This window comes from Halomonas korlensis (assembly GCF_900116705.1).
Classification (GTDB): domain Bacteria; phylum Pseudomonadota; class Gammaproteobacteria; order Pseudomonadales; family Halomonadaceae; genus Halomonas; species Halomonas korlensis.
The window spans coordinates 55918-107206 of sequence record NZ_FPBP01000013.1 but is presented as its reverse complement, the minus strand read 5'-3'; the positions used below and the strand labels follow the sequence as shown (position 1 = coordinate 107206).

Sequence of the window (51289 nt, the reverse complement as noted above, 5' to 3'; positions counted from 1 at the left end):
CTTTGAGGCCACCTCGACACCAAGCTCCGCCGGGGTGGTGACATCGAGCGGCTTCTTCTTGGCCTTCATGATGTCGGGCAGCTTGGCGTAACGCGGCTCGTTCAAGCGCAGGTCGGTGGTGACGATAGCCGGCAGGGTGAGTTCGACGGTCTGCAGCCCGCCGTCGATCTCACGGGTGACCTGCAGCCGCTTTTCATCCCCTTCGCCCTCGACACTGATTTCGGAGGCGAAGGTGCCCTGGGGCAGCCCGGCCAGCGCGGCGAGCATCTGACCGGTCTGGTTGTTGTCGGTGTCGATGGCCTGCTTGCCGAGAATGACCAGGCCCGGCTGCTCCTGTTCGACGACCTTGGCCAGCAGCTTGGCGACGGCCAGCGACTCGACTTTTTCGTCGCTTTCGACGTGAATCGCCCGGTCAGCGCCCAATGCCAAGGCGGTGCGCAGCTGCTCCTGGGCGGCCTTGGGGCCGACGCTCACGGCGACCACCTCGGTCGCCACGCCCTGCTCCTTCAGGCGCACCGCTTCTTCCACGGCGATCTCGCAGAAGGGGTTCATGGCCATCTTGACGTTGGTGAGGTCGACGTCGCTGTGGTCGGGCTTGACCCGGATCTTGACGTTGTAGTCGATGACGCGTTTGACCGCGACGAGTACCTTCATAGTGTCCTCGCTTGGTTCGTTATAGGAACCCAATAATGGGAAATCCGCACTTTCCCCGCATGAGTGCCGGCATGGCAATGGACCCTTTGCGTGCCAGCAGCATCGCAAAGCAGTGGTCTAATGATTATTATGCCTATGATAAGCCTTGGCTAGAAGCAAGCGATTGTCTTGAGGCTAATGGCGTTATCGGTACGACGGACACAAAACCGCACCAACCCGAGCGTCGAGTTCAGCGAGGAGAAACTGAATGGAAGAGGTTGAACGCGAATCCATGGATTTCGATGTGGTAATCGTCGGTGCCGGACCCGCCGGGCTTTCGGCGGCGTGTCGGTTGATGCAACAGGCCAATGATGCAGGGCAGGAACTGACGGTATGTGTGGTGGAAAAAGGCTCCGAAGTCGGCGCGCATATCCTCTCCGGCGCGGTCTTTGAACCCCGCGCACTGCAGGAATTGTTTCCCGACTGGGCTGACCGTGGCGCGCCGCTCACCACACCGGCCACCCGCGACGAGCTTTACCTGCTCAAGGATGCCGAAAAGGCCCAGAAGCTGCCCAACGCCCTGGTACCCAAGACCATGCATAATACGGGTGACGATCTCACCCGCTATGTGATCAGTGCTGGCAACCTTTGCCGCTGGCTGGCCGAACAGGCCGAGGAGCTGGGCGTGGAGATCTTCCCCGGCTTCGCCGCCCAGGAAGTCCTCCATGACGAGGACGGCACGGTGCGCGGCATCCTGATTGGCGACATGGGCGTCGCTGCGGATGGCACGCCCAAGGACGGCCATATGCCGGGCATGGAGCTGCGCGCCAAGTACACCCTGTTCGCCGAGGGCTCTCGAGGGCATCTGGGCAAGCGACTGATCGAGCGCTTTCAACTGGACGAGGGGAAGGATCCGCAGCACTACGGCATCGGCTTGAAGGAGCTATGGGATGTCCCCGAAGCCCAGCATGAGCCCGGATTGGTCCTGCACGGTTCTGGCTGGCCCTTGGACAAGCACACCCATGGCGGCTGGTTTCTCTACCATGCCGAGAACCAACAGGTGGTGGTCGGTCTGATCATGGATCTTTCCTACCAGAATCCTTGGCTGTCGCCCTTCGACGAGTTCCAGCGCATGAAGCACCACCCGGTACTCGCCAAGCATCTCCAAGGCGGCAAGCGCGTGGCCTACGGCGCGCGGGCCATCACCAAGGGCGGGCTCAACTGTTTGCCGAAGATGACTTTTCCCGGCGGCCTGCTGATCGGCTGTGACGCCGGCACGCTCAATTTCGCCAAGATCAAGGGCCTGCACACCGCCATGAAATCGGGTCTGGTGGCGGCCGAGACGGTCTATGCGGCCATCGCGGCAGGTGATGAAGGCGGTCGGGAGCTGACCGCCTTCACCGACGCGTGGGAGGCGAGCTGGGCCTACGGCGAGCTCAAGGAAACCGCCAGCTTCGGCCCGGCGATCCACAAGTACGGTACCGTGGGCGGCGGCGCCTACAACTTTCTCGATCAGCTGGTCGGCGGCAAGTTACCCGAGGTACATGACACCACCCCGGATCATGCCACGCTCAAGCCCGCCAGTGAGTGCGAGAAGATCGACTACCCCCGGCCGGACGGCAAGCTCTCCTTCGACAAGCCTTCCTCGGTATTCCTGTCGAACACCAACCACGAGGAGGACCAGCCGTGCCACCTCAAGCTCGATGATCCCGAACTGCCGATCCGCGAGAACCTGCCATTATACGATGAGCCCGCGCAGCGCTACTGCCCGGCGGGCGTCTATGAAGTCGTCGAGGACGATGCTGGTAAGCCCAGGTTCCAGATCAACTTCCAGAACTGCGTGCACTGCAAGACCTGCGACATCAAGGACCCAGCCCAGAACATTACCTGGGTCGCCCCGGAAGGCGGCGGGGGACCCAACTATCCCAATATGTAGCCGACTGCTGGCGACAGCTCAATCCTCGCCGGTCGCGACAGGCCGGCCGGGGTCCCGGATCCACTCGCTCCATGAGCCCGGGTAGAGCCTCGGCAAGGGTCGGCCGGCGACGGTATAGGCAAGGATATGATGGCAAGCGGTGATACCCGAGCCGCAATAGGCGACGACCGACTCGGCCTTGGGCAGCTCGGCCGCGAGCACGTCGGGGGCCTTGAAATGCCCTTGAGCATCGAGGTTCTCGGCGCTGGGGCGGCAGGCGGCGCCGGGAATATGGCCGGCGACAGGGTCGATGGGTTCGGCCTCGCCGCGATAGCGTTCATGGCTTCTGGCATCAAGCTTGAGATCGCGCCCCGTGCCCATCTGTTCGGCATCGACCAGGCCATCCTGGCGATAGTCGGGCTGCCATCGGGACGGCTCGGGCAGGACGGGCGACGCGTGATGCGATTCGGTTTCGCCACCATCCGCCGACCAGGCCTGGACGCCGCCGTCGAGGACACGCACGTCAGGATGGCCGGCCCAGCAGCGGAGCATCCACCAGGCCCGCGCCGCCGCCAGCTGGCCGCCCGTGTCATCGTAGACCACCACCGGCATCGCCGGGGTGATACCGAGACGTTGCAAAGCGGCCGTGAATGCCTCGGATCGCGGTAGCGGATGCCGGCCGTCCGCTCCCGGCGACCCCGCCAGGTCGCGGTCAAGATCGATGTGCAGGCTGCCCGGTAAGTGAGCGTCCCGCCACAGCTGTCGTCCGGCGTCCGGATCACCCAGCCGGGCCCGGCAGTCGAGGATTCGCGGCGGCTGCTCGCCAGTGAGTGCATCGGCCAGCTCGCTGGCGCTGATCAGTGCCTGTGTCATGCCACGACTCCTTCCAGAAGCTCGATGGGCGCGCGCCGGGCAATCAAGCGGCGCCGGCCGGCCTGCAGAAACCGCACTTCGATCACCGGATTGGCCGGGTTGCCCTCGATCACGGCGATTTCCCCTTCGCCGAAGACGGCATGCCGTATCCGCTGGCCGACGCAGTAATCAGCGGCCGCCGGCCCGGATTCGGCCACGCCGCCGGGGGCGCTTGCGGCCGCGGCGATCGGTAGTGCCTGCCCGAGCGAAGCGAGGTAACGCTCGACCAGGCCAGGAACGGACACCGCCAAGGGGGAAGCGTACTCGCCCTGCCCTGCCGCGCTGAGGCGCTCGCTGACTTGCTGGCAGTCGCGCCAGGCGGTCTCGCCGATGAAGCGGCTGGGGCGGTGATCGCCGCCATCATGCACGATGCACAGCTGCTCGCGGGCCCGCGTGATGGCGACGTAGAACAGCCGACGCTCTTCCTCCAGGCGTTGCGGCGACAGCGGGTTGTCGCGGCTGTAGTGCGGAAAGTCCTCTTCGTTGCTCCCGGCAAGGACCACCAGCGGCCATTCCAGCCCCTTGGCGCCATGCACCGTGGAAATCAGCACGCCATCGTCGCGATTTTCCACCGGGCGGCGCAGCAATTCGATAAAGGCCTCGACGTCATCACCAAGCTCGCTGGCCTGTTCGACCAGCACATCGAGCAGCCGCACGTCCTCCTCGCCCTTGTCGCGACGGGCGGCGGCCCGCTTGAGCACCTTCTCGGCCTCGACGCCCTCGACCACGTGCTGAAGCAGTTTGGCCGGCGGCCAGCTGCCCAGTTTCGGCAGCTCGCAGAGCAGCGCCCAGCGGCGCTTGAGCGTTCGCCGCTGGTGAGGCTTGAGCCCGTCGATGAGCGGATCATGCCGCTCCGGCCAGCGCTGGGTATCGGCCAGCCGAGCCGCCAGCGCGGCGAGCCGCTCGCGAGCCACGAAAGGTGTCGGCTGGGCAAGCAGCAGGTGGAGGTGCTCCGGGTCCTGCAACAGGGACGGTGACCTGGCCAGCATCAGGTAACCGGCCAGCGCCTGCACGAGGGGCAGGCGGAACACGAAACGGTCCTCGCGGGCGAGCCGGAACGGCACGCCCGCCCTAAGCAGCGACAACTGCAAGGGCACCGTGAGCGCCCAGCTGCGCACCAGCAGGCAGGCCTCGTCCAGCCGCCGGCCTTGCCGGTGCCAATCGTCGAGCGTGTCGAGCACGGCGCTGGCGCCCTGTCCGACCGCAAGCCCAGTATCCGGGGTATGCGCGCCCGCCAGGCAGAGCTGGTCGGGGCGTCGGCGATTGGCAGCGATGGCATGGTTGGCGGCCAGCGCCAGGGCATGGCCGTGGCGAAAGGTGGTTGACAGCGGATAATCGGTTGCCGCGCCAAAGGTGGCGGTAAAACGTTCGAGCATGGTGTCGGGGTGTGCCCCCCGCCATTCGTAGATGCACTGGTTGGCATCGCCCACCGCCATCACCGCCGCCTCACGCCCCGCGAGTAGCGCCAGCAGCCGCTGCTGGGCCACGTTGATGTCCTGGTACTCGTCGATGATCACATGGTCGAGAAAACCCCGGACCCGTCGGCACAGCTCAGGGTCGGCTTCGAGTGCCAAGAGCGGACGATAGAGCAGATCCGCATAGCTCACCAGGCCATGCTCGGCCAGCAGCTGCTCGGCGTGCTCGAAAGCGACGGGGAAATAATCGGTATTCTCACCGAAGTCGAGGCGGTCATGGAGCTCGGCGGGCGTCACCATTTCGGCTTTGACCAGCGCGCAGAAGTGCGCCAGGGCCTCGAGTCGCTCGGCATCCAGGGCCGCATCGCGTGCCCCGGGGTCGTCGGCGAGCGCGGCGAGGGTCGCCTGGCGCAACAAGCGCTCCAGCTGCCAGTCCGCGGTCAACAGCTGCCGCGACGCAAGCGCTCCCCAGCGGGTCAGACTGCCGGTCAGGCGGTGGCCCAGCGAGTGGAAGGTGCGAACGTCGGGAAGTGCCTGCCCGGCTGGCGCCATGGCGGCCAGACGCGACTGGAAGTCCTCGCGCGCGGAGCGGTTGAACATCAGCACCAGAATGCGCGCGGCGGGCACGCCCTGCTCGAGCAGCTTGAGCACCCGCGCCACCATGGTGGTGGTCTTGCCGGCACCGGCCACCGCCGCGACGCGGGCATGGCCCTCGCCATGCGCCACCACGGCCCGCTGTTCGTCGGTCAGGCGCATGGCGTCTCCGGGTCCGGCCCCGTCTGGTCGCCTTCCTCCCCGTCGAGCCGACCCAAGGGATGCCAGACGCCGCCACTGGTCAGACCCAACTCTTGTCCACCGGTCGCCAGCTCTCGGCTCTCGGCCTGATCCACTAGACGGTAATAGACGTTGCGCCCCAGCCGAGCCGCGAGCCCAAAACGCACCGGCACCTCGGGCACGTACTCACCGCCAGGCGTCTCGCTCAGCGCCAGCCGGTGGTGTTCGTCGAGTGCCAGACGGTCGCCGACATTGGTCGTGAGCCACCATGTACCCTGCGCGTCAGGCTCGGCGTCGACAATCAGGAAGGGACGATCCTCGACTTGGACATGCTGCTTTTCGGCGGGTGTTACCAGGTAACACTCGCCGTCGGCCTCGCGCCGCAGGATAGTCGAGAGCAGACGCACCAGGCGCGGCCGGACAATGGCGACAGCCTCGTGTATCCAGCGGCCATCGGCGGCAATCAACAGGTCCATCTCTCCCTGTTGCTCAGGGTTCCAAGTGTCGAGCGGTGGGATCTCGCCGTCGGGGTCGATCTGGGCCAGTAACGGGTCGAGGGTCATGGCAGGGCCTCGCTGGGAGTCTTTTCGAAAGCTTAGACCAGTCCTGCCTGGGCCAGCGCCTCACGAACGTTGTCGGGCGCCTGGGGCGCGGCAGCACGAAACAACCGGTAGAAATTCGCCGTGGTCTGCATCGCCACTTCCTCCACGCTGATGCCGCGCACCTCGGCGATGCATTCGGCCACTTCCACCACCCAGGCCGGCTCATTGGGCTTGCCGCGATGGGGGACCGGGGCGAGATACGGACTATCGGTCTCGATCAACAGGCGATCCAGCGGAATACGCCTGGCCAGTTCGCGAATCGATTCGGCATTGCGAAAGGTCACGATCCCCGACAGCGAGATGAAAAAGCCATGGCGCACCGCCTCCCGCGCCATGTCCAGATCCTCGGTGAAGCAATGCAGCACCCCCCCCACGTTCGGGTCGGTATGCTCGCGGATCAGTGCCAGGGTATCCTCGCGCGCCTCACGCGTATGCACGATCACCGGCAACTCCAGTTCGTTGGCGGCCATCAGGTGACGGCGGAAACGCTCGTACTGCAAGCCACGTGACGGCATCTGGGATGCGCCGACCTCATCGCTGTCCGCGGAATCGGTATCGACGGCATAATGGTAATCGAGGCCGGTTTCGCCGATCGCCACCGCATCAAAGCGCTCGGCGACCTCCTTGATCGCCTCGACATCGGGCTCCTCGACGACACACTGCATGGGATGCACGCCAGCGGCGATCACCACATCCTCATGTTCGCGACTGATGGCGGCGAGCGCCCGCACATCCTCCAGCTTCACGGCGACGGCCAGGAATTGACGCACGTCGCGCTCGCGGGCGGCGGCCAGGGCCGCGCCGAGATCACCGTGATGGGTCTCGGGGTCGAGGCGGTCGAGATGACAGTGAGAATCAACGAACATGTAGCAGGTCACCAGTGGAAATGAAGTCGTCAGAGCGTATAGGTCGCTGCACCCTTGTCCAGCTGACCGGCCAGCAGGCTCTCGATGCGACCGCGGACCGCCTGATCCTCGGTGCCGAAGTGGATACCGATCCCTGGAACGCGGCGGCCAGCAACGCCTTCCGGCGAGACCCAGACCACCTGGCCGGTCACCGGGACGCGCTCGCTCTCGCCGGGCAGCATCAACAACAGAAACACTTCCTGGCCGAGTTCGTAGCGCTCGCGGGTGGGTACGAAAATGCCACCACGGTCGAGCGACGGCATATAGGCCGAGAGCAGGGTAGGGACATCCTGGATGGTCAGTGACAGCGCTTTCTGGGCGGCCATGGCCGTCTCCTCGAGTTACGACGCAAGTCAGGGTCAGGAGCGCAGCAGCGCCGACCAGCGAACCAGCCAGGCTTCGAGCACCAGCTGGGGGTTGGGATTGCCCCCCATGGCCAGCAGGCGCCGCTGCTCGCGAGCATAGTCGAGCAACCTGAACCAGTCACGCAGGCGGCCATTCTTGACGGCCTGGCGGTACAGCGGCAGCAGGTCGGGGTTGCGCAGCGCCCGGCTATCACCGGAGAGGCCCAGGCGAATCAGGTCTTCCAGCCAGGCGATACCGTACCATAGGATCGCATCGATCGACTGCCGATCCAGTCGCGCCGCTTCGGCCACCGGCTCGGCCCCTCGTACCAACGCCTCGAAGGTCTCGTGCAACTGTTGGCGCAGGGCGCGCGCCTCGGGCGCCGCCTGCTCCAGCGCGGCCAATGGCAGGCCGCCGGCCACCTGCCACCAGAAGCGCGCATTGGCCTCATCGCCCAGGCGCTCGGCCAGCCAGTCAGTGCATTCGTCGGCCGCGGGGGGCGAAAGTGTCCATTGCTGGCAGCGTGAACGAATGGTCGGCAGCATCCGCGAGGGGATATCGGCGATGAGCATGAACAGCGTCCGCGCACCGGGCTCTTCCAGGCTCTTGAGCAGCGCATTGGCGGCGGCCACGTTCATCGCCTCGGCCGGCTGGATCACGATCACGCGATAGCCGCCCTGCTGGGCAGTCTGGGCGACGAAGGCGTTGACCGCGCGAATGGGATCGATACGGATTTGCCGCTTGCCCTCCTCCGGCTCGACCCTGAGCAGGTCCGGATGGTAGCCCGCCGCTAGCATTCGACAGCCATGGCAGTGGCCGCAGGCATGCTCACCGGGACTGGCGCACAGCACCCAGGCGACTAACGCTTTAACAAGCGGCTGTTTGCCCACGCCCCGCGGGCCCGAAAAAAGCAGCGCATGGGGCAAGCGCCCGGCACGGGCCTGATCGGTCAGGGCCCGGAACCGCGCCGCCAGCCAGGGCGGCGGCGCCAGGTCGTTCGACGGTGTCAACGCCATGCGGCGACCCGCGTTTCCAGATGCGCCAGCAGCCGATGCTGTACTGTGGCGAGATCGGCCGACGCATCGATCACGGCGATGCGCTCGGGGGCCGAAGCAGCGCGGTCCAGATAGGCCCGGCGAACCGCCTCGAAGAACTCGCCACGCTCACGCTCGAAACGGTCACGTTGTGCGCCATTATGCTCCAGGCGCCCCTGCAGGCGCCGCTGTGCTGCTTGCATGGGCATGTCCAGTAACAGCGTAAGGTCGGGCTGCAGCCCTTGCTGAACGAAGGCCTCCAGCGCGCTGATACGCGACGCGGCTATCCCCCGGCCACCTCCCTGGTAGGCAAAGGTCGCGTCGGTAAAGCGATCGCAGACCACCCAGGCACCACGCGCCAGCGCCGGGCGGATCTTGCTGGCCAGGTGCTGGGCACGCGCGGCGAACACCAGCAACAACTCGGCGTCGTCATCGAGCGGCTCGGCGACATCGGGGTCAAGCAGCAGGTCACGGATCGCTTCGGTCCTGGCGGTACCACCGGGCTCACGCGTGCGCACGACCTCGATGCCGCGGGTTTCGAGCCAGTCGGCCACCAGTGCCAGATTGGTGGACTTGCCCACGCCTTCACCGCCTTCCAGCGTGATGAATCGTCCGCGCTGCGACATGGTGGCAGCCGCTCCCTGATCAACGATTGCGAATGTACCGATTCACTGCGTTGTTGTGCTCGCGCAGTGAATCTGAAAATTGATGCGTGCCGTCGCCGCGGGAAACGAAATACAGGCTCTCCCCCTCGGCTGGGTTGACCGCCGCCTCCAGAGCGCCGCGTCCCGGCAGGGCAATCGGCGTCGGTGGTAGGCCATCGATCACGTAGGTGTTGTAGGCCGTGGCTTCACGCAGATCGGCCCGGGTGATATTGCCCTCATAGCGCTCGCCCATGCCGTAGATCACCGTGGGGTCAGTCTGCAGACGCATGCCGCGCTCCATGCGTCGCTTGAACACGCCGGCGATGTCCCGGCGCTCTTCGGGAACCCCCGTTTCGCGCTCGATCAAGGAGGCCATGATCAGCGCTTCATACGGGGTGTCGATGGTCAGGTCGTCGTCTCGCTCGGCCCACACTTCCTCAAGGACTGCTTCCATCCGGTTCAATGCCTGACGCAGAATATCCAGATCGCTCATTCCCTTCTGATAGCGGTAGGTATCGGGAAAGAACCAGCCCTCGGGGTGGCTGTCCTCGCGGCCCAGCCGCGCCATCAACTGTTCGTCGGTCAGATCGGCGGTCAGCGCCGCGAGCTTGGGCGCTTGTGCGAGTCGGTCGCGCATCTGTTGGAGGGTCCAGCCTTCGGGAATCGTCAGCGAATAGGTGACCACCTCGTGGCTGTCCAGCAGCGCCAGCACATCGCGGCCGCTCATGCCGGGCTCCAGCCGATACTCGCCAGGCCGCAGCTCGGGCACGCTCTGCGGATCAAGCCGCACCAGCAGGCGGTAGGCCCAGGCGTCGCTGACGATGCCGCGCTGACCTAGGTCGCGCACCACGCCATGGAACCCCGCCCCGGCAGGCACTTCGTAGATGGTCGATTCGTCCAGCGTGATAGGCGCCTCAAGCCGCGATTCCCAATAGCGATAACCGGCGAACAGCGCTACCCCGGCAATCACCCCCAAGGCTATCAGTACCTTTAACAGACGCAGCATGTGCTTCCTCGTTGCAAAGGGTCGACACAGGGCCAGTGCGGCTCAAAAACCGTCATGGGAAAAGTGGATAACCCAGCAGGGCATGAGCTTCTGCCTGAAGCGGACGATGACGATGCCTGATATTCCAGCGCTTGAGCTCCCTGCCCTGGGCATCATCGAGGCGAGCCACCGGCCAGAGCCCCTGCACGGAGTTGCCGAGCCATACCGCCTCGGCCTCTTCCAGCACCTCCGGCCCTCTCTCGACCTCCTGGAGGCTGACGCGTTGCCGCAGGGCGTCACGCAGTGTTCCCGCTACACCACAACGATCCAGCCGCGGGGTTTCCAGATGACCGTGACGCAGCCAGAAAAGATTCATGCTGGTCGCCTCGACCAGCCGCCCCTCGGTATCGCACAGCACGCCCTCGGCAACCTCAGGCGTTGACCACTCCGCTCGGGCCAGCACGCTCTCCAGGCGATTGAGGTGCTTGAGTCCCGCCAGCGCCGGCTGAATGCCCAAACGCAACGCACAGTGGCGTATGTGCACGCCGCGCATCCAGCAGGCCTCCTTTGGCACAAACGGTACCAGACACCAACGCAGCCTTGGTTCAGGATCCGCTGGCAGCTGGTAGCCGCGACCGCCACTGCCGCGAGTGAGCATCAACTTCAATACCTGTAGACCCTGACCTGCCGCAGCCAACGGCTGTTCCAGCGCAGCTTGCGCCGGCAGGGGAATGGCAAGCATCTCACAGCCTCTTGCGAGGCGGGCCAGATGCGCCTCCCAGAGCTGCGGTTGACCATCCCGCAGCAGCACGGTTTCGAACAGGCCGTCGCCATAGGCGACGCCACGGTCATCGAAAGGCCAGCCCGCGGAATGGGATGATGTGCCTCTCACACCTTGGCAAACACCAAGGTGCCATTCGTACCGCCGAAACCGAAGGAGTTGGAGAGCGTGACCTCAATTTTCATATCTCGCGCATGATGGGGCACATAATCCAGATTGCAGCCTTCCTGCGGCGCTTCCAGGTTGATCGTCGGTGGCGCGATTTGGTCGCGGATCGCCAGCACGCTGAATATCGCCTCGACGGCGCCCGCCGCGCCCAACAGATGACCGATCATCGACTTGGTGGAGCTCACCGCCACGGACTTCGCGGCGTCACCCAGCACCCTCTCGACGGCACGGCTCTCGGCGAGGTCACCGGATTGTGTCGAGGTGCCATGCGCATTGATGTAATCCACCTGCGACGGGGCAATACCCGCGTCACGGATGGCATTGCTCATGGAGATGGCCGCACCGCTGCCATCTTCCGGTGGGGAGGTCATATGGTAGGCGTCGTCACTCATGCCGAAACCGGTAAGCTCGGCATAGATGGGCGCGCCGCGGGCCTTGGCGTGTTCGTACTCCTCGAGCACCATGACGCCAGCGCCATCGGAGAGCACGAAGCCGTCGCGATCGCAATCCCAGGGACGGCTGGCCGCCGCCGGATCGTCGTTGCGGGTCGACAGCGCGCGAGCCGCCGAAAAGCCACCCAGGCCCAGTGGCGTCGTTGCCATTTCAGCACCACCGCAGACCATCACGTCGGCATCGCCATAAGCGATGGTGCGCGCGCTATAGCCGATATTATGCGTGCCGGTGGTGCAGGCCGTGGTAATCGCGATGTTGGGACCGCGAAAACCATGCTGGATGGCCAGGTTGCCCGAGATCATGTTGATGATCGAGCCGGGCACGAAGAAGGGCGAGATTCGCCGGGCGCCTCCCTTGAGAAGGGCATGGTGGTTGTGCTCGATCATCGGCAGCCCACCGATGCCCGAGCCGATAGCCACACCGATCCGGCCAGAATTTTCCTCGGTGCACTCGATGCCGGAATCTTCGATCGCCTGGGCACCGGCCGCCATCCCGTACTGGATGAAGAGGTCCATCTTGCGGGCCTCCTTGGGATTGAGATAAGGACTGATGTCGAAGTCCTTGACCGAGCCACCGAAACGGGTATTGAAGCCACTGACGTCGAAATGCTCAATGGGCGCAATTCCGCTCTTGCCGGCCACGATATTGGTCCAACTCTTCTCGACGGTATTCCCTACCGGTGTAACCAGACCGAGCCCGGTCACCACCACCCTTTTACGAGCCATCCGTTTTCCTCCCCACGATACTGGTGACACGACCCCCGAGCCGGAGCCGCCATTGCGCGCATTATACCCGAGTCTCGGCTACCTGTGCCGCCTGCGGGATTCGCCCAGATACGAGAAAGCCGCCCTTGACGGACGGCTATTTCCGGGACATGGCCCGGCGCATCAACAAGCAGACTCAAGCGCCACCGAATTACTGGTTAGCGTTGACGTAGTCGATGGCTTCCTGAACGGTCGTGATCTTCTCGGCTTCCTCGTCGGGAATTTCAGTATCGAACTCCTCTTCGAGCGCCATGACCAGCTCGACGGTATCCAGGGAATCAGCGCCCAGATCCTCGGTAAAAGACGAGGAATTCTGGATGTCTTCTTCCTTGACGTTCAGGCGCTCGGCCACAACTTTCTTCACGCGCTCTTCGATGGTGCTCATTGTACGTACTCCAGTCGTTCACGTTAGCCGTTCTGAAAACCAGCTATTTCGAAACCGCAAGCCAAAAGCTGCGGGGTAGTTTATAGACGCCCTCTGGTCGGCGCAAGCCGAGCCAGGCGGCTGTCAATGCATGTTCATGCCGCCATTGACATGCAGGGTCTCGCCAGTGATGTAGCTTGCCGTCTCGCCGGCCAGAAACCCGACCGCAGCCGCGATCTCCTCGGGCTTACCCAGCCGCGCCAGGGGAATCTGACCCAACAGCATTTTCTGCTGCTCTTCTGGCAGCGACTCGGTCATGTCGGTGGCGATGAAACCGGGGGCCACCGAATTGACGGTGATCGAACGCGAGGCCACTTCACGCGCCAGAGCCCGCGTAAAGCCTTCCATGCCGGCTTTCGCCGCAGCATAGTTTGTCTGGCCAAGATTGCCCATGCTGGCGACCACCGAACTGATGCAGATGATGCGACCGAAGCGGGCCCGGGTCATGCCACGCAGGCAAGCCTTGCTGACGCGATAGACCGACTTGAGATTAGTGTCGATCACCGAATCCCATTCGTCTTCTTTCATGCGCATCAGCAGGTTGTCGCGGGTAATGCCGGCATTGTTGACAAGGATCGTGGGAGCCCCGAACGCATCGCTTACTGCCTTGACCAGCCCATCGATGCTCGATTGATCGTTGACATCCAGTTGACGTCCCGCCCCTTCGATTCCCGCTTCCTTGAGGTCGGCATCGATCCGGCCGGCCCCATTCACGCTGGTGGCCGTTCCGATCACGATATGGCCCTGTCGTCCCAGTTCATGGGCGATGGCCCGGCCGATACCGCGGCTGGCGCCGGTGACCAAGGCGACTCTACGCTCGCTTGTCATGGGGTATTCCACCTTTATCCCGAGAAGATTGCATGCATGAATGTCGTTCGGCCATTAAACGGCAACTACCCCGTCGCCTCCCTGGCCAGCTCCAGCGCCGCCTCCAAGCTATCCGGATCGTTGACGGCCAGTCCCTTGCTACCCCGTGCAATGCGCTTGTTGAGACCCGTGAGCACCTTGCCGGGACCGCATTCGATGAACACCCGAGCCCCCTGCTCGACCATTGCCTCGACGCACGAGGTCCAGCGTACCGGCTGATAGAGCTGCTCGATCAAACGGGTACGCAATGTCTCGATGTCGGCATGCGCCTGTGCATCAACATTCTGTATGACCGTGTAGCGCGGTGAACGCAACTCGACCTCATCCATCGCCTCAGCCAACCGCTCGGCGGCCGGACGCATCAGCGCGCTATGAAAGGGCCCCGAAACCGGCAATTCCACGGCACGCCTGGCCCCCGCTTGCTGGCAGGCCACAATCGCTCGCTCCACGGCAGCCTTGCTGCCGGCAATGACCACCTGCCCTGGGGCATTGTAGTTGACCGCCGACACCACGTCGTCCTGTGCCGCATTGGCACAGGCCTGTTCCACCTGATCGTCATCGAGACCCAGGATGGCCGCCATGGCACCCTCACCGACCGGTACCGCCTCCTGCATCGCCTCCCCACGCAATCTGACCAGCCTCACGCCCTGAGCGAAGGGCAGCGCACCCGCACAGACCATGGCACTGTATTCACCCAGGCTATGGCCGGCCATGACGCCCGGGCGAGGCCCCTCCAGCTCCTGCCAGACGCGCCATACGGCCACACTGGAAGCGAGCAACGCCGGCTGTGTACAGGCCGTGGCGTTCAGCGCATCGGCCGGGCCTTCCTGCACGAGTTGCCAGAGGTCGTAACCGAGCGCGTCGGAGGCCTCATCGAAGGTAGTGCCCACCACGCTGTAGCGTTCTGCCAGCTCTCGCAGCATACCTACCTGCTGAGACCCCTGGCCGGGGAACACGAGGGCAAGGGGTTGCGTCATGTCAATCACCTTTCTCTTGTTGGCTTGTATCGCCATCGGGCCGGTTGCCGCCTCGGACACCACCGGCGCACGAGTCGGCCGTCGGTCGCCGCTGGACGAGCTCAGCCACCAGTCGCGTCGGCAGGTCATGCTTGACCTCCTGCACCGCGCGTAACACCGCATAGTGAAAGCCGGTGGCGTCGGCACTACCATGACTCTTGACCACGATGCCATCCAGCCCCAGCAAGCTGGCACCGTTATAGCGCACCGGGTCAAGCTCACGCTTCAACCGCCGCAGTGCCGGCCGGGCCATGGCGCCCACCAGCCGGCTTCCCCAGTGGGCGTCGAAGGTCGCCTGAACACGCTCGACCAGCATCCGGGCAAGTCCTTCACTTGCCTTGAGGACCGCGTTGCCGACGAAACCATCACAAACCACCACGTCGGCACCGCCACTGAAAATACCGTCGCCTTCCATAAACCCTACATAGGCGATGTCGGGCTGATCGCGCAACCACGCATCGGCCTGCCGGACACTCGAAGGCCCCTTGCTGCCTTCGACACCGAGGTTGAGCAACGCTACCCGCGGCGAGCTCAGGCCGTCTACATGGCGCGCCATTGCCTCGCCCATCAAGGCAAACTCTATTAGCCGGTCGGCCGACACCTCGACGTTCGCCCCTAGGTCGAGCAGGTAGCAACGTCCCTGATTGCGAGTCGGAATCGAGGTGCTGATCGCCGGGCGCGATATGCCCGGGACCGTGCCCATGGCACGACGGGCCAGCGCCATCAGCGCGCCGGTGTTACCGGCACTGACGCCAGCTCGCACCTCGCCGGCAGCAACACAATCGAGCATCTTCGCCATGCTGCTACAGGCACCGCGACGCAGCGCTTCGGAAACGCGCTGATCCTGACCCACTACCTCAGGCGCATTGACAACACTCATACGCGAACCCGCCGCAGCAAGGTGCCGCGGCAGGCGAGAAATTTCATCATCTAGGCGGCGTTTCGGGCCGAAGAGCCGAATTTCGAGATCCGGCACGTCGTTAGCCGCGCTGGCCGAACCAACAACGGTGGCGAACGGGCCAAGATCCCCACCCATGGCGTCAACGGCAATCCACACGAGACAGTCAGGGTCCGGACGTCAACGAGAGAGAAACACTTTACCTCAGGCGTCAACGACCTTGCGGCCACGGTAAAAGCCGTCAGGAGAGACGTGATGACGCAGATGCGTGGTTCCCGTTTCCTGGTCCTGGGATAACGTCGGCGCTGTCAGCGCATCGTGGCTGCGACGCATGCCGCGCTTGGAACGAGTCTTGCGAGTCTTTTGAACTGCCATGGGGATTACTCCAGAGTGAAACGATGATGAATCAGGATTTGCCTTTGAGACGCTTGAGCACCTCGAACGGACTCGCTGCGGGCGCGACGGAGTGTTCTGCTTCTACTCCGCTGCTCAGCTGGTCTCGTGAGACTCGGCAATCGGCCTCGTCGTGGTAAACCACCTGCGGCAGGCTGAGGATCAGTTCATCCTCGATCACCTCCAGGAGGTTCAGCTGTTCGTTTTCCACCAGCACCGGCTCGTGCGTGCTCGGTAGCGCGGCGGCCAGGGCGTCGCTGGTGACCATGCCGAGGTGAAATTCGCTCTCTACCTGCTGTGCCATCGGCGACTGGCAGCGCCGGCAAGGCAGCTGCAAGTCGGCTTCAAGGCGGCCGCGAATCTCTCGCTGGCCCTGAGCGTCGACGCCAAAATCGAGCCACACCCGGCAATCGCCGCTCTGGGGGCCGACGGCTTCGGCCAGGCGTACGAATCCGTCGAGGGACACAAGCCCTTCGAGGTGTTCGGCGCGGGCGGCGAGCTTGTAAGGCTCGACCTTGTCGGGAAGTCGTGAGGTCAACATAGGCGCGCAATGATAGGCACTCGCCCTGCCCCTGTCAAAGCTTGTCACCCTCTCGCTGCCGAGGCGTTAGACTGGCCCCTGCTGCATTGGCCCGAAGGGCCATCATGTCGACGTATAAAAAACTTACTAGCACCGCCCTGATAGCTCCCGGAGACTCTGTATGACGCGCCTAGTCCTCGCCTCTGGTTCACGCTGGCGTCGCCAGTTGCTCGACCGCCTGGCACTCCCCTACGTCTGGTCGAGCCCCGACATCGACGAGACGCCACGGCCCGGGGAAACGCCGCAGACGCTCGTTGAACGGCTGGCCCTCGCCAAGGCCAACCGCCTGGCCAACGACTATCCCGACCACTTGATCATCGGCTCGGACCAGGTGGCCTTGTTCGACGGCGATATTCTCGGAAAGCCCCACGACGAAGCGACCGCACGCGACAATCTGGCTCGCTTTTCAGGCCAGCGCGTGCGTTTCATGACCGGCCTGGCGCTCATCGATACCGCACGGCGCGAGGAACATGTCTGCCATGAGACCTATGACGTGGTCTTTCGCCGGCTCGACGATACCGAGATCGCCCAGTACGTGGCGCTCGAAAAGCCTCTGGACAGCGCCGGCAGCTTCCGCATGGAAGGTCTCGGTATCACGCTGTTCGAAAGGCTCGCGGGGGACGACCCCAACACCTTGATCGGGCTGCCGCTGATTCGACTTTGCGCGATGCTTCGCGAGGCCGGCCTCGACCCGCTGCGCCAGCCCCGCTGACGCCGGGCATTCAGGGTAGCTGGTAGCGAAGCGGCGATTGATTCCTCGATGTCGCGCCCAGCCATTCGGCGGCGACACGGCCGAATTGACGCGAGATTCGCTCGAACGGGTCCAGGCTCGGCGTGTAATCGCGCAGTTGAACGTCACCCAAACGCTGGCGAGACAGGCCATGAAGGCTACCCAGCGAATCGACCAACCCGAGATCGAGTGCCTGTTCCCCACTCCAGACCAGCCCCGAGAACAGATTGTCGTTGTCGGCGAGGCGATCGCCACGCCCTTCGCGCACGTCGTCGATGAATTGGCGGTGAGTGGTTTCCAGCACCGTTTCCCAGAATTCCTGCTGCTCTGGCGCCACCGACGAAAAGGGATCGAGAAAGCCCTTGTTGTCACCGGCCGCATAGAGGCGGCGCTCCACGCCGAGGCGCTCGATCGCCTCTTCGAAGCCGAAACTCGAGAATATGACCCCGATCGAGCCGACCAGACTAGCCGGTGCCGCGATGATTTCGTCAGCCGCGGCGGCAATGTAATAGGCGCCGCTGGCCCCGATATCCTCGATCACGGCGATAATGGGTTTGTCGCCCTGTTCCCGCAGGCGCATCACCTCCGCATAGATGCGCTGGGACTGCACCGGACTGCCACCGGGACTATCGATCTGTAGCACGACAGCCTGACTACCCTCGGCTTCCCAGGCGCGATTGAGCCCCTCGATGACACGCTCGGCATTGGCGGGGGAATCGCCGTCGATCACGCCTTTCACCTCGACGACACCAAGGTGTGGGCCCGTCGGCGCGGTGGCGCTCGACAGGCCAAACAGGCCATAGAAGATCACCGCCAGGGAGGCCAGCAACAGTGCGAGGAAGAAAAACCTGAAGAACAGCTTCCAACGCCGGGTGCGACGCTGCTCGACCAGCACGCCATCGACCCAGCGCCCCATCATGTGCAGCTGTTCCAGCCGCTGGCGCTCCCGCAGGACCTCGGCACTTTCTCGTCCCGACCCGTCTCCTGCCGACTTTTCTCCTGTCGATTCGCGAGGCGCCTCGTGCTGCCGGCTTGCCGCCCGTGCCTGATCGTCGCCAAGCTCAGGCCCGTCTATCCAAGGGTCCTGGCGGTTGTCATCATCGCTCATGGTAATCTTAATCCCGTGAAGTAATCCCTGAAACTCAATCGTGCAGCCAGTCGAAGAGAGCGGTCGAGCTCCCGGCGGTAAAGATGGGACGGCAAGCCGCAAGCCGTGATGGCGCATGGACGCCGTAGGTCACTGCCACACGGTCCATCCCCAGCGCCCGCGCCATTTCCAGGTCATATTCGGTGTCACCGATCATCACCGCCTCCTCGACACGCACCTCGAGCTCGGCAAGCAGCTCCTCGAGCATACGCGGATGCGGTTTCGACAGCGTTTCATCGGCCGTACGACTCGCATGGAACCAGCGGCCGCTACCGCTTTCCCGAAAGACCCGATCGAGACCCCGTCGACTCTTGCCGGTGGCGACCGCCAAGCGTTGATCGGTGAGGGCATGCAGGCTGGCAAGCCCCTTTTCCACGCCGGGAAAGAACTGCATCGGGGTGGTGTCGCCCTCGACGAAATGGAAGGCGTAGCGATCACGCAACCGCGCTGCGCGAGCCGGGTCGATACCGGGGCATAACGCGGCGATCGCCTCGGGCAATCCCAACCCGATGATGTCGCGGACCGCCTCGTCGGAAAGCGACCCCCATTCGGCTTCAAGGGCGGCGGCCTGCATGCTGGAAACGATGCGACTTGCCGAATCCATCAGGGTGCCGTCCCAATCGAAGATCATCAGTCGATAGCGCATGGCGGCTCCAGTCACGACGGCCGACGGGCCCGGACGAGCGCCGTCGCGAGGTCGTCGGGAAGCGGTGCCTTGATCTGCACCGGCCGGCCGCTCGTAGGTTCCGGGAAAGTCAACGCTTCGGCGTGCAGGAAAAGCCGCGACAGGCCTAAGCTCGTCGCCAGCCGCGCGCCTTCGCGACTGCCATATTTATCGTCACCCAGCAACGGATGGCCGGCATGCTGGGCATGGACACGAATCTGATGGGTGCGCCCGGTCACCGGCTCGGCCTCGATCAGGGTGAGTCGGTCGAAGGTTTCGCGCACCGAAAAGCGCGTCCGCGCCATCTTGCCGGCGACATCGACCCGCACCCGTCGCTCGCCATTGCCGGCCTCGAAGCGCTCGAGACGGGCACTGACGAAGTCGCGCCGGGCCGGCCAGCGCCCCGCTACCAGCGCCAGGTAGCGCTTGTCCATGCGATGCTGCTTGAGCGATTCGTTCAGGGCCAGCAGGGCCGGACGCGATTTCGCGAGCAGCAGACACCCCGAGGTGTCGCGGTCCAGCCGATGCACCAACTCAAGAAAATCCAGATCCTCGCGAACCTGGCGCAGCGCTTCGATCAGGCCGATCTTCACCCCACTTCCCCCGTGCACGGCGAGTCCCGAGGGCTTGTTGATGACCAGCCAGTCGGGGCCCTCGAGCAGCACACTGCCCGCCAAGAGGTTATGCAGGCTGTCGCTGACCTCGCGCACCGCCTCGCGTGGCGTCAACCGCAGCGGCGGTATGCGCACCAAGTCACCCAGCGCCAGGCGAGTGTCTGCCTTGACGCGCTTCTTGTTTACTCGCACTTCGCCCTTGCGCACGATGCGGTACACGAGTGCGCGGGGCGCCCCCTTGAGCCGTGACATCAGAAAATTGTCGACTCGCTGACCCACCTGACCTTCGGCCACTTCTATCCACTGTACCTCGCGCCCTTCGGCCATGCCGAGTCTCCGCTGTCAAACCGGCGTAAAAGCGCATTCTACCGCACTGGATGGCAGTCTGTGTCAATTGCTGGTCAACATCATTACTGGTATATTGCCAGCTCACTCCAATGGGCCATTAAAGTCCGTTCATGCGCCTGCACGACAGACACGCAGGCCGGAGTGACAAACGTTCAGGCCGCGACGACGCTTATCCGTCCCGCCGCCCAGAAGCGAAACAACATAGCGAAACCGATACGACGCCACGCCCGGATCCCCGCCACTCCCCCAGTCACGGAGTGGCGACAGGCCACGGGACACGTTCAATATCGTGCCGGAGGCCGGCGTTGGCGAATCGATGTATGCCAGGTGTTGGCGGTGACCGCAGGGCCGGATGGGCGACCTCCCACCGAAACATGTCCTGACTCCGCCCCGTACTCAACAAGGTCGCGTCGTGACACCCATTTAAATATGGCTTTGTGACGACACGATCAGGTGCCATCAAGCCGTAGAGGCAAGCGCCGAGCACAAGCACGCAGCACCCAGAGGTTCGCCCACGTCGACGCCTTGTCGCCGCCTTCCGGCGCGCCAAGAATTGCGAGACGACATGAAACGTATGCTCATCAATGCGACCCAGCCGGAAGAGCTGCGGGTCGCCCTGGTCGATGGTCAGCGCCTCTACGACCTAGATATCGAATCTGGTGCCCGGGAACAGAAAAAAGCCAACATTTACCGTGGCAAGATCACCCGCGTCGAGCCCTCCCTGGAGGCGGCCTTCGTCGATTTCGGCGCCGATCGCCACGGCTTTCTGCCGCTCAAGGAGATCTCCAGCGAGTACTTCCTCAAGGAGGTTTCCGGACGCCCCAGCATCAAGGAGGTGCTGAAGGAAGGTCAGGAAGTCATCGTCCAGGTCGACAAGGAAGAGCGCGGCAACAAAGGAGCGGCGCTCACCACCTTCATCAGCCTGGCCGGCCGCTTTCTGGTGCTGATGCCCAACAATCCCAAGGCCGGCGGCATTTCCCGACGGATCGAAGGCGAGGAACGCAGCCAGCTCAAGGAGGCCATGAACCAGCTGGCGGTGCCCGACAAGATGGGGCTGATCGTGCGCACCGCCGGCATCGGCCGCTCGCCCGAAGAGCTGCAATGGGATCTCGACTACCTGGTACAGGTCTGGGAATCCATTACCGCCGAAGCCGGCAAGCAGCCCGCCCCCTTCCTGATCTATCGTGAATCCAATGTGATCATTCGCGCCATGCGCGACTATCTGCGTCAGGACATCGGCGAGGTGCTGATCGACAGCGAGCAGGTTCATCAGGAAGCGCTGGCATTCATCCGCCAGGTCATGCCCTCCTACCAGCAGAAGATCAAGCTCTACGTCGACGAGGTCCCGCTCTTCTCGCGCTTTCAGATCGAATCGCAGATCGAGACCGCCTACGAGCGAGAGGTCAAGCTGCCCTCCGGCGGCTCCATCGTCATCGACCACACCGAAGCGCTGGTTTCCATCGATATCAACTCGGCCCGCGCTACTCGTGGCAGCGATATCGAAGAGACCGCGCTTCAGACCAATCTGGAAGCGTCCGACGAGATCGCCCGCCAGCTTCGTCTGCGCGATATCGGTGGCCTGGTGGTCATCGACTTCATCGACATGAGCCCGGCACGCAACCAGCGCGACGTCGAAAATCGCATGCGCGACGCCCTCAAGCTTGACCGGGCACGCGTGCAGATCGGTCGGATCTCCCGCTTCGGCCTGATGGAAATGTCCCGCCAGCGTCTGCGCCCCTCGCTCGGCGAAACCAGTGGCGTGGTCTGCCCGCGCTGCGACGGCCAGGGCACGATTCGTGATGTACGCTCCATTTCGCTCTCGATCATGCGCTTGATCGAAGAGGAAGCGATGAAGGAGCGCAGCGCCCAGATCCGCGCCATCCTGCCGGTGCCGGTCGCCACCTACCTGCTCAACGAGAAGCGCAAGGTGCTGGCCGAGATCGAGCGTCGCCAGGACGTGCGCGTGATGGTGCTGCCCAACCCCGACATGGATACCCCGCATTACGACGTACAGCGTCTGCGCGACGATCACATGGACGAGGAAGGCACCGCCCCGCTGTCCAGCTATGAGCTACCCACCGACACCGAGGTCGGCAAGGAGCCCGAGGCCGCCTTCGGCAAGCCCGTGCAACGCGCCGAGGCCGCCGTCAAGACCGTGATCCATCACGAGCCGGCGCCCGCCTCCCTGCAACAGCAGGAAAAGTCCTTCGAGGAAAAACCTGCCGAGAAAACGCCTGCTGAACGCAAGCCCTCCGAAAGAACGCCGGCGGATCGGATCCCTGCCGCCCTGCCGACACCGGTTGCCCAGGCCGGAGTGCTCGGCCGACTGGTCAAGGGCCTGGCCAAGCTGTTGGGCAACGAGCAGACGCCTGGCGACAGCACCAAGACCGCGCCCGACGACCGCAGCGATGGGCGTCGTGGTGGACAGGACCCGCAACAGGCCAAATCGAACGATGATGGACGTGCCAATCGCGGAAACCGCGGCGGCCGTCAGCGTCGTCCTCGCAATGACGAGCGACGCCCTGCTCCCAGCCAAGATAGCGAAGCCTCCTCGGCCAAGTCCGACAGCACCGACTCACGCAGCGATAATCGAGATAATCGCGGCAATCGGGGCGGGCGTAATCGCAAGCGCCAGGATGAGGATCGTCAGCCACGCCAACAGGAAGCGCCCAAGTCGCGCGACGACGCCTCAAAGTCGCGCGACGAAGCGCCGCGTCGACAGAAGTCGAACGACAAGCCGGCCGAGAAGGCAGCCGACAAGCCCAATGACAAGCGCACCGAAAAGCCGGTAGCCGCGGAGCCCGTCGACGACGGCAAACCCAAGCGCACCCGCAATAACCCGCGTGAGCGCAGCCGTCAGTCCGCCATCAACCCCAAGGCCGAGGCAGAACAGCAACGCCTCCAGGCCGAAGCGGCAAAAGAGGCAAGAGCGGAAGAGCCAAGCCCCGGCGAGGAGCCTTTGCCACTGCAGGGCGAATCCGCCTCGCAAGCCGAATCCAAGGCGAAGATCGAGGGGAAAGCCGGGCGCTCAAGGGCAGTTGCCAAGTCTGGCCAAGTTGCCGAGGCCCAGCAAACGGACGCCAAACCGGCCGAACCCGAGACCGCCGAGGCAACCGCCAAGCCGGCTGATAACGTTGAAGCGTCAGACTCCGAAGCGCAGGTGGCCAAAGCCGCTACGAATGCGGATGCGACGCCCGTGCAGCCGGATGCCCAGCCACAGCCAGCGGCGCAAAGTGACGCGCCCGAGGCCGCCGGGACCGAGCCCGTCTCGGCTGAGAAGCCCCAGGAAACCGAGACTAGCGCCCAGGCAATGACCAACGAGGAGGTGCAAGAGGCCGAGGCGCCAAAAGCCCCAGCCTCTGACGTTCAAGCTACTGAGGCCGAGGCACAAAACGCTCAGGCGCCCGAAGCCCAGACCTCTGAAGCTGAAGAAACACCGACCGAGCCAAACGCCGAGTCACTGCAGACGGCCGACCCCGAGGCTGCCAACGCAGACGTCGAATCGGCCCAGACGCCGGCGCCGACTCATGTTGAAGAGCCGCCCGCTGAAGAGCCATCCGCTGAAGCCGCCCGGCCGGAAGCCAATGTCTCCTCGGACGGGACGCCTCAAACCTCGGCAGACGAAGCACCGTCTCAAAAGGTATCGATTGAAGAGACGTCGGCTGACGACGAAACGGCTCAAGCTGAGAGCGCCGAATCTTCGGTCGAGGCCGATGACCAGTCCGACGAGGAGGTCGCCAAGGGTGCGGTCAAGGCGTCACGCCGGCGCCGGCGCGCTCATAACGATCCGCGCGAGATTCGCCGCCGCGAGCAGGAGACCAAGGCCGGAGACGGCCATCAAGGATAATATCCTGGCATCCTGAACGAACAACGCCCGCGGCCTACACCGCGGGCGTTGTCGTTTGTGGTTGGCTAGGGTGTGCTGATCAGGCTAACCGTGGCTCGCGCTCTAGCACGACGCCGAAGCGGTCCGCCACCCTGGCGGCGACCTCGTCGGCGAAGGAGAGCAACTCGTCGGCACTACCGCCCCCCAGGTGCACCAGCACCAGCGCCTGGCGATCGTGAACCGCAAAGTGTCCGCGCCGCCAGCCCTTGAGCCCACCGCGATCGATCAGCCAGCCGGCGGCCAGTTTCACCCGGCCATCCAGCTGAAGGAAGTGCGGTAAGTCGGGGTGATCGACGCGCAAATTGTCGGCCGTTTTCGCGTCCACCAGCGGGTTCTTGAAAAAGCTGCCGGCATTGCCCAACTGCGCGGGATCGGGGAGTTTCTCCTGGCGCATCGCGCAGACGGCCTCGGCCACTGCTAGTGGTGTGGGGCTCTTACCGACCCGGCTCGCCAGGTCGGCGTAGCCCAGCCTGGGAGTCGGCGTGCGCGAGAGCCTAAGCACCAGCCGGGTGATGATCACTCGCCCGTCCAGTGTCCGCTTGAAGATGCTGTCGCGATAACCGAAGCCGCAGTCGGCGGCTGCCAATACCGTCTCATGGCCATCATCGAGATGGACAACATGGACGGCCTCCAGCACCTCGGCGAGTTCGACCCCGTAGGCGCCAATGTTCTGGATGGGGCCCGCACCGCAATGCCCGGGAATCAGCGCGAGATTCTCGGTGCCCCACAGGCCTCGGGAGGCCAGGGCCATCACCAGCTCGTGCCAGACGACCCCGGCATCGACATGTACACGCACCGCATTGCCCTGCGCTTCCAGCCACCAGTCGCTCATGGCCGGCTGCAACACGAGACCCGAAAGACGCTCGGGCAGGATCAGGTTGCTGCCGCCGCCGAGTACCGTGAGCGGCCAGGCGTGGGCACGGGCCATCCGCAGGCTCTCGTTCAGGGCCTCGACATTGCGCGGTGCGGCAAAGCGCTCGGCAACGCTCGGAAGCCCAAGGGTATTGGCGCGCGTGAGGTCGTGGGCTTGGTAAAGCGTCACGCTCAAGAGCCGCGTTCCAGCCTGGCCTCGACCTCCTCGATCAAGCCCAGGGACGCCGCCTCGACCAGATCGAGCACCGTTTCGAAGCCGTTGTCGCCGCCGTAGTAGGGATCCGGCACGGCCCCGTCAGCCTGGCCGGCAAAGGCGAGAAACAGGCCGACATGGGCTTGGCTGTCAGCGGGTCGCCGCGCCTCGATGGCAGCCAGGTTATCGTGATCCATGGCCAGCAGGTAATCGAAGCGATAAAAGTCATCATCGGCGAGCTGGCGGGCGCGCAGCGTGGAAAGATCGATACCACGCCGTAACGCCGCCTCGCGCGCCCGGGAATCGGGTCCCTTGCCGACATGCCAGGGACCGAGGCCACAGGATTCCACACTGACGCGATGTTCCAGCCCCCGCGTTTCCAGCAGGTGACGAAAGACACCCTCGGCGGTGGGTGAGCGACAGATATTGCCCAGGCAAACGAACAGGACACGCATCATCGTTCTCCTTGCTCCAGCAACGCCCTGACGCGCGCCAGATCCTCGGCGGTATCCACGCCGGCCGGGTTGGGCACGCGGGCCAGCGCCACCTGAATGACATGACCATAGTGGAGCGCACGCAGCTGCTCGAGCTGCTCCAGGCGCTCGAGCGACGAGGGTTGCCAATCCCGGTATTCGGCGAGAAAGCTCGCCCGGTAGGCATAGAGTCCGATATGCCGCAGCCAGGCATCGGTTTCGAGCAGCGTCGGCTGCTCCAGGAAGGCATTGCGGTCCCAAGCCTCTCTATTCCAGGGAATAGGTGCGCGCGAAAAGTACAGGGCCCGACCGGAGAGCGCCCGTACCACCTTGACCACGCTGGGGTTGAACAGCGCCTCGACGTCAGCGATCGGCTCCGCCAGCGTGGCGATCGAGGCCTGGGGATCGTCGAAGAGCCTGTCGGCCACCTGATCGATCAGCACCGGCGGGATCAGCGGCTCGTCGCCCTGGACGTTGACCAATACGCTCTCGTCGGCAAGCCCCAGCCGCTCGGCCACTTCGGCCAGCCGATCGGTACCCGAGAGATGCTTGGCGGCGGTCATCACCACCTCGGCGCCATAGGGCGCCATGGCGTCGGCGATACGCGCATCATCGGTCGCCACCACGACCCGCACAGCGCCACTCTGACAGGCTTGTCGCCACACGTGAGCCACCATGGGCTCTCCGGCTATCTCGGCCAGCGGCTTGCCGGGCAGTCGCGACGAGCCGTGGCGCGCCGGGATCACGGCGATATACTCCCGCGGCGACATCAGGCCTCTCCCGAGCGTCCTGGAGACGTATGCAGTTTCTCGTCAACATCAAGGACGCGCGCCTCTTCGGCGAGCATCACCGGGATGCCGTCGCGAATCGGATAGGCCAATCCGTCGAACAGGCAATGCAACTCTTCGGCGTCCCGATGGTACTTGAGCTTGCCCTTGCAAAGCGGGCAGACCAGCATGGCCAGCAATTCCTTGTCCATCTGCGTTTCTCCTGTTGTCGCGCGAGTCGCACGACCTGAATGCGTTCGATTGTTCAGTCAGCCGCGGCCCTGTCGTCATCATCACGCGGGCGCCGCATGGCCGGGTGCTCTTCAAGCCAGGCCACGAAGGACGGCTCGGGCACGGCCTCGACGTCCAGCACCCAGCTGCCGGCAGGCGCCAGCCCACGACACTTCACCGCATCCTTGGCCGTCATCACCAGCGGCCTGTCAGCCACCCTGGCAAAATCCGCCCTGCGATAGACATGATGGTCAGCGAAGGCGTGCAGTGTCGAGGTGACGCCGAGCCGCTCGAGGGTATGCTGAAAGCGGCGGGGATTACCGATACCGGCGATAGCGTTCACCGGGCCGGAGAACGGCAACGGCGTCAGCGGCACACACCGGCCGTCATTCAGGGAGCGCCAGGCCACGGGGGCCAGCGCCATCACATAGGCCCCGTCGGGCGGGACGAATCTCGGCTCGCCATTGACTACCACGGCGCTCACCGAGCCGAGTCGCGAGAGCGGCTCACGAAGCGGTCCCGCCGGCAGGCAGCGGCCATTGCCAAAGCCACGTCGACCGTCGACCACGACGATTTCCACATCGCGTCCCAGCGCCAGATGCTGCAGACCGTCATCGCTCAACAGGATATCGCAGCCGGCCTCGACGAGCTTGCACGCACCGCGCGGGCGATCCGGGTCCACGACCACCGGTACGCCGGTCTGCTCGGCGAGCATGCGCGGCTCGTCACCGCATTCGCTGGTCGGTGTCTCGCGCGTGACGCGCAGCGGATAGCCCACCGCCCGACCTCCATAGCCCCGCGCCACGATCCCCGGTCGCCAGCCGCGTTCGCTCAGCCATCTCGACAGCCAGGCCACCAGCGGCGACTTGCCGGTGCCGCCCAGGGTGATGTTGCCGACGATGATCACCGGCACCGACGCGTGCCAGACGGGCGTTGTGCCTGATGCGTAGCGCCGCGCCCGCTGCGCTACCAGCCATCGATAGAGCCACTCGACGGGGCGCAGGACAATCAGCCAGGCGTCTCCCCGGTAGGCGGCGTCGAGCCAGCGCGCCGCGAGCCGCTCCTTGACCCTCAAAGCGCCTCCTGGAACTGCAGGCGATGCAGGGCCGCGTAAGCCCCATCGCGGGCCAGCAATTCGGCATGACTGCCCTGTTCGAGGATCCGGCCCTGCTCCATCACCAGGATGCGGTCGGCGCGCTCGATGGTCGAGAGACGATGGGCGATGACCAGCGTGGTGCGTCCACGGCAGACTTCTTCGAGTGCCGACTGGATATAGCGCTCGGACTCGGTATCCAGCGCCGAGGTCGCCTCGTCGAGGATCAGCAGCGGCGCATCCTTGAAGATGGCCCGGGCAATCGCCAGGCGCTGGCGCTGGCCACCCGAGAGCATCACGCCATTCTCGCCGACGATGCTGCGATAGCCTTGCGGCATCTTCTCGATGAATTCGTGGGCATGGGCGGCCCGGGCTGCAGCCTCGATGGCCGTGGGGTCGGCATCCGACACGCCATAGGCGATGTTGTCGGCGATGCTGGTATTGAACAAGGTGACCTGCTGCGACACCAGGGCGATCTGTCGTCGCAAAGGCGCCAGCCGATAGTCTTCTATCGGCACGTCATCCACCAGCAGGCGGCCCGCGGTCGGGCGATAGAAGCGCGGTAGCAGCCCCACCAGGGTCGACTTGCCGCTGCCCGAACGCCCCACGATGGCGATCATCTCGCCCGCCGCCACCTCGAGGTCGATCCCGCCCAATACCTCGGGCTGGTCCTCGCCATAGGAAAACCGCACTCCCTCGAAGACGATCCGACCTTCGAGCCGTCCCGGGTCATGGCTGCCCTCGTCGCGCTCCTGATCGACCTGAAGAAGCCCGAACAGCTCCGCCGCGGCGGCGATGCCTTTCTGGATTTCGCTGTTGATCTCGGTGAGCTGGCGGACCGGCTTGGCCATCAGCGCGGCCGCGGTGACGAAGGCCACGAACTCGCCCGGCGTCATGTCGGCCATCAGCGCCGGCGACATCGCCAACCACACCAGCAACGCCAGCGACAGCGCCACCAGCAGCTGGATCACCGGCGTGCTGATCGCCTTGGTCAGCGCCTCTTTCATGCTCTGTTGGCGGTTGTACTCGCTGGCACGGGCGAAGCGGGCCTTCTCGAATGGCTCGGCGCCATGGGTGCGCACTACCCGGTAGCCCGACAGCGCCTCGGAGGCCACATGGGTGACCTCGCCCATCGACGCCTGGATGCGGCTCGAGATCCGCCGAAAGCGCTTGCTGGCATAGCTGACCACCGCCGCGATCAATGGCGTTACCGCGAGGAACAGCAAGGTCAGCATCCAGTTGGTCCACAGCAGATAGCCAATCAGGCCGATCACGAACAATCCTTCGCGCAGCAGAATCGTCAGGGCTTTAGTAGCCGCCCCCGTGACCTGCTCGACGTGATAGGTGACCCGGGAAATCAGGTGACCGCTGGAGTGGGCATCGAAGAAGCGCCCCGGCAGGTGCAGCATGTGGTCGAAGACATTGCAGCGCAGCGCATGGACCACATTTCGCGCCACGTCACTCATGAAATAGGTGCCGAGGAAGGTACCCAGACCGCGGGCCGCAAACATGCCCACCACGAACATCGGCAGGAAGAGACGAAAACTGGCATCGGGATTCTGAATACCATCGATCAGCCGCTTCATCATTTCCGCCAACGCCGTGCTCGACGCGGCATAAATGACGTAGCCCACGACCGCCAGGGCAAAGGAGCGCCAGTGCGGGCGGACATAAGTCAGCAGTCGCTTGTAGAGTTGCCAGCCGGAGTCTTGAGTCACGGTATCTCCGCTCGGGTGGATGTTGCTTCGGTGGTGGCGATACGAACCTGACGGATGCCGAGCGTGCCGGCAAGGTCGAGGGCTCGTACTACCGCTGCGTGCCGGGCCTGGCCATCCGCCTCCAGCACCAGGCCATGTTCGCGAGCCTGGTCGGCCTGTTCGGCCAGAGCCTCGCTGAGCTCGTCACCCGTGACCCGATGTTCGCCCAGTCGATACTCGCCGGAGGCGCCGATCACCAGTGTGACCGGCGTGGCTTCCGCTGCCGCGCCACTGACGCTTTCCGGCAGTTCCAGCTCCAGGGCCTGGCGGGTCTCGAAGGTGGTCGAGACCATGAAGAATATCAGCAGCAGGAAGACCACATCGATCAGCGGCGTGAGATTCACCTCGACCGGATCACGATGCGTGCGCGGGAATCTCACGAGGGTTTCACCTTGGGCGCAATGCGGCCATCGGCTTCGAGGCGCTCGCCATTCCGGCCGGTACCGGTGGATTCGGCCAGTGCCAGACCGCCGGGGCGATGGGCGAGAAACTCCACCACCTGGCTGGCCTGCTCTTCCATGCGCACCGTAATATCTTCTACCCGGCGCTGAAAATAGCGGTGAAACATCAGCGCCGGAATCGCCACGGTCAGCCCTGCCGCCGTGGTCACGAGCGCTTGAGAGATGCCACCGGCCAGATCGGCCGTGCGGCTGGCGCCCTCGCCCGAGACGATCACCGAGAACACGTCGATCATGCCGACGACCGTCCCCAACAGGCCGATCAACGGCGTGATGGCGGCGATAGTACCCAGGGGGCTGAGGAAGCGCTCCATATCGTGGATCACCGCCGTCGCCGCCTCCTGAAGACGCGCCCTGACCTGCTCATGTCCCAGGCGCGCATTACGCAGCCCGGCAGCCAGGACCCCGCCCAGTGGCGAGTGGGCCTCCAGCCAGAAAAGGTTGACCTGCCCCCGAGCGAGCAGCGAGCAGACTTCCTGCGCCAGCCCCAGCGGCGCGATGCGCCCGGCCCGCAGGGTCCAGAGACGCTCGATGATGATGACCGTCGCCAACAAGGAGCAGCCAAGCAACGGCAGCATCAACCACCCCCCGGCGATCAGGGCTTCCATCATGTCCATACCGTCTCCTTCCAATCCCCAACACCCGATGCCCTCAACCCGGTGATTCTAACGCAAGGCAGTCCCCTTCGACACCGGCGTGCCGCCACCCGGCAGGACGCTCGACGACTATCTTGCCTGGGGCGTCTTTTCCCAACCACAGTGTCAGCGCACCGTCCTGGGCCGTGTTCCACAGGCAACTGTCGGCCCGCCGGAAGCGTCGCACCACCTCGCCCGCGGGGTGTCCGAAAGTGTTGTCGCGCCCGGCGCTGAAGACTGCATGACGGGGCGCCAGCGTCTGGACGAACTGCGGACCGGAGCTTGAATGGCTGCCATGGTGACCGACGACCAGTACCGTGACCGGTGTGCGGGTCTCCAGCAACAGGGCGCGTTCCACCGCACGGCTGACGTCACCGGTAATCAACAGGCGATGCGTCCCGACGCTGACTTCCAGCACGCAGGAGCGGTCGTTGCTGGACAGTTCACGGTGATTCTCGGGCGGCCAGAGCATACGGAACGTCACGCCGTCGCGCTGCCATGCATCGCCGGCTCGACAGGCAAGCGAGGGTGTCCCGAACGTGTCGGCGATGGGTGACCGAAAGCGCTCCACATGGTGGCTCTCGACCAGACTCGCGACCCCACCGGCGTGGTCAAGATCGTCATGGCTGACGATCACCTCATCGAAGCGTTGCCTGCCCGCCCACAGGGTATCCAGAGGCGCAAACCCCGAGGTGAAACGCGGCCCGGTATCAACCAGCGCGCGGTAGCCGGTCGTGCGCAGCTCGATGAGTTGGCCCTGACCCACATCGTGAACCCTGACCCGCACTTGCCCCGGCTCGATGGCCTCCGGCACAGCAGTGAGCGGCAGCAGGGGCAGCAATATGCTCCCCGCCAGGCGTAACTGCTGCCCTACGCCCGGGAGTGCCCATAGTAGAGATATGCCGCCCAACGCCAGTGCTAGCGGCACCACCTGGGACGGTTCGGGCAACCAGAGCGGCAGCCAGGCCACCGCCTGTTCAAGCCCCCAGGCCAGCGCCTCGGTCAGCCAGGCGAACAGCCACCAGCAGGCATCGGCCAGCGGAGGCGCCCAGGCAAAAAGCCAGCCCAGCAGGCCAAGCGGCACCATCAGGCTGCTCACCAGCGGGACGGCAACCAAGTTAACCAGGGGAGCGGCCGGCGCCAGACGCTCGGACGACAGCAATACCGCCGCCGCCATCAACGGCGCCAGCATCACCTGGGTTCGCAACAGCGCCCACAGCCAACCCGACACCCCGCGCGGCTTGGCTCGCCCCTGCCAGATCAGGATCAGCAGCGATACGGCACCGAACGACAGCCATAGTCCCGGCCGCCAGACGGACAGCGGGTCGATCAGCAACACCAGCGCCAAGGCCAGCCACCAGGCCTGCCACGGCCCAGGAGAGTGACGTCCACTCGCCACCCACAACCCCACCAGCGTCATTACCAGGGCGCGCAGCGCAGGCGGTTCGAGGCCTGCCAGCCAGGCATAGCCCAACGCCGAGGCCGCGGCGAACCACCAGGGCCAGACGGCCAGGCCCCAACGGCCGGGAGTGATCAACCGCGCGGCACCGCGGCCAATCAACAGCGCAAAGGTCGCCATCAATCCCACATGCAGGCCGGAAATCACCATCAGGTGCGTGGTGCCGCTGGCATTGAGAAGGTCCCAGTCCTCCTGAACCAGCCGCTCGCTGGCGCCCAGCGTCAGCGCCGCCAGCCAGCGGGCGCTACGCGGGCTCAGCTCCTGGGCGTCGAGATGGTCAAGCGCCGACTGGCGCAGCGAGACATCCGCAGCCTCGAGTCGCTGGGCAGCCGGCTCACGGCGCACATAGCCGGTCGCCTGGATGCCCTCCCGCCATAACCAGGCCCGGTAATCGAAGGCATGAGGATTGGCGAAGCCCGAAGGAGGCCGCAGGCGCACGGTGAACGCCCAGCGCTCGCCGCGCTCGATCGGCGGTGCGTCATAGGCGGAGAGCCGCACCCGGCGCAGCCTCTCGCAGGAAGGTCGGGTATCGGCCAGGGGTTCACAGGCTTCGACCGAAAGCGTCAGTCGCGTCAGCGGTGCCTGCTCCCGGGAAACCGACAGCACCTGCCCCTGCATGGCCAGATCCTCACCGGCCAACCCGTCCGCCAGCTCCGCGCCCTTGGCAAGCAACAGGGCAATGGCCACGCCACCTACTACCCCGACGGCAATCATGTGTACCGGACGCCCGCTGGCCACGGCTACCAGCATGGCGACAGCCAAGGCTTCCAGTAACCCCGGCGGAGCGAGATGGCCGAGCCCCGCTCCCGCCAGGGCGGCAATGGCCAGCGGAATGGCCAGTCCGAGTCGCATCCGCCTGCTCCTGAGCCCGTGTTATGACCGCTAGCCTTCGCGATAGCGCCATGGCGAGTCAATGGGCTTGTATGGATAATAGCTCGGGTCCGCAGCTGCGAGCCCATCGACATGCCGCGCCGATTACTGCAGCGCTATATTCCCCATCCCGAGACGCTGAGGCGCCAACGCTCCTTGCGTCTGGTCAGTGGATTGATTGCCGACCCGTCGCTCTGGGTGCTGTCACGGCGCAGCGTGGCCAATGCCTTCTCGGTGGGTCTGTTCAGTGCGATGCTGCCGATGCCCTTCCAGATGGCCGTCGCTGCCTTCGGTGCCTGGCTGGTACGCGGCAACCTGCCCCTGTCGGTAGGCCTGGTGTGGATCACCAATCCCTTGACCATGCCGCTGATCTTTTACGGCAATTACCGGCTGGGTGCCTGGCTGACAAACGCCAATGTGCGAGAGGCACCCACCCAGCTCTCCACCCGCTGGGTGACCGACAGGATGGTCGACATCCTGCCCGCGCTGATGGTGGGCTCCATGGTGACGGCCGTCGGGGTGGCACTGCTCGGTAACGTGATGATTCGCCTGATCTGGCGCTGGCAGGTATCGCGTAGCTGGAAGCGACGGGCTCGGCTCCGCCGGCGACAGCACCACGAGGATCGCTGAGCCCCGGCGGCAGTGGCCGACACCTCCAACCGTCCGCCATGCCAAGGGCTATGGCAAAGGTAAGGGCGAGGCGATCGACGCGAGCTCAATCGGCTGCCGGCTGCTGGGTTAACCGTCCGCCCTCGAGCCTGAGCACGCGATCCTGATGCGCCGCGACCGTCGGGTCATGGGTGACAACGACAAAGGCACAGGCACTGGTACGCGCCAGCTCATCCATCAGGCGCATCATGTTGGAGGCGGTGGTCTGGTCGAGATTGCCCGTGGGTTCGTCCATCAATACCAGGCTGGGGTCGGTGACCAGTGCCCGGGCAATGGCCACGCGCTGGCGCTCGCCACCGGACAGCTCACCGGGCTTGTGGTCGGCACGCGGCTCCATGCCCACGCGTGCCAAGAGCTTCAGCGCGATGGCTTCGGCCCGTTTCTTGCGCAGCCCGCGCACGATCAGCGGTAGCGCTGCGTTCTCCAGCGCCGTGAACTCGGCCAGCAGATGGTGAAATTGATACACGAAACCGATACGACGATTGCGAAAGCGCCCCAGTGCGGTATCGCCCAGTTCCAGCAGCGATTCGCCGGCGATCCGCACTTCCCCCCGGCTGGGCCGGTCGAGCCCACCCAGCAGATTGAGCAGCGTGGTCTTGCCGGACCCTGAACTTCCGACGATGGCGACCCGCTCACCGGCGTGGACGCGCAGCTCCAGGCCGTCGAGCACGGTGACGTCCTGGGGCCCTTCGCGGTAGATGCGGGTCAGATCGACACATTCCAGCATCGGCGGAGCATCGGCAGGCATCGGCGTCTCCTGATTCATGGCCTGATTCGGGCTCGGCTTACTCATAGCGCAGCACCTCGGCGGGCTGAACCTTGGCGGCGCGCCAGGCGGGATAGAGGGTCGACAGGAACGTCAGGCCCAGGGCGGCGGCGATGATGTCGCGCACATCGGCCCAGTTCAGCCGCGACGGCAGATCGCTGATGAAGTAGACCCCGGCATCGAGGAACTGGATGCCGAAGGCCGTTTCCACCCAAGCGATCAGGTCGGAGATGGTCAGCGCCAGCAGCACGCCCAGCCCCACGCCCACCAGGATGCCGATCACCCCGATGGCCAGGCCCTGAACGATGAAGATGCCCATGATCGAACGCGGCGTGGCACCGATGGTGCGCAGGATGGCGATATCGGCATGCTTGTCGGTGACGACCATCACCAGGGTCGAGACGATGTTGAAGGCCGCCACGGCGATAATTACTGTCAACAGCAGCGCGATCATTCGCTTCTCCATCTGGATCGCCTGAAAAAGATTGCCGTGCGAGTAGGTCCAGTCGAGCCCGCGATAGCCCGAGCCCAGCTCGTTGATGATCGCCTGGGTCTCGCTGCCGGCCGCGAACAGGTCGTCGAGTTCCAGGCGCAGGCCGCCCACCTCGTCCCCCATCCGCGCCAGCGTCTGCATGTCCTCGATGTTGGCGTAGGCGAGCCCGGCATCCAGCTCGGCGCCGACATTGAACACCCCGCTCACCGTGAAACGCTTGAGGCGGGGAAATACCCCGGCCGGCGTAATCGAGGCCTCGGGTACCAGCAGGGTGACGCGGTCACCCACCCCCACGCCCAGCCGGCTGGCCAGGATCGAGCCCAGCACGATGTTCCACTCGCCGGGCTTCAGATCGTCGAGCCGGCCGTCCTGCATGTGCTCATCGATGATTGATACGCGCTTTTCCCAGTCGGGCTGGATGCCGTTCACCATCGCTCCTTCGTTGCGTCCTCCTACCGAGAACATCCCTTGCTGCTCGACATAAGGCGCCGCTCCGATCACCCGCTCGCGCTCCATGAGCCGCTCGGCGAGCGATTGCCAATCCGACAGCCCGCCTGGCGACTCGATCTTTGTATGCGGCACCGTGCCGAGAATGCGGGTGCGCAGTTCATGGTCGAAGCCATTCATCACCGACAGCACCAAGATCAGCACCGCCACGCCCAGCATCAGGCCCAGCATGGAGGTCAGCGAGATAAAGGAAATGAAGTGGTTGCGGCGCTTGGCGCGCACGTAACGCAACCCGATCAGGAAGGGCAAACGGTCGAGCATGGTGTCGTTCCTTGTCAGCGGGGGGACATGGTACGGTTTTTTCCCGCAGGCTGCATCGGGATGCGGCGAGTCGTCCCGGTACTTGCATAGTTCCCGTCCCGGCCCTACATTTCGATGTCCCGGCGCCATGGGCGTCGGGACATCGTTTTACTCGACGAGGGCCCCCTCTTGGCAAATCGCCTGCTTCCCGAATGGCATCCTCAGGATGCCGTGCAACTGACCTGGCCCGCCCCCGATAGCGACTGGGCACCATTGCTCGAGCGCATCGAGGCCACCCTGGAAGCCATGGTGGTGGCCATCACGCGCTACCAGGCCGTAGTGATCAGTGTCCCGCTTCCCGCCATTCGCACGCATCTGAAGTGGCGCTTTCATTGCCTGGGCGTGGCCGAGGAGCGTCTGCAATTTGTCGTGGCACTAAGCGATGACACCTGGACCCGCGATCATGGTCCGATTGGCGTGGAGCACGAGGGGCAGCCGCGGCTGCTGGACTATGTCTTCACCGGCTGGGGCGGCAAGTTCGCGGCCGCTCGTGACAACACTCTCACCCGGCGCCTGGCGGATACCGGCCTCTACGGCTGCCCGGTCGAGTCTCGTCAGTGGGTACTGGAAGGGGGAGCCATCGAGACTGATGGTGCCGGCACGCTGCTGACCACCGAGGCTTGCCTGCTCAACCCCAATCGCAACCCCTCGCTCGAGCGTCTCGACATCGAGGCATGGCTCGGCGCGGATCTCGGTATCGAGCGCGTGCTGTGGCTCAAGAACGGTCATCTGGAAGGCGACGATACCGACAGTCACGTGGATACCCTGGCGCGCTTCTGCGACCCGCAGACCATCGCTTATGTACAGTGCACGGACGAGGACGACCCCCACTATCCGGGGTTGTCTGCCATGGAGGCCGAGCTGAAAGCGTTTCGACGCGCCGACGGCACGCCCTATCGCCTCGTCCCCCTGCCGTTGCCGCATCCCTGCTACGACCCGATCGACGGTCATCGCCTGCCGGCGACCTATGCCAACTTCCTGATCCTCAATGGCGCCGTGCTGGTGCCGTCCTATGGCGATGCAGCCGATCGTTGGGCGCTCGAGGCACTGGGCGAGGTTTTCCCCGAGCGCGATATCATCCCCATCGACTGCTTGAGCGTCATCCGCCAGCATGGCAGTCTTCATTGCCTGACCATGCAGCTTCCCGCAGGCACGCTTTCGAGCATGCGCTCAGTCGAACGCCAAGGAGACACGACATGACTCGAACCCTCAAGGTCGGCCTGGTCCAGCAGCCGGCCTGGCCCGACAAAGAGCGCAGCCTGGAGGAGAGCGAAGCCGGCGTGCGTGAACTGGCGGCGGCCGGTGCCGAACTGGTCATGCTCCAGGAGCTTCACGCAACTCACTATTTCTGCCAGACCGAGGACGCCGCGCTTTTTGACCTGGCCGAACCCCTGGACGGCCCCACCGGCAGCCGCCTCGCGGCGCTGGCCGCCGAGCTCGATATCGTGCTGGTAGGCTCATTGTTCGAGCGCCGCGCGCCGGGGATCTACCACAACACGGCCGTGGTCTACGACGGTCATCGGGGACGGGTGGGGCAGTATCGCAAGATGCATATTCCCGACGACCCAGGCTTTTACGAGAAATTCTACTTCACGCCGGGGGATCTGGACGAGACGCGCCAGCAGGGCTTTCAGCCCATCGATACCTCGGTGGGCCGGCTGGGGGTGCTGGTCTGCTGGGATCAGTGGTATCCGGAAGCGGCGCGGCTGATGGCGCTGGCCGGTGCCGAGCTGCTGCTCTATCCCACCGCCATCGGCTGGCACCCGCCCGACGACAAGCCCGAGAAAGCACGCCAGAAGGATGCCTGGACGCTGATTCAGCGCAGCCATGGGGTGGCCAATGGGCTGCCGGTAGTGGTCGCCAACCGGGTCGGCCACGAGCCCGACGCCTCTGGCGTGAGCCCCGGCATCGACTTCTGGGGTGGAAGCTTCATCTGTGGGCCACAGGGCGAGCTGCTGGCCCACGCTGGCCAGCACGCCGAACGGCTGCTCGAGACCCTCGACATGACGCGTAGCGAGGAAGTCAGGCGCATCTGGCCCTACCTGCGTGACCGTCGCATCGATGCCTACGGCGACCTGACCCGACGCTATCGAGACTGAACAGGCAGAGCGGTAAGCCTTATCTCCAGAAATCGCGGATCGAGGCGATGCCCTGGGCCCCCACACCGCGGGCATGATCCGCGTCATGACGCGTCATGCCGCCCAAAGCGAACACTGGCATGGCCGCATGCTCCACCAGTTGCTGAAATTCGTGCCAGCCGATCGGGGCCACCTGAGGATGTGAGGGCGTGGTGCGCAGCGGCGAAAGTGTCACGAAATCACAGCCGATCCGGCCGGCCTGACGCAGTTGTTCTCGGTCATGCGTCGAGGCCGACACCCACTTGCCATCATTGATCGGTCGGCGCTCCAGCGACATCAACCGCTCGCTGGTCAGATGGATGCCATCAGCGTCGACATGTTCGAGCAACGCAGGGTTGCCATTGAGCAGTAGGCGTGCCCCGTGCTGGCGGCACAGGGCCAAGGCCTTTTCGGCGCGGGCCAGGTAAGTCGCTTCCTCCAACGCCTTGTCGCGATACTGCACCAGCTTGACCCGATCCTCGGTCAGGGCGCGCTCGAGCCGCTCGAGAAAGTGATTCTCGTCGTCCTCGTCTCCCGTGATCAGATATTCGGTCGGCAACATCACGGCACGCAGTATCGGTAGGTTGGCTGCCGGAAAGGGATATTTGACCAGCTCTTCCATCGGCACCCAGCGAACTGCCTGCCCTTCACGCCCGAACGGTTCGCCGGAAAACGCGTGAACCTGCCAGACATCCAGCAGGATATGCTTCTCGGCGTACTCGTGGTGGATGCGAATCAACGGCTGGGCACATCGGATCTCCACGCCCAGCTCCTCATGCAACTCGCGCTTGAGCCCGCCAAGGCCAGTCTCGTAGGGCGCGAGCTTGCCGCCGGGGAATTCCCACAGCCCGCCATGATCGACATTGGAGGGCCGACGAGCGATCAACACCTCCCGTCCATCGGCGCTGATGATGGCCGCCGCTGCTACATGCACCCTTCTCTTCACCATTGCGTTCATTGGTTCCTACCGCCTGTCCGCACGGCCGTGTCGCTGCGCGGGGGTTGTCTGTTGCTCGACATCTGTTCGATATTGCCGGCCGGGTAACGGCGCCGGTTCAGTTTCGATAATCGGCGTTAATGGAGACATAGTCATGGGATAGGTCTGAGGTCCAGACGGTTGCCTGCGCCTCGCCACGTCCCAGGTCGATGTGGATGGTAATCTCGTCACGCGCCATCACCGCGCTGCCGGCGTCCTCCGTATAACTCGCGGCTCGGCCGCCATGCTCGACCAGACGCACGTCATCCAGGGCGATGACCACTCGTGACACGTCGAAATTCTCGACCGGGGCGCGCCCCACCGCTGCAAGAATCCGGCCCCAGTTGGCGTCGCTGGCGTAGAGCGCGGTTTTCACCAGGGGAGAATGGGCCACGGTGAAGGCCACATCGAGCGCCTCTTGTCGATCTTCAGCGCCACTGACCTGAAGGGTGACGAACTTGGTCGCGCCTTCGCCGTCGCGAATGATCGCCTGGGCGAGTTCGGTCATCACGCGCTGCAGACCATTGCGGAAGATCTCCAGCGCCTCTGAATCCTTATCGGCCACGACAGCACCTCGCCCCGTCGCCATCAACATGCAGGCGTCGTTGGTCGAGGTATCGCTGTCCACGGTGATGCAGTTGAAGGATCGGTCAAGCGTCTCGTGCAGCAGCGCATCCAGCAACGATGTCTCGATGCTGGCATCGGTGGCGACGAATGCCAGCATGGTCGCCATGTTGGGGCGAATCATGCCCGATCCCTTGCTGATCCCGTTGATGGTCACGGTCTCATCGCCAATCTGCAGTGTCACGCTGGCGCCCTTGGCGCGAGTATCGGTGGTGAGAATGCCTTGAGCCGCCTCATGCCAGGCCTGCGCTGTCCCGTCGAGCGCCGCAAAGGCCGCAGGCAGGCCACCGATCAGCCGTTCCATCGGAAGCGGCTCGCCGATCACGCCGGTGGAAAACGGCAGGACGCTGTCTTCCTCGACGCCAGCCAACTGCGCCAACGCGGCGCAAGTGGCGCGGGCATCGTGCAATCCCGTCTCGCCGGTACCGGCATTGGCATTGCCCGTATTGATCATCAGGTAACGTGCTGCCGTGCCGCGCGACGCGCAGCGCGCCAGGTGGTCGCGGGCGACGATCACCGGCGCCGCGCAGAAGGCATTGCGAGTGAAGGCCCCCACAATCCGGGCGCCTTCGGGGATCTCGATTACCACTAGGTCTCGTCGTTCCGGCGTCTTGATCCCGGCCCGGGACGTGCCCAGGCGCAGGCCGTCGATCACCGGCATGTCGGGGAAATATGCCTCACCCACTGCCATCGTCTCGTCTCCTCGAAGGTCTTAAAGCTCAGTTCAGCGTGCCGCAGCACTGCTTGTACTTCTTGCCCGACCCACAGGGGCAAGGGTCGTTGCGCCCTACCTTGGGCCCCTCTCGACGCAGCGGTCGTCCGTCGGCACCCGGCGGCACCGGGGCGCTCTCGGCACTCGGCGCGGCGGAAGATTCCGGCGCATCGTGACGGCTCGAGGCACCCGCCTTCTCGCGCGCCAGGGCGTCGCGACGCTGCTGTTCGAGTTCCTCGACTTCCTCGGGACGGCGCACCTTCACATGGCTGAGAATGCGGATCACGTCCGACTTGATATTGGTCAGTAGCGTCTGGAACAGCTCGAAGGATTCGCGCTTGTATTCCTGCTTGGGATTCTTCTGGGCATAACCGCGCAAATGAATCCCCCGCCGCAGATGATCCATCGACTGCAAGTGTTCCTTCCAGCGCGTGTCGAGCACCTGGAGCATTACCTGTTTCTCGAAGCGACGCATCAACTCGGGACCCGCCTCCGCGACTTTCCCCTCGTAGGCGTCGCGATGCATCGCTTGCAGGCGTTCACGCAACTGCTCTTCGTGGAAGCGCTCGTCCTTCTCGGACCACTCAACGACCGGCGCATCAAGGTTGAATTCGGTTCTGAGATGCTCCTCGAGGCCTGGCAGGTCCCACTGTTCGGCGAGACTCTGGGGCGGCACGAAGTCGCTGATGGCCTGATCGAGCACTTCCTCGCGAATGCCCGCGATAGGCGCCGAGACGTCGTCGGAACTCAGAATGTCGTTACGCTGTTCGTAGATGACGCGACGCTGGTCGTTGGCCACATCATCATACTCGAGCAGTTGCTTGCGAATATCGAAATTGCGGCTCTCGACTTTCTTCTGTGCCCGTTCGACGGCGTTGGAGACCATCTTGTGCTCGATGGCCTCGCCATGCTCGAGACCCAGCGCCTTCATCATGCGCTGCACCCGGTCGGAGCCGAACAGCCGCATCAGGTTGTCTTCCAGCGACAGGAAGAAGCGTGTCGAGCCCGGGTCGCCCTGGCGGCCGGCACGTCCGCGCAGCTGGTTATCGATGCGACGCGACTCATGGCGCTCGGAGCCGATCACATGCAGGCCGCCGGCCGCCAGCACCGCCTCGTGACGGGCCTGCCATTCGGCCTTGATATTCGCCATTTGCGCGTCGCTGGCGTCGCCCTGTCTGGCGGCTTCGGCTTCCCAGTTACCGCCAAGAACGATATCGGTACCGCGACCCGCCATGTTGGTGGCGATGGTGATCGCACCCGGCCGGCCCGCCTGAGCGATGATCTCGGCCTCGCTCTGGTGCTGCTTGGCGTTGAGCACATTGAACGTGAGCTCGGCCTTGCGCATCAGGGCCGCCAGGTACTCGCTGGTCTCGATGGAAGCGGTACCCACCAGCACGGGCCGACCCGCCTCGGTCTGGGTCCTGACGTCCTCGATGATCGCCTCGTACTTTTCCTCGGCGGTGAGGTAGACCAGATCGTTCTGGTCCTGGCGGATCAGCGGCTGGTTAGTGGGGATCACCACCACGTCCAGACCATAGATCTGCCGAAACTCGAAGGCCTCGGTATCGGCGGTACCGGTCATCCCGGCCAGCTTGTCGTAGAGACGGAAGTAGTTCTGAAAGGTGGTCGAGGCCAGCGTCTGGCTCTCGCGCTGAACGGTGACTCCCTCCTTGGCTTCCACCGCCTGATGGAGGCCTTCCGACCAGCGCCGGCCCGGCATGCTGCGGCCGGTATGTTCGTCGACGATCACCACCTGCCCATCCTTGACGATGTAGTCCACGTCGCGATGGTAGAGATGCCTCGCCCGCAGGGCCGAGTGCATATGCTGAAGCAAGTTGAGGTTCTGGACCGCATAGAGCGAATCCTCCTCGCCGAGCAGCCCCTCGGCGCGCATCAACTCCTCGACCTTGTGGTGGCCCTGCTCGGTGACTTCCACCTGCTTTTGTTTCTCGTCGATCAGGAAGTCCCCGCTCACGGCTTCCTCGTCCTCGCTACCCTGCTCCAGATGCACGGCCAGGCGATCAACCACCCTGTAAAGCTCGGTATTTTCATCCACCGCCCCTGAGATAATCAGCGGCGTTCGTGCCTCATCGATCAGGATCGAGTCGACTTCATCGACGATGGCGAAATGCAGCCCACGCTGCACCTTGTCCTCCAACGAGAACGCCATGTTATCGCGCAGATAGTCGAAGCCGAATTCGTTGTTGGTACCGTAGGTAATATCGCACGCATAGGCCGCGCGCTTTTCCTCGGCGTTTTGCCCCGAGTAGATAATCCCCACGCTCAACCCCAGGAATTCGTAGAGCGGGCGCATCCACTCGGCGTCGCGACTCGCCAGGTAATCATTGACGGTGACGACGTGGACGCCTTCACCAGACAGGGCATTAAGATAAACGGCCAGGGTGGCCACCAGGGTCTTGCCTTCACCGGTCTTCATCTCGGCGATGCGGCCACGATGCAGGGTCATGCCGCCCACCAACTGCACGTCGAAGTGGCGCAGACCCATCACGCGCTTGCTGGCCTCACGTACCGTGGCGAAGGCATCCGGCAGTAGCGCTTCCAGCGTCTCGCCGGCCTCGAGCCGCTCGCGAAGTGTCTGAGTGCGCGCCTGCAGCATCGCATCATCCAGGCTCTCGAGCTGGTTTTCCATCGCCGTGATCTGCGCGGCCTGGCGCGACATGCTCTTGACTTCTCGGTCGTTCTTGGAACCGACGACCTTGCGTAACAGGGAGTTGATCATGAAATGTCCAATATCTGCGTGTGGCATCGCGCCGGTGTCGATAGACGCTCGGCGGTTCGGTCGATTAACAGCCTGCCCACGCCTGCGGCGGGCCACGACGCGTCAACACATCATGGCCGGCAATGGCGCGCGGCGGTGGCACGATCAGACGCCCCGCCGAGCCAATGGCGTCGGCGAGTCGCCACACCCTACGCAGGGGCCATCGCACCATGGCGCGACGGCGTGCCCGAAGCCGCGAGCTGGCGCGAATCAACGCCGGGGCCAGCACACAGATCTGGGCGATTCGCTCGGAATACCGCCATCCTTCGGTTTGCGCCAGGCTGGCCGGTAACAGACATCCCACCAGCAGACCCGCCAACCACCAACGCGCTGGTCGACGTGCCACTGCACGGCGCCCCGTCAGGCAACGCTCGGTAGCGCGACAGCCGGCGGCAAGCGAGTGGTGGTAAGGGACGGACGGCATGCTGTCGATGGACTCCAGAGCGTGATAGGCTCCCGCTGATTACCGTCTATCGACCACGACATGATCGAATGCCATGTCCAGCGGGAAGGCCTCGAGAAGCAAGCCAATGAGTATAAAGGTTAAGCGCGCACGCGCACAGCCCATGTCCCGCCTGCTGGATGGCGGCGGTGAGCTGGGTTCGCTGATGCGCACTGCCAGGCTTATCGAGCGGGCCCAACAGCACCTGCGAGACCACCTTCCCGAGGAAGTCCGCGAACATTTACACGTCGGTGGTTACCGCGAGGGTCGCTTGACATTGATTACCGACCGCGCCGTCTGGCTGACCTGGCTACGATACGAACAACAACGCCTGCTGCAGCTGCTTCACGAACTTCCGGGCTTCGAGGCGGTGACCGGCTTTCAGTTCAAGGTGCGGCCAGTCCATACGGTGAAGGCGCCACGGCGCTACGTTCGTGAACTTCCCGCCCAAGCTGCTGATGAGCTTTCCAGCTGTGCGGCGGATATCGAGAACCCGCGCCTGAAACGTGCCTTGGAGAAACTCGCCGCGCACGCTGAAAAGTCCTGACGTACCGAAAGGCTTTTAACCAGTCCCATACCGGATATCCATAAACGAGCAACGCCGCCATTCAAAGAATAGCGGCGTTGCTCGTTCAATCCATGAATCCAGGGGCTCGGAGGTCAGGCCATGGCCGGCGCCGCATAGGAAATCGGCGCGATATCGGCTTCATTCTCGAAGGTCACCACCTCATAGGCATCAGCCTGTGCCATCAACGCGCGGCACAGCTGATTGTTGAGCGCGTGACCCGACTTAACCCCACGGAACTCGCCAATCAAGCTGAAGCCAAGCTGGTAGAGATCGCCGATGGCATCAAGCACCTTGTGTTTGACGAACTCGTCGTCATAACGAAGGCCGCCCTCGTTCACGATACGATAGTCGTCGACCACGATGGCGTTATCCAGACTCCCACCCAATGCCAGGTTGTTGGAACGCAGGTACTCCAGGTCACGCATGAAGCCGAAGGTTCGCGCCCGCGAGACTTCCTTGACGAAAGACGTTGTGGAGAAGTCGACCATGGCGGTCTGCTTCTGGTTGTGGAAAACCGGGTGATCGAAATCGATGGAGAACGAGACCTTGAAACCGCGATGCGGCAGGAAGGTCGCTTCCTTGTCGCCGTCACGGACAGCAACCTCGCGCTTGATGCGAATAAACTTCTTGGGCGCGTTCTGCTCGCTGATGCCCGCCGACTGGATCAGGAACACGAAGGGGCCTGCACTCCCGTCCATGATCGGCACTTCGGGGGCGCTGACGTCCACATAGGCATTGTCGATACCGAGCCCGGCCAACGCCGACATTAAGTGCTCGACGGTCGCCACCTTCGCCCCGCCCGCCGTCAAGGCAGTACACAAGGTAGTGTCGGTGACATTCTCGGCCCGTGCGGGAATTTCCACTTCGGGATCGAGATCGGTGCGCACGAAGACGATACCGGTATCCACAGGTGCGGGGCGCAAGGAAAGGTAGACCTTCTTGCCGGAATGCAGGCCGACGCCAGTGGCGCGGATGATGTTCTTCAGGGTGCGTTGTCTGATCATGAGCATTAGCCGGGCTATGGTTGATTATCAAACACTGTTCACTATACCACCGAACAGCTGTTTCAACAAAAAACTTTACCCGGCCTCATCAATTGCTCCGATAGACAATCTCAATCAGCCTGGCGACGCAGGAAGGCCGGGATATCCAGGTAATCGTCGAGCTCTTGCGACTTGCGCTTCTCTGGCTGAGGGCGCTGCGCCTCCTGGGATTCGGCACGAGGCGCGGCTGTCTGTGCTCGGCCGACCGCCGGTTGCTGACGCTGACGGTATTCGGCGGCTTCACGGCGCACCGTCTCGCGAGGCGTCGCTTTCTGGCGTGGCTGCTGGTCGTCGAGGCCGGCGGCGACCACGGTGACACGCAGCTCATCGGTCATCTCCATGTCGATGGAGGTGCCCACCACGATGGTGGCATCCTGAGAGGCAAACTCCTGCACCGTCGCACCGACGTCATTGAACTCGCCAATGGAAAGGTCGGGGCCAGCGGTAATGTTGACCAGAATGCCGCGAGCGCCATGCAGGTCGATATCCTCGAGCAACGGGCTCCTGATGGCTTTCTCGGCCGCCTCGCGCGCCCGGTTCTCGCCGGTGGCTCCACCGGTGCCCATCATTGCCATGCCCATCTCGGACATCACCGTGCGCACATCGGCAAAGTCGACGTTGATGATCCCCGGACTGGTGATCAGCTCGGCGATACCCTGAACGGCCCCAAGCAACACATCGTTGGCGGCACTGAAAGCATTAAGCAGGCTGGCATTCTTGCCGAGCACCGACAGCAGCTTCTCGTTGGGAATGGTGATCAGCGAATCAACGTATTCAGATAGCTCCTTCATACCCTCCTCGGCAGCCCGCATACGCTTGGGCCCTTCGAAGGGGAAGGGACGCGTCACCACGGCCACGGTGAGGATGCCCAGCTCCTTGGCCACCTGAGCGACTACGGGCGCACCACCGGTACCGGTGCCACCCCCCATGCCGGCGGTAATGAACACCATGTCAGCTCCGTTGAGCAGCTCGGCAATACGCTCACGATCTTCCATCGCGGCCTGCCGGCCGACTTCCGGGCTGGCGCCGGCGCCCAGTCCCTTGGTGATCTCACTACCGAGTTGCAGGACGGTCTTGGCCGAAACACGCTTGAGCGCCTGAGCATCGGTATTGGCGCAGATGAATTCCACGCCCTCGATGTTGCTTTCGACCATGTGATTGACGGCATTGCCACCACCGCCACCGACACCAATGACCTTGATGACTGCACTGCTTGAGGGTGCGCTATCTACCAGTTCGAACATTTGCCACGTCTCCTGGACCGCCACGGCGGCCCTGTCAGAAATTTCCTTTCAACCAGCCCTTGAGCCTTACCAGCGCCGGAACCCCTTCCCTCGATCCCCCTCGGGAGATCTCTTCTCGTCTCGGTTGCATCGGGATCACGCCGCCTTCTGTCTTTCGCACACGCCCCTGGCGAACTTCCTGCAGAGCGTAATGCAGTAAACCGACTCCAGTCGAATAGATGGGATTACGTACCACGTCGGCCAGTCCGCGGACATTCTGGGGGCAGGCGATGCGTACCGGCATGTGGAAGATCTCTTCGGCAAGCTCGACCACGCCTTCCATTCGCGAGGTCCCACCGGTGAGTACCACCCCCGCCGCGACCAGATCCTCATAACCACTGCGCCGTAATTCATCCCGAATGAGCGTAAAGAGTTCCTCGTAACGAGGCTCGACCACCTCGGCCAGCGACTGCCTGGACAGATCACGTGCTGGCCGGTCGCCGACGCTGGGGACCTTGATCATCTCGTCGCTGGCCGCAAGCTGGGTCAGCGCACAGGCATACTTGACCTTGATCTCCTCAGCATATTGGGTCGGCGTGCGAAGCGCCATGGCGATATCATTGGTGACCTGATCCCCCGCAATGGGTATCACGGCGGTATGCCGGATGGCGCCTTCGGTAAACACGGCGATATCGGTAGTGCCCCCGCCAATATCGACCATGCAGACGCCCAGTTCGCGCTCATCCTCGGTGAGAACTGCGTGGCTCGAAGCCAACTGCTCGAGAATGATGGCATCGACCTCGAGCCCACAACGGCGGACACACTTCTCGATATTCTGCACCGCATTCAGGGCAGCAGTGACCAGATGCACGCGCGCCTCGAGACGCACTCCCGACATGCCCAGTGGCTCGCGAATTCCGCCCTGGGTATCGATCGCGAACTCCTGCGGAAGCACATGCAGCACTCGCTGCCCCTCGGAGATCGCGCGCGCCCTCGCCGAGTCGATCACGCGATCGATATCGGAAGGGGTAACCTCGCGATCCTTGATAGCTACGACACCATCGGAATTCATCGAGCTGATATGACTCCCCGCCACCCCGACATAGACGGAATGGATGTCACAGCCGGCCATCAACTCTGCCTCTTCCACGGCACGCTGAATGGAAAGGACGGTGGATTCGATATTTATCACCACGCCCTTCTTCATGCCGCGCGAAGGATGCGAGCCAATACCGGCTATCTCGATGCCGCCGTCGTCAGTGGGCTGTCCTACGATCGCCACGACCTTGGACGTTCCGATATCCAGCCCGACTACCATATTGGACGCATTGGATGGACCTGCCATGAGTCGGGAAATCTCCTAGAGTCTGTCCCGCAAGAGGGAACCTTAAATAATGAAAAAGTAATGTCTACACCAGTATAAGAACAACTACGGATAATACACCAGTGCTATGCAATAATTAGCGCTCACGATACGGCGATTTTGCCTTAAAAGAAACACCTCAATATCATGCCAGACAGGCGTTAGCGAAAAAGGTCCAGCTTCAACCTTCTTCTAGATTGGCGTCTTGTGCTGTATCGGTTTCTCCATGCCAGGCTACTGCAACCCCATTGGGATAACGCAGGTCAATGTAGCGAATATGCGACGCCTGCGAATCCAACTGTCGCTGCCAGGCGGCAGTCAGTCTAGCCAGACGGGCTTGCCGATCATTACGGCCGAGCATCACCCAGACACTATCATTAAGTTGAAAACGCCACGCGCCTCGAGCTTCAAGACGCAGCTGAGTCACTACCAAGCCGAGTTTATCGAAGCGCTCCATCAAATCGCGATGATAAGCCAGTACCTCTTTACTGCTCCCGCCGGGACCCGCCAGATCGGGGAGTGGTTCAGGAGGAGGCACTTCGCCATAAGCAAAAGGCTCGCCTTGGGCATTAAGCAGGTAATCATCATTCCAGCGTGCCACCGGCTCCTGCTCGACCAGTTCAAAGGTCAGCGCGTCCGGCCATTGTCGGCTGACCCGCACTTCAGACACCCAGCCGATGGCTCTGGCATCTTCCCGCAACTCGTTCAAGCTCACCGAGAGCCAGGTTCGCCCGCGAATCAGCGGTGAAAGCTCATCGCGCAGATAGTCGGCATTGACATGCTGCATCTCGCCACGGATCGACACGCGCTCGACAGGGCGATCGAGCCAGACCCACAGCGCACGCCCCCCTGCCCCCAGCAGGATCGCCAGCAACAGCAGCCCGGCCAGGCCACTCTGTCTCATGTCGGTTCGGGCCTCATGGCTTCGAGGATGCGCACCACGAGATGCTCGAAGTCGATGCCCGCATGCGCCGCGGCCTGCGGCACCAGACTATGGTCAGTCATGCCCGGCGTGGTATTGACCTCGATCAGCCAGAAGCGCCCATCTGCATCACGCATCACATCCACCCGGCCCCAGCCCTCTCCCCCAATAGCGGCGAAGGCCTCGCGGCATAGCGCGCCCAGCTCCGCCTCCTGCTCGGCGGAAAGGCCACAGGGCAGATGATAGCGGGTAGCATTCGAGAGATACTTGGCCTCGTAATCATAAAAGCCGCCGCCAGGCACCTCGACGCGTATCGCCGGTAACACCTCATCGCCCAGCAGCGACACCGTATACTCCTCACCGACAACGAAGCGTTCCGCCATCACCCGCGCATCGAAGCGCGCCGCCTCCCGATAGGCGCGCTCCAGCGCGTCGCGGCTGTCAACGATGCTGATCCCCAGCGTCGAGCCCTCATGAACCGGCTTGACGATCAGGGGCAGGCCGAGCCGCTCCACCACTGCCGTCCAATCGGCATCCTGCCCGAGCATCTCGGCCTCGGGCGTCGGCAACCCCAGCGCCTGCCACACCAGCTTGGTGCGCTGCTTGTCCATCCCCAGTGCCGAGGCCAGCACCCCGCTACCGGTATAGGGAATCCCCAGCAGTTCCAGCGCCCCCTGCAAGGTGCCATCCTCACCACCCCTGCCGTGCAGAGCGATGAACACGCAATCTGGTACCAGGGCCTCGAGCCCTGCAAGCCCGCCCTCGGCAGGATCGAAGCCGATCGCCTCGACTCCGGCCCGCTGCAGGGCGGAGAGCACTGCCTTACCACTCTTGAGCGACACGTCCCGTTCCGCCGACTCACCGCCGTAGACCACCACCACACGGCCCAACGCAAGACTCGCTGTGCTCACAACGTCACCTCATCGAGTTTCAGTGCTGACTCGGCCAGGCGAAGCGCGATACCGCCGACATCACCGGCACCCTGGGTGATCAGGATATCGTCGGGGCGCAGCACGCGAGCCAGTAGCCCTGGCAACTCGCCTTTCTCCTGGACGAAGATCGGGTCGACCGCACCCCGCTGGCGAATCGATCCTGCCAGCGTGCGTCCGTCAGCGCCGGGGATCGGCGTTTCCCCGGCGCTGTAGACGTCCAAAAGAAGCAGCGTATCGACCTCAGCCAGCACCCGCACGAAATCCTCGTAGAGATCGCGGGTGCGCGAATAGCGATGGGGCTGATAGACCATCACCAGTCGGCGCTCTGGCCAGCCCGCCCGCACCGCGCGTATCACCATCTCGACCTCGCGCGGATGATGCCCGTAATCGTCCACCAGCATGATCTCTCCACCGCCCGTGGGGCTTGGGAACTGACCATGGACCTGGAAGCGCCGCCCAACCCCTTCGAAGCTCGCCAGGCCGCGCAGGATGGCCTCGTCACCGACCCCCGCATCGGTGGCCACGACGATGGCCGCCAGGGCGTTCAAGGCATTGTGCCGGCCGGGCATCGACAAGCGAATCGCCAGAGGCGCCAGCCCATCAGGGCGCCGGACGGTGAAGCGCACCTCGCCCTGTTCCTGCTCGAAGTCCTCGATGTGGTAATCGGCATCCTCGCTGAACCCATAGGTGACGAACTGGCGGTGCACCTGGTCGAGTAGCCCGCGCACATTGGCATCATCGAGGCAGAGAATCGCCAGGCCGTAGAACGGCAGATTGTGCAGGAATTCGATGAAGGTGCTCTTGAGCTTCTCGAAATCCCCGCCATAGGTCGCCATATGGTCGGCATCGATATTGGTGACGATCGACACCATCGGCTGCAGGTGCAGGAAGGAGGCATCGGACTCATCGGCCTCGGCGACCAGGTAATCGCCTTCGCCGAGACGTGCATTGGTGCCGGCACTGGTCAGCCTGCCGCCGATGACGAACGTGGGGTCCAGGCCTCCCTCGCCCAATAGCGTCGCGGTCAGGCTGGTAGTTGTGGTCTTGCCGTGGGTGCCGGCCACGGCGATGCCATGGCGAAAGCGCATCAACTCGGCGAGCATCTCGGCGCGTCGCACGACCGGCACCCGGTGCTCATGGGCCCAGCGGATCTCGGGATTAGTCTCGTCGACAGCGGTGGACACTACCACCACGTCGGCACCGGCCACGTGATCGGCATGATGACCGACCGCCACGCGGATATCGCAACTGCGCAGGCGAGTTACGACCGGGGATTCCCGCAGATCGCTACCGCTGACGGCATAGCCCTGGTTGGCCAGTACCTCAGCGATGCCGCACATCCCGGCACCGCCAATGCCGACGAAATGAATCTGCCGGATGCGGCGCATGCCGAGGCCTCGGCCGTGACCCGGAAAGGGGGTAGGACCGGCCATCGGCCCTGCTGTGCTATCGCTCAAAACCTATCTCCATGCAACCGGCTACCAGGCGCTCGATGGAATTGAGCTCGGCACAGGCCCGCGCCCGTGTCGCCATGGCAGCGAGAATATCGGGGTCCAGCAATGTCGCCAGCTGATCAACCAGCGACACGGCGGTAAGTTCGTCCTGGGGGATCAAGCGGGCAGCGCCCTGATTGACCAGTGCCTGCGCATTGGCGGTCTGGTGGTCATCGACGGCATGGGGAAACGGCACGAAGAGCGCCGGTTTCGCCGCGGCCGCGAGCTCCGCCACGGTAAGGGCCCCGGCCCGACAGACTACCAGATCGGCCCAGGCATAGGCCGCTCCCATGTCGTCGATGAAGGCGCTGACCTCAGCGTCGACGCCACTTTCGTGATAAGCCTCGCGAGTCGCGCCGTCCTTGTCGCGTCCAGCCTGATGTCGGACTTCGGGACGCTCGGCCTCGGCAAGACGAGCCAGGGCCTCGGGCAGACGCTCGTTGAGGGCCTGAGCACCCAGCGATCCCCCCAGCACCAGCAGTCTCAAGGAACGCGCCTGCATGTCAACGGCGCCCCTGGGGCGCTCTCCCAGGACCGCGATATCATCGCGCACCGGGTTGCCGACCACCTCGGCGTGGCCGGCAAACGCCTGGGGAAAGGCAGCATAGACGCGTGTGGCGAGACGCGCCAAGGCGCGATTGGTCATCCCCGCCA

The 51289-nt window shown here is 64.0% G+C and carries 49 protein-coding genes (1 of these 49 cut by a window edge); 7 read left to right on the top strand and 42 right to left on the bottom strand.

Annotated features, from left to right (window positions below):
• Positions 1-654 (bottom strand): electron transfer flavoprotein subunit beta/FixA family protein (locus tag BM341_RS15995; protein WP_089797066.1); only part of this gene is annotated, 654 nt, incomplete at its 3' end.
• A gap of 247 nt (positions 655-901) precedes the next feature.
• On the opposite strand from BM341_RS15995, the gene BM341_RS15990 reads away from it, so the two are divergent.
• Entirely contained in the window at positions 902-2569 is a 1668-nt protein-coding gene (locus tag BM341_RS15990; RefSeq protein WP_089797065.1) for an electron transfer flavoprotein-ubiquinone oxidoreductase, read from the top strand.
• Positions 2570-2587: 18 nt separating this feature from the next.
• On the opposite strand, the gene BM341_RS15985 is transcribed toward BM341_RS15990, so the two are convergent.
• From BM341_RS15985 to BM341_RS15910, 16 genes are all read right to left on the bottom strand, one after another.
• Positions 2588-3421, bottom strand: a complete 834-nt coding sequence (locus tag BM341_RS15985; protein WP_089797064.1) for a sulfurtransferase — start codon at positions 3419-3421, stop codon at positions 2588-2590.
• On the bottom strand, positions 3418-5631 hold the full coding sequence (locus tag BM341_RS15980; protein ID WP_089797063.1) for an ATP-dependent helicase: 2214 nt from the start codon (positions 5629-5631) through the stop codon (positions 3418-3420). The genes BM341_RS15985 and BM341_RS15980 overlap by 4 nt, the downstream gene beginning before the upstream one ends.
• Positions 5622-6212: a DUF1285 domain-containing protein gene (locus BM341_RS15975; RefSeq protein WP_089797062.1), complete on the bottom strand. Its 591-nt coding sequence runs from the start codon at positions 6210-6212 to the stop codon at positions 5622-5624. The genes BM341_RS15980 and BM341_RS15975 overlap by 10 nt, the downstream gene beginning before the upstream one ends.
• A 32-nt stretch (positions 6213-6244) precedes the next feature.
• The gene (locus tag BM341_RS15970; protein ID WP_089797061.1) at positions 6245-7117 is read right to left on the bottom strand and encodes a TatD family hydrolase; all 873 of its coding nucleotides are present in this window, start codon (positions 7115-7117) and stop codon (positions 6245-6247) included.
• Between the two features lie 29 nt (positions 7118-7146).
• Entirely contained in the window at positions 7147-7482 is a 336-nt protein-coding gene (locus BM341_RS15965) for a PilZ domain-containing protein (RefSeq protein WP_089797060.1), read from the bottom strand.
• A gap of 33 nt (positions 7483-7515) precedes the next feature.
• Complete coding sequence (locus BM341_RS15960) at positions 7516-8517, bottom strand: DNA polymerase III subunit delta' (protein ID WP_089797059.1); 1002 nt, start codon at positions 8515-8517, stop codon at positions 7516-7518.
• On the bottom strand, positions 8508-9161 hold the full coding sequence (gene tmk, locus BM341_RS15955) for a dTMP kinase (RefSeq protein ID WP_089797058.1): 654 nt from the start codon (positions 9159-9161) through the stop codon (positions 8508-8510). The genes BM341_RS15960 and tmk overlap by 10 nt, the downstream gene beginning before the upstream one ends.
• A 19-nt stretch (positions 9162-9180) precedes the next feature.
• Positions 9181-10185 (bottom strand): endolytic transglycosylase MltG, encoded by a 1005-nt coding sequence (gene mltG / locus BM341_RS15950; protein WP_089797057.1) that lies wholly within the window; start codon positions 10183-10185, stop codon positions 9181-9183.
• A 52-nt stretch (positions 10186-10237) separates the two neighbouring features.
• Entirely contained in the window at positions 10238-11056 is an 819-nt protein-coding gene (pabC, locus tag BM341_RS15945; protein WP_089797056.1) for an aminodeoxychorismate lyase, read from the bottom strand.
• Entirely contained in the window at positions 11053-12291 is a 1239-nt protein-coding gene (gene fabF, locus BM341_RS15940) for a beta-ketoacyl-ACP synthase II (protein ID WP_089797055.1), read from the bottom strand. Before fabF ends, pabC begins: the two co-directional genes overlap by 4 nt.
• Positions 12292-12481: 190 nt before the next feature.
• The gene (gene acpP, locus BM341_RS15935) at positions 12482-12715 is read right to left on the bottom strand and encodes an acyl carrier protein (protein WP_021820799.1); all 234 of its coding nucleotides are present in this window, start codon (positions 12713-12715) and stop codon (positions 12482-12484) included.
• A gap of 123 nt (positions 12716-12838) precedes the next feature.
• Entirely contained in the window at positions 12839-13582 is a 744-nt protein-coding gene (gene fabG / locus BM341_RS15930) for a 3-oxoacyl-ACP reductase FabG (protein WP_089797054.1), read from the bottom strand.
• 65 nt (positions 13583-13647) lie between these two features.
• Entirely contained in the window at positions 13648-14598 is a 951-nt protein-coding gene (gene fabD / locus BM341_RS15925; RefSeq protein ID WP_089797053.1) for an ACP S-malonyltransferase, read from the bottom strand.
• 1 nt (position 14599) lies between these two features.
• A complete protein-coding gene (plsX, locus tag BM341_RS15920) occupies positions 14600-15694 on the bottom strand; it encodes a phosphate acyltransferase PlsX (RefSeq protein WP_089797052.1) in 1095 nt (364 codons plus the stop codon).
• Positions 15695-15739: 45 nt separating this feature from the next.
• Positions 15740-15910, bottom strand: coding sequence for a 50S ribosomal protein L32 (gene rpmF / locus BM341_RS15915; protein WP_089797051.1), 171 nt, complete (start codon positions 15908-15910; stop codon positions 15740-15742).
• Between the two features lie 31 nt (positions 15911-15941).
• Positions 15942-16469 carry a YceD family protein gene (locus BM341_RS15910; protein WP_089797050.1) on the bottom strand — a complete coding sequence of 176 codons (528 nt, stop codon included), beginning with the start codon at positions 16467-16469 and terminating at the stop codon, positions 15942-15944.
• Between the two features lie 160 nt (positions 16470-16629).
• Between BM341_RS15910 and BM341_RS15905 the strand changes: the two genes are divergently transcribed.
• Positions 16630-17220, top strand: a complete 591-nt coding sequence (locus tag BM341_RS15905; RefSeq protein ID WP_089797049.1) for a Maf family protein — start codon at positions 16630-16632, stop codon at positions 17218-17220.
• 10 nt (positions 17221-17230) lie between these two features.
• On the opposite strand, the gene sppA is transcribed toward BM341_RS15905, so the two are convergent.
• The 3 genes from sppA to BM341_RS15890 are packed head-to-tail and all read right to left on the bottom strand — an operon-like array spanning position 17231 to position 19990.
• Positions 17231-18346: a signal peptide peptidase SppA gene (sppA, locus tag BM341_RS15900; protein ID WP_089797048.1), complete on the bottom strand. Its 1116-nt coding sequence runs from the start codon at positions 18344-18346 to the stop codon at positions 17231-17233.
• Between the two features lie 34 nt (positions 18347-18380).
• A complete protein-coding gene (locus BM341_RS15895; RefSeq protein WP_089797047.1) occupies positions 18381-19031 on the bottom strand; it encodes an HAD-IA family hydrolase in 651 nt (216 codons plus the stop codon).
• An 11-nt stretch (positions 19032-19042) separates the two neighbouring features.
• Positions 19043-19990 carry an RluA family pseudouridine synthase gene (locus BM341_RS15890; protein WP_089797046.1) on the bottom strand — a complete coding sequence of 316 codons (948 nt, stop codon included), beginning with the start codon at positions 19988-19990 and terminating at the stop codon, positions 19043-19045.
• A 586-nt stretch (positions 19991-20576) separates the two neighbouring features.
• On the opposite strand from BM341_RS15890, the gene rne reads away from it, so the two are divergent.
• Positions 20577-23858 (top strand): ribonuclease E, encoded by a 3282-nt coding sequence (rne, locus tag BM341_RS15885; RefSeq protein WP_089797045.1) that lies wholly within the window; start codon positions 20577-20579, stop codon positions 23856-23858.
• Positions 23859-23937: 79 nt separating this feature from the next.
• Here the strand turns inward: rne and murB are convergent, their stop codons facing one another.
• The 9 genes from murB to BM341_RS15840 are packed head-to-tail and all read right to left on the bottom strand — an operon-like array spanning position 23938 to position 32688.
• On the bottom strand, positions 23938-24945 hold the full coding sequence (gene murB, locus BM341_RS15880; RefSeq protein ID WP_089797044.1) for a UDP-N-acetylmuramate dehydrogenase: 1008 nt from the start codon (positions 24943-24945) through the stop codon (positions 23938-23940).
• Positions 24942-25418 carry a low molecular weight protein-tyrosine-phosphatase gene (locus tag BM341_RS15875; protein WP_089797043.1) on the bottom strand — a complete coding sequence of 159 codons (477 nt, stop codon included), beginning with the start codon at positions 25416-25418 and terminating at the stop codon, positions 24942-24944. Before BM341_RS15875 ends, murB begins: the two co-directional genes overlap by 4 nt.
• A complete protein-coding gene (gene kdsB / locus BM341_RS15870; RefSeq protein WP_089797042.1) occupies positions 25418-26206 on the bottom strand; it encodes a 3-deoxy-manno-octulosonate cytidylyltransferase in 789 nt (262 codons plus the stop codon). The genes BM341_RS15875 and kdsB overlap by 1 nt, the downstream gene beginning before the upstream one ends.
• Positions 26206-26415, bottom strand: coding sequence for a Trm112 family protein (locus BM341_RS15865; protein ID WP_089797041.1), 210 nt, complete (start codon positions 26413-26415; stop codon positions 26206-26208). Before BM341_RS15865 ends, kdsB begins: the two co-directional genes overlap by 1 nt.
• A 53-nt stretch (positions 26416-26468) precedes the next feature.
• Entirely contained in the window at positions 26469-27509 is a 1041-nt protein-coding gene (gene lpxK, locus BM341_RS15860) for a tetraacyldisaccharide 4'-kinase (RefSeq protein WP_089797040.1), read from the bottom strand.
• Positions 27506-29245: a lipid A export permease/ATP-binding protein MsbA gene (gene msbA, locus BM341_RS15855; protein ID WP_089797039.1), complete on the bottom strand. Its 1740-nt coding sequence runs from the start codon at positions 29243-29245 to the stop codon at positions 27506-27508. Before msbA ends, lpxK begins: the two co-directional genes overlap by 4 nt.
• Positions 29242-29664, bottom strand: a complete 423-nt coding sequence (locus BM341_RS15850; RefSeq protein ID WP_089797038.1) for an ExbD/TolR family protein — start codon at positions 29662-29664, stop codon at positions 29242-29244. The genes msbA and BM341_RS15850 overlap by 4 nt, the downstream gene beginning before the upstream one ends.
• Complete coding sequence (locus BM341_RS15845) at positions 29661-30359, bottom strand: MotA/TolQ/ExbB proton channel family protein (RefSeq protein ID WP_245784306.1); 699 nt, start codon at positions 30357-30359, stop codon at positions 29661-29663. Before BM341_RS15845 ends, BM341_RS15850 begins: the two co-directional genes overlap by 4 nt.
• A gap of 34 nt (positions 30360-30393) precedes the next feature.
• On the bottom strand, positions 30394-32688 hold the full coding sequence (locus BM341_RS15840) for a DNA internalization-related competence protein ComEC/Rec2 (RefSeq protein WP_089797037.1): 2295 nt from the start codon (positions 32686-32688) through the stop codon (positions 30394-30396).
• Between the two features lie 111 nt (positions 32689-32799).
• Here BM341_RS15840 and BM341_RS15835 point away from each other — a divergent pair, with 111 nt between their 5' ends.
• Positions 32800-33336 carry a DUF2062 domain-containing protein gene (locus tag BM341_RS15835; protein WP_089797036.1) on the top strand — a complete coding sequence of 179 codons (537 nt, stop codon included), beginning with the start codon at positions 32800-32802 and terminating at the stop codon, positions 33334-33336.
• Positions 33337-33421: 85 nt separating this feature from the next.
• Here the strand turns inward: BM341_RS15835 and BM341_RS15830 are convergent, their stop codons facing one another.
• A complete protein-coding gene (locus tag BM341_RS15830; protein WP_245784305.1) occupies positions 33422-34123 on the bottom strand; it encodes an ABC transporter ATP-binding protein in 702 nt (233 codons plus the stop codon).
• Positions 34124-34160: 37 nt separating this feature from the next.
• A complete protein-coding gene (locus tag BM341_RS15825; protein ID WP_089797034.1) occupies positions 34161-35402 on the bottom strand; it encodes a lipoprotein-releasing ABC transporter permease subunit in 1242 nt (413 codons plus the stop codon).
• Positions 35403-35570: 168 nt separating this feature from the next.
• Here BM341_RS15825 and BM341_RS15820 point away from each other — a divergent pair, with 168 nt between their 5' ends.
• Together BM341_RS15820 and BM341_RS15815 are read left to right on the top strand one after the other, a co-directional pair.
• Positions 35571-36641: an agmatine deiminase family protein gene (locus BM341_RS15820; RefSeq protein WP_089797033.1), complete on the top strand. Its 1071-nt coding sequence runs from the start codon at positions 35571-35573 to the stop codon at positions 36639-36641.
• Complete coding sequence (locus BM341_RS15815; RefSeq protein WP_089797032.1) at positions 36638-37540, top strand: carbon-nitrogen hydrolase; 903 nt, start codon at positions 36638-36640, stop codon at positions 37538-37540. Before BM341_RS15820 ends, BM341_RS15815 begins: the two co-directional genes overlap by 4 nt.
• Positions 37541-37559: 19 nt before the next feature.
• On the opposite strand, the gene BM341_RS15810 is transcribed toward BM341_RS15815, so the two are convergent.
• The 4 genes from BM341_RS15810 to BM341_RS15795 form a co-directional block, all read right to left on the bottom strand.
• Complete coding sequence (locus tag BM341_RS15810) at positions 37560-38507, bottom strand: Nudix family hydrolase (protein ID WP_089797031.1); 948 nt, start codon at positions 38505-38507, stop codon at positions 37560-37562.
• 106 nt (positions 38508-38613) lie between these two features.
• Positions 38614-39849, bottom strand: a complete 1236-nt coding sequence (gene argJ / locus BM341_RS15805) for a bifunctional glutamate N-acetyltransferase/amino-acid acetyltransferase ArgJ (RefSeq protein WP_089797030.1) — start codon at positions 39847-39849, stop codon at positions 38614-38616.
• A 28-nt stretch (positions 39850-39877) separates the two neighbouring features.
• On the bottom strand, positions 39878-42610 hold the full coding sequence (gene secA / locus BM341_RS15800; protein WP_089797029.1) for a preprotein translocase subunit SecA: 2733 nt from the start codon (positions 42608-42610) through the stop codon (positions 39878-39880).
• A 64-nt stretch (positions 42611-42674) separates the two neighbouring features.
• Entirely contained in the window at positions 42675-43073 is a 399-nt protein-coding gene (locus BM341_RS15795; protein WP_245784304.1) for a hypothetical protein, read from the bottom strand.
• Between the two features lie 106 nt (positions 43074-43179).
• On the opposite strand from BM341_RS15795, the gene BM341_RS15790 reads away from it, so the two are divergent.
• Positions 43180-43638, top strand: coding sequence for a DUF721 domain-containing protein (locus BM341_RS15790; protein WP_089797028.1), 459 nt, complete (start codon positions 43180-43182; stop codon positions 43636-43638).
• Between the two features lie 113 nt (positions 43639-43751).
• Here the strand turns inward: BM341_RS15790 and lpxC are convergent, their stop codons facing one another.
• The 7 genes from lpxC to murG all read right to left on the bottom strand — a co-directional run.
• Positions 43752-44663, bottom strand: coding sequence for a UDP-3-O-acyl-N-acetylglucosamine deacetylase (gene lpxC / locus BM341_RS15785; protein ID WP_089797069.1), 912 nt, complete (start codon positions 44661-44663; stop codon positions 43752-43754).
• Positions 44664-44773: 110 nt separating this feature from the next.
• Positions 44774-45946: a cell division protein FtsZ gene (ftsZ, locus tag BM341_RS15780; protein WP_089797027.1), complete on the bottom strand. Its 1173-nt coding sequence runs from the start codon at positions 45944-45946 to the stop codon at positions 44774-44776.
• A 34-nt stretch (positions 45947-45980) separates the two neighbouring features.
• Positions 45981-47270, bottom strand: coding sequence for a cell division protein FtsA (gene ftsA / locus BM341_RS15775; protein ID WP_089797026.1), 1290 nt, complete (start codon positions 47268-47270; stop codon positions 45981-45983).
• A gap of 199 nt (positions 47271-47469) precedes the next feature.
• Positions 47470-48192 (bottom strand): cell division protein FtsQ/DivIB, encoded by a 723-nt coding sequence (locus BM341_RS15770; RefSeq protein WP_089797025.1) that lies wholly within the window; start codon positions 48190-48192, stop codon positions 47470-47472.
• Positions 48189-49121 carry a D-alanine--D-alanine ligase gene (locus BM341_RS15765; protein ID WP_089797024.1) on the bottom strand — a complete coding sequence of 311 codons (933 nt, stop codon included), beginning with the start codon at positions 49119-49121 and terminating at the stop codon, positions 48189-48191. The genes BM341_RS15770 and BM341_RS15765 overlap by 4 nt, the downstream gene beginning before the upstream one ends.
• Positions 49118-50575, bottom strand: a complete 1458-nt coding sequence (gene murC / locus BM341_RS15760; protein ID WP_089797023.1) for a UDP-N-acetylmuramate--L-alanine ligase — start codon at positions 50573-50575, stop codon at positions 49118-49120. The genes BM341_RS15765 and murC overlap by 4 nt, the downstream gene beginning before the upstream one ends.
• Before the next feature lie 13 nt (positions 50576-50588).
• Positions 50589-51289, bottom strand: the 3' portion of a protein-coding gene (gene murG, locus BM341_RS15755) for an undecaprenyldiphospho-muramoylpentapeptide beta-N-acetylglucosaminyltransferase (RefSeq protein WP_425432006.1). Its footprint extends 355 nt past the window's final position; the window shows 701 of its 1056 coding nt (coding positions 356-1056); its start codon lies off the right edge, out of view; it ends in the stop codon at positions 50589-50591.

Bases quoted from the DNA above. Each gene is read 5' to 3' on its own strand.
- BM341_RS15990 (WP_089797065.1), top strand. From the start codon at position 902: ATGGAAGAGGTTGAACGCGAATCCATGGATTTCGATGTGGTAATCGTC.
- BM341_RS15985 (WP_089797064.1), bottom strand. From the start codon at position 3,421: ATGACACAGGCACTGATCAGCGCCAGCGAGCTGGCCGATGCACTCACT.
- BM341_RS15980 (WP_089797063.1), bottom strand. From the start codon at position 5,631: ATGCGCCTGACCGACGAACAGCGGGCCGTGGTGGCGCATGGCGAGGGC.
- BM341_RS15975 (WP_089797062.1), bottom strand. From the start codon at position 6,212: ATGACCCTCGACCCGTTACTGGCCCAGATCGACCCCGACGGCGAGATC.
- BM341_RS15970 (WP_089797061.1), bottom strand. From the start codon at position 7,117: ATGTTCGTTGATTCTCACTGTCATCTCGACCGCCTCGACCCCGAGACC.
- BM341_RS15965 (WP_089797060.1), bottom strand. From the start codon at position 7,482: ATGGCCGCCCAGAAAGCGCTGTCACTGACCATCCAGGATGTCCCTACC.
- BM341_RS15960 (WP_089797059.1), bottom strand. From the start codon at position 8,517: ATGGCGTTGACACCGTCGAACGACCTGGCGCCGCCGCCCTGGCTGGCG.
- tmk (WP_089797058.1), bottom strand. From the start codon at position 9,161: ATGTCGCAGCGCGGACGATTCATCACGCTGGAAGGCGGTGAAGGCGTG.
- mltG (WP_089797057.1), bottom strand. From the start codon at position 10,185: ATGCTGCGTCTGTTAAAGGTACTGATAGCCTTGGGGGTGATTGCCGGG.
- fabF (WP_089797055.1), bottom strand. From the start codon at position 12,291: ATGGCTCGTAAAAGGGTGGTGGTGACCGGGCTCGGTCTGGTTACACCG.
- acpP (WP_021820799.1), bottom strand. From the start codon at position 12,715: ATGAGCACCATCGAAGAGCGCGTGAAGAAAGTTGTGGCCGAGCGCCTG.
- fabG (WP_089797054.1), bottom strand. From the start codon at position 13,582: ATGACAAGCGAGCGTAGAGTCGCCTTGGTCACCGGCGCCAGCCGCGGT.
- fabD (WP_089797053.1), bottom strand. From the start codon at position 14,598: ATGACGCAACCCCTTGCCCTCGTGTTCCCCGGCCAGGGGTCTCAGCAG.
- rpmF (WP_089797051.1), bottom strand. From the start codon at position 15,910: ATGGCAGTTCAAAAGACTCGCAAGACTCGTTCCAAGCGCGGCATGCGT.
- BM341_RS15910 (WP_089797050.1), bottom strand. From the start codon at position 16,469: ATGTTGACCTCACGACTTCCCGACAAGGTCGAGCCTTACAAGCTCGCC.
- BM341_RS15905 (WP_089797049.1), top strand. From the start codon at position 16,630: ATGACGCGCCTAGTCCTCGCCTCTGGTTCACGCTGGCGTCGCCAGTTG.
- sppA (WP_089797048.1), bottom strand. From the start codon at position 18,346: ATGAGCGATGATGACAACCGCCAGGACCCTTGGATAGACGGGCCTGAG.
- BM341_RS15895 (WP_089797047.1), bottom strand. From the start codon at position 19,031: ATGCGCTATCGACTGATGATCTTCGATTGGGACGGCACCCTGATGGAT.
- BM341_RS15890 (WP_089797046.1), bottom strand. From the start codon at position 19,990: ATGGCCGAAGGGCGCGAGGTACAGTGGATAGAAGTGGCCGAAGGTCAG.
- rne (WP_089797045.1), top strand. From the start codon at position 20,577: ATGAAACGTATGCTCATCAATGCGACCCAGCCGGAAGAGCTGCGGGTC.
- BM341_RS15875 (WP_089797043.1), bottom strand. From the start codon at position 25,418: ATGCGTGTCCTGTTCGTTTGCCTGGGCAATATCTGTCGCTCACCCACC.
- kdsB (WP_089797042.1), bottom strand. From the start codon at position 26,206: ATGTCGCCGCGGGAGTATATCGCCGTGATCCCGGCGCGCCACGGCTCG.
- BM341_RS15865 (WP_089797041.1), bottom strand. From the start codon at position 26,415: ATGGACAAGGAATTGCTGGCCATGCTGGTCTGCCCGCTTTGCAAGGGC.
- BM341_RS15845 (WP_245784306.1), bottom strand. From the start codon at position 30,359: ATGGACATGATGGAAGCCCTGATCGCCGGGGGGTGGTTGATGCTGCCG.
- BM341_RS15840 (WP_089797037.1), bottom strand. From the start codon at position 32,688: ATGCGACTCGGACTGGCCATTCCGCTGGCCATTGCCGCCCTGGCGGGA.
- BM341_RS15835 (WP_089797036.1), top strand. From the start codon at position 32,800: ATGCCGCGCCGATTACTGCAGCGCTATATTCCCCATCCCGAGACGCTG.
- BM341_RS15830 (WP_245784305.1), bottom strand. From the start codon at position 34,123: ATGCCTGCCGATGCTCCGCCGATGCTGGAATGTGTCGATCTGACCCGC.
- BM341_RS15825 (WP_089797034.1), bottom strand. From the start codon at position 35,402: ATGCTCGACCGTTTGCCCTTCCTGATCGGGTTGCGTTACGTGCGCGCC.
- BM341_RS15815 (WP_089797032.1), top strand. From the start codon at position 36,638: ATGACTCGAACCCTCAAGGTCGGCCTGGTCCAGCAGCCGGCCTGGCCC.
- BM341_RS15810 (WP_089797031.1), bottom strand. From the start codon at position 38,507: ATGGTGAAGAGAAGGGTGCATGTAGCAGCGGCGGCCATCATCAGCGCC.
- argJ (WP_089797030.1), bottom strand. From the start codon at position 39,849: ATGGCAGTGGGTGAGGCATATTTCCCCGACATGCCGGTGATCGACGGC.
- secA (WP_089797029.1), bottom strand. From the start codon at position 42,610: ATGATCAACTCCCTGTTACGCAAGGTCGTCGGTTCCAAGAACGACCGA.
- BM341_RS15795 (WP_245784304.1), bottom strand. From the start codon at position 43,073: ATGCCGTCCGTCCCTTACCACCACTCGCTTGCCGCCGGCTGTCGCGCT.
- BM341_RS15790 (WP_089797028.1), top strand. From the start codon at position 43,180: ATGAGTATAAAGGTTAAGCGCGCACGCGCACAGCCCATGTCCCGCCTG.
- lpxC (WP_089797069.1), bottom strand. From the start codon at position 44,663: ATGATCAGACAACGCACCCTGAAGAACATCATCCGCGCCACTGGCGTC.
- ftsZ (WP_089797027.1), bottom strand. From the start codon at position 45,946: ATGTTCGAACTGGTAGATAGCGCACCCTCAAGCAGTGCAGTCATCAAG.
- ftsA (WP_089797026.1), bottom strand. From the start codon at position 47,270: ATGGCAGGTCCATCCAATGCGTCCAATATGGTAGTCGGGCTGGATATC.
- BM341_RS15770 (WP_089797025.1), bottom strand. From the start codon at position 48,192: ATGAGACAGAGTGGCCTGGCCGGGCTGCTGTTGCTGGCGATCCTGCTG.
- murC (WP_089797023.1), bottom strand. From the start codon at position 50,575: ATGGCCGGTCCTACCCCCTTTCCGGGTCACGGCCGAGGCCTCGGCATG.